Raw genomic sequence first — 57,159 nt, 5'->3', positions numbered from 1 at the left:
GACACCATCACCCACTCCTGCGCGAGCGCCTTGGCGTGCTTCCAGGAGCCGTCGCCCTCCACCTCCTTCAACAGGAAGCGCCCGCCGGGCCGGAGCAGCCCTCGCACGGACTGGAGAAAGCCGGGCCACCGCGCCTCGGGCAGCAGGTACAGCACGTCGCAGACCACCACCGCGTCGAGCGTGCCGGGATGCGCCAGCGCCAGCTGCTCCACCGACCCCACGTCCAGCGTCAGGTTGGGCAAGCCCGCCAGGGCCTGCCGCGCCCAGCGCACCTTGCGCTCATCCAGGTCCACGCCCAGCACGCGGCGCTCTGGCCCCGAGACCGCCAGCAGCGCGGACAGCAGCCCATGCCCACAGCCGATGTCCGCCACCGTGCCTCGCGGCAGGCGGGAGGCCACCTCGAGCAGCGGCGCCGAGGACGCTCGCGCGTGCACGTGGAACCGCTCGCTCGCGGGCAGCCCCGCGTAGAGCGCCAGCACCTGGGCCATCCGTCCGCTCACGACGCGGCCTCCGCATCCGGCGTCATCCGCCCGCTCATGACACGTACTCCGCGGCGCCATACGCCACCGTCAACGCCAGCATCGCGCAGGCGCTCGTGGCCAGCACGCCCCAGCGCAAGCGGGGGCGCTCCCTGAGCAGCAACGCCAGCGTCAGGAACAGCGGGAAGGCGGCCAGCAGGTAGCGCCCCATGCCCATGAAGTCCTTGCTGGACATGGCGGGCAGCCCCACGATGGCCAGCGCGTAGACGCCATAGCCCCACCCCAGCCGCTTCGCCGTCGGCCACACCAGCGAGAGCGCGCCCAGCGTGACGGCGGCGTGCCCCACCAGCCGGAGGCCGTCCGACAGCGACATCTCCCGGCTGAAGCCCTGGAACCAGCGCAGCTTCGCCCACGTGCGCCAGCCCGGCTTCTGGTCCCACCCCGGCGCGGACTGCACCTTCACGAACGCGAACGGCTCGCCGAACGCCTTCCACTGGTAGAGCACGTACAGCACGAAGCCCGCCGCCGCGAACACCGGCAACAGGTCCACGAGGCCCCACTTCAGGCCGCGCTCGCGCTTCCACTCCAGCCGCCGCGCGAGCAGCCCCACCACCAGCGCGGGCGCCACCGGCCGCGCCGCGGTGGCCACGGCGGCCAGCAGCACCGCGAACCCCAGCTGCCCCCGCTCCAGCAGCAGGAACGCGCCGATGACGAGCAGCAGGAACAGCGCGTCCGAGTACATGGCCCCGTAGAGGAAGAACGCGAACGGGTAGAACGCCAGCAGCAGCCCCGCGCTCCGCGCCGCCGCTTCATCCGCCCGCGTGCGCGCCCACAGCGTGAAGACGTACAGCGCCCCCAGGCCGCACAGCATGGTGACGAGCATGCCCGCGAGGAACGTGTCCACGTGCACGAGCCCCAGGCCGCGCAACACCAGCGGGTAGAGCGGGAAGAACGCCACCGGGCTCTGCTGGCCGGGCGTGTAGCTGTAGCCCTCCGTGGCGATGCGCGCGTACCAGCCGGCGTCGAAGTGCGCCCAGCCCAAGAGGATGGGGGCGCCCGGCCACGTCAGCCGCGCGGGGCTGTAGCCCAGGGGGAACGCGAGCGCGGACACCGTCACCAACGCGGTGCACACCACCAGGGCGGCGAGCCCGGCGAAGAGGACGGCACGAGGAGCGGAGCGGACCATTCGGGCCATGCCCTTGGTCCAGAACCGCCCTCGCCGTCAAGTCAGGCCCCGGAAGCGGGGAGGGACTTCGCGGCCCCCTCCCCCTCCCGGTCCGTCACGACCTCAGGCCTCGTAGAAGCCCTTGCCGGCCTTCACCTTCTCCACCAGCAGCGGCGCGGGCGTGAAGCGCTCGCCGTACTTGTCCTGGTAGTGCTCCAGCTTGCGCAGCAGGTTGGCCGGCCCCAGGCTGTCCGCGTAGCGCAAGGGGCCGCCCAGGAACGGCGGGAAGCCCAGGCCGAAGATGGCGCCCACGTCGCCGTCGCGGGGGCTGCGCAGGATGCCCTCCCCCAGGCAGCGGATGGCCTCGTTCACCATCTGGAGCGCGCAGCGCTCCGCCATCTCCGTGGGGTCCATGGACTTGCGGTCCTTGCCGTGCGGCAGGAGCAGGTAGACCTGCGGGTCGACCTCCTTCTTCTTCCCGTTCTCGTACAGGTAGAAGCCCTTCTGCGTCTTGCGGCCCAGGCGGCCGTCGGACACCACGCCCTCCAGGGCCTTGGGCGCCGCCATCCGCTTGCCGAAGGCGGCCTCCATGACGGGCCCCACCTTCTGGGCCACGTCGATGCCCACCTCGTCCAGCAGCGTGATGGGCCCCACCGGGAAGCCGAAGTCCACCAGCGCCTTGTCCAGTTGGAGGATGTCCGCGCCTTCCGCCAGCAGGTACGCCGCCTCGTTCATGTACGGCGCGAGGATGCGCGACGTGTAGAAGCCCGGCCCGTCGTTGACGACGATGACCGTCTTGCCCTGCTTGCGGCCCACGTCCACGCAGGTCGCCGTCACCCACTCCGCCGTGCCCGGGTGGGTGATGATCTCCAAGAGCGGCATCTTGTGGACCGGGCTGAAGTAATGCATGCCAATCACCTGCGAGGGCCGCTTGCTGCCCTTGGCCAGCTCGCCAATGGGCAGGCTGGAGGTGTTGGACGCGAAGATGGTGTCCGCGCCGGTGACGGCCTCCACCTCCGCGATGACCTTGTGCTTGAGCGTCAGGTCCTCGAAGACGGCCTCGATGATGAGGTCCACCGACTTGAAGCCGCTGTAGTCCGTGGCCGCGGTGATGTTCGCCAGCTTCGCGGAGGCCTCGCGGTGGGTGAGCGAGCGGCGCTTCACGCGCTCGTCCAGCACCGTCTGCACCTGCTTGAGCGCGCGGCCCGCGCCCGCGTCGTCCTTGTCCTTCACGCGCACGGGCACGCCCTGGAGCACGCCGGCCACGTAGGCGATGCCGCCGCCCATCAGGCCGCCGCCCAGCACGCCCACCTTCTTCACCTCGCGCGGCTTCACGCTGGGGTTGGCGGTGCCGTTCTCCTTCTTCAGCGCCGTCGTGGCGAAGAAGATCTCCACCAGCCGCCGCGACACGTCCGTGAACACCAGCTCCCCGAACGCCTTCGCCTCGGCCTCCAGGCCCGCCTTGCGCCCGGACTCCAGGCCCACGCGGATGACCTGGAGCGCCTTCTCCTGCGCCGGGTACTTGCCGCGCGTCTTCTTCAGGAGCGCCTTCTTCGCCTGGTCGAACAGCACCTTGCGGCCCAGCGGGTTGTCCTCCAGCGCCGCCTCCGTCCACAGCTCCTTGCTGATGAGCCCCTGGAAGAAGCCGGCGAGGCCCCTCTTCTTCCCGCTCTGGGCCACGGCCTTGAAGCCCTGGTGCGCGCGCTCCACCTTGAGCGTGCCCGCCGCCAGCTCCGCCGCGCGCTTGAGGGCGAGGTCCTTCAGCATGGGCACCGGGACGACTTCATCCACGATGCCCAGCTTCTTCGCCTTGGACGGCTTGACGCTCTTGCCGGTGAGGATGAGGTCCAGCGCCGCCTGCGCGCCGATGAGCGCGGGCAGCCGCTGCGTGCCGCCGGCGCCGGGGATGAGGCCCAGCTGCGTCTCCGGCAGGCCCAGGGTCGTCTTGGGGCTGTCGGTGGCGATGCGGTAGTGACACGCGAGCGCCCACTCCAGGCCGCCGCCCAGACACGCGCCGTGGATGGCCGCGACCACCGGCTTGGAGAAGGACTCCAGCCGGTCGAACTCCGTGTACGCCGCGTAGCTGATGGCCATGACTTCATCCGGGGACTTGAGGGTCTGGAGGAAGTCGATGTTCGCGCCGACGACGAAGCTGTCCTTCTTGCCGGAGATGAACACGACGGCCTTCACCTCCGGGTCGCGCTCCGCCTGCAGGAGCAGCTCCGTGGACGCGGTGCCTACCTCCGGCGACAGCGTGTTCACCGGGGCGCCCGGCAGGTCCACGGTGATGACCGCGATGCCGTCCGTGACGCCGTAGCTCAAGCCCTGCTTCGCTTCGACTGCCTCTTGCTTGGTCGCCATCACGCACGCTCCAGGATGACCGCGGCGCCCAGCCCGCCCGCGGCGCAGACGGTGCACAGCACCGTGTTCTTGTTCCGACGCTTCAGCTCGTTCAGGGCCTGCGTGACGATGCGCGCCCCGGTGGCACCGAAGGGGTGCCCGATGGAGATGGAGCCGCCCGTCACGTTGAGCCGCGACCGGTCGATTTCACCCACCGGCGCGGCGAAGCCCGCCTTCTTCGCGAACTCCTTGGACGCCAGCGCCTGGAGGTTGCTCGCCACCTGCGCGGCGAAGGCCTCGTGCATCTCCACCAGGTCGATGTCCGCGAGCTTCATCCCCGCGCGCTTGAGCGCCACGGGCGCCGCGTACGCCGGGCCCTGGAGCAGCTGGTCGCCCGGGTCCGTGGCCGCGAACGCGTGCGAGCGCAGGAAGCCCAGCGGCTCGTAGCCCAGCGCCTTCGCCTTCTCCTCGCTCATCAGGATGAGCGCCGCGGCGCCATCCGTCAGCGGGGACGCGTTGCCGGCGGTGACGCTGCCATAGCGGCGGTCGAACACCGGCTTGAGCTTGGCCAGCGCCTCCAGGCTGGTGTCCTCGCGCACGATGTTGTCCTTGGTGGCGGACTGCTCGTACTTGGGCGGCACCAGGACGTGCATCACCTCGTCGTCGAAGCGGCCTTCCTTCCACGCCTTGGCCGCGTTCTGGTGCGAGTTGAACGCGATGAGGTCCTGCTCCTCGCGGGTGATGCCGTTCTCCTTGGCCATCTTCTCCGCGCTCTCGCCCATGGTCTCGCCGGTGGAGAACTCGGCGATGGCGGGGGGCACGGGGATGAGGTCCCTGGCCTTGAGCTTCTGGAAGGGCTTGAGCCTGTCCGGCAGGCTCTTGCCCTTGGACGACGCGGCCAGCGCGTGCGCCAGGGGACGGCTGGTGAAGATGGGCGCGTCCGACAGGGACTCGGTGCCGCCCGCGATGACGACGTCCGCGTCACCCAGCGCGATGGCGTTGGCGCCCGCCACCATCGACTGGATGGACGTGGCGCAGGCGCGCGCCACCGTGAAGGCGTCGATGTTCTTGGGCAGGCCCGCCGCCAGCACCACCTCGCGCGCGATGGAGGGCGCGGTCAGCGTGGGGATGACCTGTCCGAAGACGACCTGGTTGATTTCGCGGGGGTCCAGGTCGCTGCGCTGCACCAGCTCCTGGACCACCATCCGGCCCAGGTCCAGCGCCGTCAGCCCGGCGAAGACGGTGCCCGCCTTCGCGAACGGCGTCCGCAGCCCCCGGACAATGGCCACCCGCCGGTGGCCGTTGCGCTTCTCGCTTGCCATGTGTGCCTCACCCTCTGTGAAACGAGTGAGGCACTTCTAACGACCAGCAATGCACCGCGTCAACGGCGGATTGATTCAAGAGTCAACTGCCCACCAGGAGGGGGGACGGGCCCCGGGCTCAGCCCAGGGTGCCCTGGCGGAGGGCGGCGCCGTGGCGGTGGACGGCGTCCACGAGGAACTTCGCGGCGTCCGGGTCGGTGGGGGGGAGGATGCCGTGGCCCAGGTTGAAGATGTGCCCCACGGGGCCGGCGCGGCGGAGGATGTCCTTCACGCGGCCGTCCAGCTCCTCGCGGGGGAGGAACAGGTGGAGCGGGTCCAGGTTGCCCTGGGTGGCGACGTCGGGCCCGAGGATGCGGCGGCCCTCGTCCACGTTCACGCGCCAGTCCAGGCCGATGACGTCCGCGCCGGTGCGCTTCAAGAGCGGCAGGTGCGGGGTCATGTTGGTGCCGAAGAGGATGACGGGGACGCCGGTGGCCTTGAGCTCCGTGACCATGCGGGTGAGGTACGGGAGGCTGAAGCGTTCGAAGTCCCAGGGAGACAGCTCGCCGCCCCAGGAGTCGAAGATCTGGACGATGCTGGCGCCGGCCTCCACCTGCATCTTGAGGTACGGGATGAGGGTGTCGGTGAGCTTCTGGAAGAGGCGGTGGGCCAGCTCCGGCTGCTCGAAGAGCAGGCGCTTGATGACGATGTAGCTCTTGGAGCCGCCGCCCTCGACCATGTACGCGGCCAGGGTGAAGGGCGCGCCCGCGAAGCCGATGACGGGCACGGAGTCGTTGAGGGCCTTGCGCGTGCGGCGGATGGCCTCCGCGACGAAGCCGGTGCCTTCGACGGGGTCCGGGACGCCGAGCTTGTCGATGTCCGCGGCGGTGCGCAGCGGGTTGGGGAAGTGCGGGCCCTTGTCCCCGAGTTCCAGGTGGATGCCCATGGCCTCCACGGGGATGAGGATGTCGGAGAAGATGATGGCCGCGTCCACGCCCAGGCGGGTGATGGGCTGGACGGTGACCTCCGCGGCCAGGTCCGGGTGCTTGCAGAGATCGAGGAAGGGGATGGTGCCGCGGATGGCGCGGTACTCGGGCAGGTAGCGGCCCGCCTGACGCATCAGCCACACGGGGGTGGTGTCGGTCGGCTGGCGGCGCGCCGTGCGCAGGAGTCGGTCGTTCACGTCGTCACCTTGAAGGGGCGGGAGGGAGTCACGGGCTTCACGGCCCGGGGGTGTACCCTATCCGCATGGACCAAGCGTATCGCTACATTCCGAGCCTCCTCGCGCTTGCATGCATGGCCTGCGCGACGGGCCGGAGCGCGTCACCGCCGCTGCCCCGGTGGCCGCTGCCCGGCGAGTCGGTCCGCTGGGAGCCGGTCCCTGGCGTCAGCGTGATTGCGCCACCCCTTCCCCCAGCGAAACCGGAACCTGAGCGCTCGGCGACCCATGCTGAATGCAAGCACCTCGACCCCTCCGCCATCATCGACCTGGCGTCTCGCGCCACCACGCTCTTCGTCTGCTCCTGGTATCACCACGACTCCGACAGGCAGCTCCGCATGGACTGGTCCGCCAATATCTTCGACCCCGAAGCGTCACCAGAAGACAACCTCCAGCGGCTCGAACGGGAGCAGGTCCGTCCCTTCGCAGGAGCCGAGTACACGCGCCTGCCCGCGCCATGGGTGGGCTGGGAATGGCACAAGGCGGTCCGCGAATGGGGCGGTCCAGGTCCCGGCGAAAACATCAGCGACCGATGGATTGTCGTTGGGAGAGGACTGCTCTTCCTTCAGACGATCTCCCTCGAAAACGACCCGTTCCCCGAGGGAGAGGCGTTCCTCGACTCGCTGAGGGTCACCGCCACGGAACAACGGTGAACCCGATGACGAGCCCGTTGTTTCCCGCGTTCAATCAACAAGGCCCCTTGGGAGCCTCGCTCAGCCGCCATCCTTGCCGCCGCCGTGGTCATCGCCTCCGTCGTCGTCCCCGCCGCCGTGGTCATCCGATGGCAGCGTGATGTCGCGTACCTGCTCCTCCCCCTCGCGGACGCAGACCTCCTCCTCCAGGTCCTCCAGGTGGTCGGCCTTCACCTCCAGCTCGTAGCAACCCGCGGGCAGCGGCCCCAGTCGCGCCTCGCCGTTCCCAGCGTCCACCTTCACCTTGTCGCCGCCCGTGCCCTTCAGCTCCACCTCCACACCGGAGGGGATGGCGCCCCGCTCGTCCGTCACCCGCAGGGTGAGGAAGGCGCCGGGTCCGGACTGGATGTCGCCCACGTCGGTGACTCGGGCGCCCTGGGCCACCACGGGCTTTCGCGCCGCCCGCGTCTTCGTCGCGATGACGAACAGCTCCAGCGACGTCGCGGGCACGCCGTCCAGTTCGAACCGCCCGTCCGAGTCCACTGACACGCGCAGGTCGGAGCGCCCCAGCACGCTCACGCGCGCCACGCCCGACTCCGCGCCGAGCACGCGCCCTCGCACCGTGCCCGTCCGCAACGGCCCGTTGTCGAAGCCGCCACAGCCGGCCAGCGCCAGCACCATGGCCCACCCGCATGCCTTGGCTCGCATCAGAAGCGGTACCCTCCGGCCAGCATCAGGCCTCCAAAGCCCACCATGCGCGTCTGCCCGTCCACCGGGACATAGGCCCACAGCAACTGCGTGCGTGCTTCCAACACCCATGCCGGGCTGAAACGGAACGACACCGCGGCCATCCACCCCGGCCATGCCGTCAGGTAGTGCTCATTCCGGTCCAGCAACTCCAACTGGAAGGAGCGCTCCAGCCACAAGCCGGCCACGCGCGGACCCGTGGAGAAGCCCAGCCGTCCCCACGTCCACGTCGGCCCCAGGGCCACGCCCACGAGCAGCGTGCGATGGCGCACCGGAACGAACCCGCCCGGCTCCAACCGCAGCGACTGGCTCCCCTGCCCCGCCGCCACGTCGACCCAGAGGTCCAACCTCCCCTCCAGCAGCACGCCCTCCCAGCCCAGGCCCACGCCCGCGAGCCCGGACGCGGGCAGCACCTGCTCGCGGCTGCGCGTATCGAGGAAGCCCAACACGCCCGCCCCCAACGTCACCGTGCGCCGGGGCCCGTCCGTCACGGAGCGCAGGAGCGCCTCCAGCTCCCGCCGCTCACCGGAGCGCAGCGCCACGGTGTCCTCCCACAACACCTGGCCGCCCTTGCGCAGCTCCAGCCTGCGCCGACCTTCCGGCACCACCACGCCCCCAGGCAGCTCCCCCGCCTCCTGGCCATCCACCTTGAGCGTGAAGCCCTCCAGCCGCGCGCTGTAGGAGAAGACCTCCGGCTGTCCGGGCCGCTCCAACGTGCCGGCCAGCAACACCGGATCCGCGCCCACCTCCAGCATCTGCGCGCTGGGCCGCTGACGCCCTTCCGTATAGGCCCATGTGTTGCGCCGGGCCCAGTCGTGCGCCTCCGTGGCGCTCACCGCGCCGTCGCGGTTGCGGTCGCCGCGTCCATCCAGTGCCTGGATGAGGAAGTGCGTGTAGATGTCATTGGCCAGCGCGTCGTCCTCTCGCGCCGCCTCGCCCCAGTCGCTGGCGGACAACACCAGCGACGCGCGGCTCGCCGCCTCCAGCGGCTGCATCAGGAAGGGCGCCTTGGTGTGCGACAGCTCGTCGCGCACCTCCGGGGGGAGCAGCGACTTGCCCGTGCCGCTGTGACAGGTGGCCAGCACCAGCACCCGCCGCCGGGACCCCAGCCGCTCCAGCGCCTGCTCCAGGCTCGCCATCTCCAGCCCCGTTCCGGCCACATCCCGGTAGCGGGTGTCCGACGTCACCAGGTAGCGCCGCAGTTCGCCTCGCGCGTCGCGCGCCAGCGAGCCGTGCCCGGACACATAGACGACCACCACGTCCTGTGGACGCCACGACCGGGCCTCCAAGGCCTGGAGCGCGGCGAGCACGGCGGTCCGCGTCGTCTGCTCGGGGCGCGTGAGCACCGTCACGGAGCGGAAGCCCCCACGCGAGGGATCCGCCAGCACGCGGCCCAGGTCGTCCGCGTCCTTCGCCGCGTAGCGCAACCCATTCCACGAGGGGTCCGCGTACGCGGAGATCCCGATGAGCAGCGCGTGCCGTTCGCCCTCCTGCGCCGTGGCCAGCACGCCGTCCTCCAGGCGCACCCGCACCGCGCGGCCCTTCTCCCGCGAGTCCGCCGTGCGGCATGCGCCGAGCGTCACCAGCGCAAGCACCAGGGGGATGAACAGCAGGCGGGACACGCGCGGCTCCTCAGGGAGCAGCATGCCCCGACTCCACCCTCAAGCGAAGACGGACCTGGGCCGCGTCCTGGGGCACCTGCCCGCTGACGCGCACCGCCTCCAGCGCCGCGGCCCCCTGCTCCCCTTGTGGCCAGGCGACCAGCACCAGCGTCACCGGTCCGTGTTCGTCCTCCAGCGACACGCCCGCCAGGTCCGCGCCGTCCCGGAGGTCATGCGTGCCCGGGGTCAGCGCGTGGCGGCCCAGGACCTGCGGGGGCACACCGGGAGCCTCGCGCACCAGCAAGGCGTCGCCGGACTCACTGGCGTGGTAGCGAAGGAGCACCACCGCTTCCGGCGGGAGCACCGCCCCGTCGGCGACCGCGCGCACCTCTCCGTCCGGCAGCCGCGCCGCCGCCGTGACCTCCAATGCCAGGGGCGCGCTCCCCTTGGTGCGCTGCGAGGACGGCGCCACGCCCGGCCCATCGGTGCCTGGACGCACGACGAGGGCCAGGACGACCGCGGCCGCCGCCCCGAGCGCTCCGGTCAACCACGCCCGCCTCGGACCGCCGAGCTTCCGGCGCACCCGGGCCCAGCCGACGGCGTCCTCCCGGAGGGGCCGTCCGGAGGTCTCGACGAGCGCTTCGTCCGCCAGCGCATCCAGACCGAAGGCGTCACCAGATTCCGCGTCCTCTCCGGCGAGGAACGTCTCGCAGGTCTCGCAGGGACGCGAGAGGTGGTCGGCGAAGTACCGCACCGCTTCGGGCTCCCGCTGCTCGAGGGCCCTCAAGGACTCCACGTCCAGGTGTCTGTCGCTCCCGCTCATGGCTCACCCCACCTCCGCGGCCAACAGCCGCGCCAGCAGCTCACGCTTCACCCGGGCGCGGAAGCGCTCCAAGCGCATCGTCACCGCGCTCTTGCCCAGCCCCAGGCGGTCGGCGATCTCCCGCGCGCTCAGCTCTCCCTCCAGATAGAAGAGCCGGGCCGTGTCCTTCTCCGGCCCCTCGGGCAGCCCTTCGATGAGCGCGCGCACCACCGCCACCCGGCGCTCCAGCGTCAAGGATGGCGGCAGCGCGGGCACGGCGGCGTCCGCCTCTCGCGCCAGGTCCTCCGCCACGCGGGCCCGGGCCTTCGCGCCACGGCTGAGCGCATACGCGTGGTGCCGGGCGATGGTCAGCAGCCAGCCGCTGAACGCGCGCGGGTGCTGGAGCCGAGGCAGCTCGCGGAAGGCACGCACGAACGTCTCCTGCACCACGTCCTCCACCTCCGCCGCCCCCAGCGCCCCCGAGCCCTGCGCCACACGGCGCACGGCCCCGTGGAAGCGCTGGTAGAGCTGGCCGCATGCGGGCTGCTCGCCCCGCGCCGCCCGGCGGATGCAGTCCGCCAGCTCCTGCTCCGTCACCACGCCGCCCTCCCAGCCCTCGCGCCAGACCGACGCCCGCGCGTGGGTCCCCGTTCGGGGCGACGCCCCGGCCGGGATGCCCGTCCAGCTGTGAAGGTGCACGCCATGGCTCCCGTCGAGTACCCCGTCGACAGGGAAGGAGTCACGAAGGGCTTTTCCGGCCACGGCCCCCGCCCGTCCGGAGGCTGGAGCCCCTGGAAGCGGATGTCCCACCCCGCAAGAAAGCCGCGGGGAAACTCCCGGCCGTGGCCGTTTCGCGCGGCCGGACTCCTTCCTTTTCAACGGAAGGCGGCCCATCGCAACGCGCCCTCCAGAACCTGGGGATACACGTCATGCGTTTCATCGGTCTGTTCGCGTCCATCCTGTGCCTGTCCGCGTGTGGCAATGGGACCTCGTCGGTGGGGTTGAGCACGCGGATGGGCTCCGCGACCTCGAGTGCCGGCCTCCCGCGCCAGGTCACGCAGCGGTTGGAGCTCTCCAATGGCATCACCGTGGAGCGGGTGCGGCTGTCGATCCGCGAGCTGGAGCTCAAGCGCGAGGGCCATCACGACGACGTGTCGAAGGAAGACGCTGGCACGGGCACCGACGACAATGGCGAGCACAAGCAGCGCACGGGCGCGTTCCTCATCGACCTGTCGGGCACGGCGCTGGAGGGCCAGGTCGTCCAGCTGCGCGACGTGTCGGTGGTGGCGGGCATCTACGATGAGATTGAGTTCGACATCGGCAAGGTCTCCGTCACCGAAGCGGGCGACAACGCGGCGCTGAAGGAGCTGGCGGAGCTGGGCGCCTCCATCGTCATCAACGGGCGCATCGACGGCGAGCCCTTCCAGTTCGTGTCCAGCGTCCGGGTGGAACAGGAGCGCGAGGCGAGCTTCGAGGTCACTGGCGGCGGCGACCAGAACGTGACCATCAACATCGACCCCAGCAGCTGGTTCACGGGCGAGGGCGGCGCGCGGTTGGATCCGCGTGACGAGCGCAACCGCTCGCGGCTGGAGAACAACCTGCGCGACTCCATCGACGCCTTCGACGACGACGATCGCGACGGCGGCGAGGACTCCGACGATGACCACGGCGGTGGCCATCACGGCAAGGACTGAGCCCGTCCGCCTCCAGGGCTGACGGCGCACCGGCCGCGGGCGCCGTCACCCCAACACGCGCGCGAGGTACGGCGCGGTGCGGCTGTCCTTCACCTTCGCCACGGACTCGGGCGTTCCCTGCGCCACCACCCGGCCTCCGGCGTTCCCCGCGCCGGGTCCCACGTCGATGACGTGGTCGCTGGCGGCGACGACGCGCAGGTCGTGCTCCACGACGATGACCGTGTTGCCCGCGTCCACCAGCCCCTCCAGCTGCGTCATCAGCTTGTCCACGTCCGCCGGATGCAGCCCCGTCGTGGGCTCGTCCAGCACGTAGAGCGTGTCCCCGTGCTGCGTGCGTTGCAGCTCCGTGGCCAGCTTGATGCGCTGGGCTTCGCCACCGGACAGCTCCGTCGCGGGCTGCCCCAGCCGCAGGTAGCCCAGGCCCACGTCGCGCAACACCTTGAGCGCGCGTTGAAGCGGCGGCGCGTCGGTGAAGAAGTCGAACGCGCCGTCCACCGTCATGCCCAGGACGTCCGCGATGCTCCGCTCGCGGTAGCGCACCTCCAGCGTCTTCGCGTTGTAGCGAGTGCCGTGGCACGTCGGGCACGGCGCGTAGACGCTGGGCAGGAAGAGCAGCTCCACGCTGACGAAGCCTTCGCCCTCGCAGGTCTCGCAGCGTCCGCCCACCGTGTTGAAGGAGAAGCGCCCCGCGCCGTACTTGCGCGACTTCGCCAGGGGCGTCGCCGCGAACAGCTTGCGCACGTGGTCGAACAGGCCCGTGTAGGTGGCCAGGTTGGAGCGCGGCGTGCGGCCAATGGGCTTCTGGTCCACCGTCACCAGCCGCTTGAGCGAGTCCAGCCCTTCCACGATGTGCCCCTCGCTGGCCACCGACGGCTCGCGGTCCAGCGGCTCGCCCTCCTCCTCGTCCGGCGTCAGCGTCTGCCCCAGCCTCGCGGCGACCAACTCCACCAGGGCCTGGCTCACGAGGCTGGACTTGCCGGAGCCGGACACGCCCGTCACGGTGGTGAAGACTCCCAGCGGGAAGTCCACGTCCAGCCCGCGCAGGTTGTTGCGCTTCACGCCCTCCAGCCGCAGCCGCCCGGTGGCCTTTCGGGGCGCGCGGCGGCGCACGGCCTCCTCGTCGAAGAGGTAGCGCCGCGTCCGGGACGCCTCCACCTTCGCGAGCCCTTCTGGCGGCCCGCTGTAGAGCACACGCCCCCCGTGCTCCCCCGCGGCGGGCCCCACGTCGACGAGCCAGTCCGCGTGGCGGATGACGTCCACTTCATGCTCCACGACGAAGAGCGAGTTGCCCGCCTCCTTCAGCCGGTCCAGCGCCGTGAGCAGCGCCTCCGTGTCCGCCGGGTGCAGGCCCGCGGACGGCTCGTCCATCACGTACACCACGCCGAAGAGGTTGGAGCGCACCTGGGTGGCCAGCCTCAGCCGCTGCAGCTCGCCCGGAGACAGCGTGGGCGTGGCGCGCTCCAGCGACAGGTAGCCCAGCCCCAGGTCCGTCAGCACCTGGATGCGCGCGAGCAGGTCCTTGGTGATGCGCTGGGCGACGATGACCTTCTCCGGGTGCTCCCGCGCCATCGCCTCCGCGGCCTTCCCCTTCCCTTCCGCCGTGGCCCGCAGGAGGTCCGCGACCTGCTCCAGGGGCAGGCGGGACAGCTCACCGATGTCCCGCCCCCCGAACGTCACCGACAGCGACTCGCGCTTCAGGCGCTTGCCTTCACAGGTCGGGCACTCGCTGGCGACCATGTAGCGGGCGACGCGCTTCTTCATCATCGCGCTCTGGGTCGTCGCGAAGGTGGTCAGCACGTAGCGCTTCGCGCCGGTGAACGTGCCCATGTAGCTGGGCGGGTCCTTGCGCGCGAGGGCCCGCTTCACCTCCGCCGACGTGAAGCCCGCGTAGACGGGGACGGTGGGCTGCTCGTCGGTGAAGAGGATCCACTGGCGGTCCTTCTTCGGCAGGTCGCGCCAGGGCGTGTCGACGTCGTAGCCGAGCGTCACCAGGATGTCGCGCAGGTTCTGCCCGTGCCACGCGGGCGGCCACGCGGCGACGGCGCGCTCGCGGATGCTCAGGCGGTCGTCGGGCACCATGGAGCGCTCGGTCACTTCGAACGTCCGGCCGATGCCGTGGCACGTCGGGCACGCACCCGCGGGGGTGTTCGGCGAGAACGCATCCGAGTCCAGCCGCCCCAGCTTCGGCGGATACGTGCCCGCGCGCGAGTACAGCATGCGCACGGAGTTCGACAGCGTCGTCACGCTGCCCACCGACGAGCGCGACGTCGGCGCGCCCCGGTGCTGTTGGAGCGCCACCGCCGGGGGCAGCCCGTCGATGGCGTCCACCTCGGGCACCCCCACCTGATCAATCAGGCGCCGGGCATACGGGGCCACGGATTCGAAGTAGCGCCGCTGCGCTTCCGCGTAGAGCGTCCCGAACGCGAGCGACGACTTGCCGGAGCCGGAGACGCCAGTGAAGACCACCAGCGCATCGCGGGGGATGTCCACGTCGACGTGCTTCAGGTTGTGCTCCCGGGCCCCCCGGACTCGGACGAAGCCGGTGGGGTCGGAAGTCTTGCGGGAACGCGGAGCCTTGGGGGGAGCCATGGGAGACGGATAGCGCGGCGACCGCCGCCACAGGGGAACGAAGTGGAGGCCGTCGTGGAGGATGCGAAATGGCGCGCCGTCGCGCTGTCGGATTCCAGCCAGAGGTCTCCGCTCACGCCCTGCGTCCGCCGGCGTCCCAGCTCCCACGCGCGGGCAGCTCGCGCACGCGTGCCGCCTTCTCCCGCGGCCCGTTCAAGAATGCGACACGGGTGTCGCGCCGGGGGGCATGGTACGCGCCGTGTGGGAAGCCCTCCCCCTCTGTACGGCACATGGCATCCGGATTGCTGTGCGCTCGGACCACACCTCGCGGAAGCCCCCCATCCAGACGTCACCGGGACGCTTTGGAGAAAGTGACTTCGGAACCATGTTTGAAGCGTCGCGGCCCCCTGTCGCGCCTTCGCTGACCACGCCCCCTCGCGCCCACCTGTCGCGATGGGCCGCGCGCGCGGTCCTGCTGCTGGCCTGCGCGGCCTCGGTGGCGACGTCGGAGGCGTTGTCGCCCCTCGTCACCTCCGAGGTGTTCGCCGGCGAGCCAGTGACGCTGACGAACCAGGCCCCGAACTTCCAACGCGACCTGGTGATCCGCGTGACCGCTTCGAAGTCGCACGCGAGGACCGTCGAACCGACCGCGCTTACGAAATTCACCCTGCGGTGGTTGCCCGAAGACCCTGACGAGACGGCCCGCCCCCGGTTCAGCTTCTCGCTGTCCACCGGAAACGAAGTCGCCGGAGGGAGGATGCAGGACACCGCTCCACTGGCGGGCGAACCCATCACACGGGAGCACCTCACGCGCCTGGAGACGACCTGCAAGCTCGAGAGCCCCTGTGAATACACCGCGCGCGTGCGCTTCGAGATGCAGGCGGAGGGTCCCAAGGGCTCGCTCCAGATTGACTGGACTGTCGTGGCCGGAGCGCGCGTCCGGGGAATGAGCGCAGTGCCGGAGGGCTTCAGCGTGACCGTGTCAGCGCCGTGATCGTCCTGGAGCCACCCCGCACGCCCCCCACCCGAGGCAGTGGCCTCCTGCACCCCGTGGTGCTGGGAGCCATCGTCCTGCTCGTCTTGAACGACCACGTCTTCAAGGCGCGCTGGCCCTCGTGGTGGACGGGGAAGCTGTCCGACGTCGCCGGGCTCGCGATGTTCCCCCTGCTCCTCCAAGCGCTCTGGGAACAGGTAGCGGGCTTTCGTGCTCGGGACTTCCGCCCCTCCTTCTCCGTGCTCGTGGGCGCGGTGCTGCTGACGGGGCTGTGCTTCTCCGCGACGAAGCTTTCACCGGACGCGGGGGATGCGTGGAGTTGGGCCTTGGGCGGGCTGCAATGGCCCTTCCGCGTGCTCGGCGCGTGGTTGAGCGGCGCGCGCATCCCGTCACTGGTGCCCACGCAGCACACGATGGACCTCACGGACCTGTTCACGCTGCCGGCCTTGGGGGTCTCCCTGTGGCTGGGCTGGCGGCGAGCGGCCAGCGCCACGGACTGCGCCGCGCCTCCGCGCTGACGCTTCCGGGGGGTGCTCAGGGCGGAGGCAGCGTGCTTCGCGCCACGTCGATGAAGGCCCGCAGGGGGGCGGAGGCCCGCGCACGGTGGGGATAGTAGAGGTAGAGGCCGGGCACGGTGGGCGACCAGTCCTCCAGCACGGGGACGAGGCTGCCCTCGCGCAGGTGGGGCGCGACCGAGAGTTCGGCCATGTACGCGAGTCCCAGCCCCGCCAGCGCCATGCGGATGATGAGCCCCGAGTGGTCCGTCACCAGCGGGCCCGTCACCGGGACGCGCAGCTCGCGCCGGCCGCGCTCCAGCTCCCAGCGGTAGGGCAGGCCCGTGGTGGGCGAGCGGAAGCCGATGCAGGAGTGGTCCGACAGGTCCTCCGGCTTCACGGGCCGGCCGTGGCGCTCCAGGTAGTCCGGGGACGCGACGACGAGGAAGCGGAAGGCGGGCGTCAGGCGCACCTGCACCATGTCGCGCTCCACGGACTCCATCAGCCGGATGCCCGCGTCGAGCCCCTCCTCCACGATGTTCACGAAGCCGTCCGTCACCCCCACCTCGATGCGCACGTGCGGATGGGCCTGGGCGAAGCGGGGCAGCACGGGCTCCAGCACGCCCGGCAGCGCCATGGTCGGCGCCGTGAGGCGCAGGGTGCCGGTGAGCTGGGTGCCCTCCGCGGGGAACCGCTCCAGCGCCTCCAGCGCGGACTCCAGCCCCGGCGCCGCGAGCGCCATCAGCCGGCGGCCCGCGTCGGTGAGGGACACGTTGCGCGTGGTGCGCGCGAGCAGCGCCGAACCCAGCCGCGCCTCCAGCTGCCGCACCGACTGACTCACCGCCGACGTGGAGACGCCCAGCTCGCGCGCGGCCTGGGTGAAGTTCCGTCGCCTCGCCACGGTGACGAACACGGCCAGCTCGTTGAGGGGCGTCAGCGCCATCGTGGCGCCATCATAGTCAGCCCGTTCAGGCCCCGCGTCTTCTTCGCGGAGCCGGACGGGCTCCGACAGGCGGCGCGATGCACCGGTCGGTCGCGCGCAGGACAGACGGACAGGAAGGCCGCACGCCGTCGCCCAGGGGCTCGCGGCGCGCCGGTATCCTCTCCACCGCACCCACCCCGGAGGGAAGGATGTCCACGGTCCATGAGGCGAAGGTGGAAGCCATCGCCCGGCAGCTGCGACAGCGAAAGGGAGCGGGCCCGGCGTCCTTCAAGAAGAAGACGCCGCCCCACCAGGTCCCCAAGCGGTTCGATTCGCGGCGCCGCGATGAGAAGGTGGACCTGGGGGACCTGGACCAGATCCTGGAGATCGACCCGGTGGGGATGACCTGCACGGCCGAGCCCGCGGTCACCTTCGACGCGGTGGTGCGCGCGACGCTGCCCTTCGGGCTCGTCCCCTTCATCGTCCCGGAGCACAAGACCATCACGCTGGGAGGCGCGGTCGCGGGGTGCTCCATCGAGTCCATGTCCTTCCGGCAGGGCGGCTTCCACGACACCTGTCTGGAGTACGAGGTCCTCACCGCGAAGGGCGAGGTGCTGCGCTGCTCCCCCCAGGAGGAGCCGCTCCTCTTCCAGATGATGCACGGCTCGTTCGGGACGCTCGGCATCCTGTCGCGGCTCAAGTTCAGGCTCGTGCGCGCCGCCCCCTTCGTGCGCGTGACGTACGAGCCCCACACCTCGCTGGAGTCCTTCCAGCAGGCCATCCTGCGCCACTTCCATGCCCAGGACGCGGACTACCTGGACGGGCAGATCTTCTCCCCCACGAAGCACGTGCTGTGCGTGGGCCACTTCGTGGACCGGGCGCCGTACGTGAACCGCTACGAATGGATGACCGCGTACTGCGAAACCATCCCGCGCCGGCGCGAGGACTACCTCACCACGTATGACTATCTCTTCCGCTACAACCGGGGCGTCACCCACGCGAGGCCCCGGAGCCTGCTGGCGCGGGCGTTGTTCGCGAAGCTGATCCATTCAGACAGCGTGCTCAGGACCGCGAACCGCTTCCACCAGCTGCTGCCCGCGAAGGACCCGCCGGTCATCGTGGACGTGTTCGTCCCGTTCTCACGCACGGCCGAGTTCATGGACTGGTACCACCGCGAGATGAAGCACTACCCGGTGTGGTGCGTGCCCTTCCGGCGGACGCGGGACTACGAATGGCTGACACCGCAGTGGTGGGCCGGCATGAGCGATCCGCTCTTCCTGGACCTCGCCGTCTACGGCATGCCCCAGCCACCGGGCCGCAACCTCTACAAGGAGTTCGAGGACGCGTTGCAACGCATCAACGGCACCAAGACGCTCATCTCCTACAACTACTATGACGAGCAGACCTTCTGGAGCATCTGGAACAAGGAGACGTTCCAGGCCGTGAAGCGGCGCACCGACCCGGACAACCTCTTCCGGGACCTCTACACGAAGACCTGCAAGGCGGCGCTCGGGCTGTAGCGGCGCGCATGCGCTGCTTCAGCGAGGCACGACGCTGTAGCGCCCCAGCTTCGACACCGAGCCGCGGGCCGCGGGGGCCGCACTTGAAGTGATGGCATGTTCTTCTCCCAGGTGATGAAACCGGGATGTCATCGGCCGTCAAGGCCCCGGGACGCTCGACACGGTGTCGGCGGGCATGGCGAAGTACCCCTCCCCATCTTCCAAGGAGGCTCCCCCGTGAGCCAGGAAGCTTTCATCTTCGACGCCGTTCGTACCCCTCGCGGCAAGGGCAAGAAGGGCGCCCTGCACGGCACCAAGCCGGTGTCGCTGCTCGTCGGCCTGGTGGACGCGCTCAAGAAGCGACACCCGACCCTGGACCCCCAGCGCATCGACGACGTGGTGCTGGGCGTCGTGTCTCCCGTGGGAGACCAGGGCGCGGACATCGCGCGGACCGTGGTGCTCGCGGCCGGACTGCCGGACACCACCGGCGGCGTGCAGCTCAACCGCTTCTGCGCCTCCGGCCTCACGGCGGTGAACATGGCCGCGCAGCAGGTGCGCTCCGGCTGGGAGCAGCTGGTCATCGCGGGTGGCGTGGAGAGCATGTCCCGCGTCCCCATGGGCTCCGACGGCGGCGCGTGGGCCATGGACCCCGCCACCAACTACGACACGTACTTCGTCCCCCAGGGCATCTCCGCGGACCTCATCGCGACGCTGGAGGGCTTCACCCGCGAGGACGTGGACCGCTACGCCGTGCGCTCGCAGGAGCGCGCCGCGAAGGCCTGGGCCAACGGCTACTTCCAGAAGTCCGTCGTCCCCGTGGTGGACCAGAACGGCCTCACGGTGCTGGCGCGCGACGAATACATGCGCCCGGACTCCACGGTGGCCTCGCTGGGCCAGCTCAACCCGGCCTTCGCCGGGATGGGCGAGGCGGGCGGCTTCGACGCGGTGGCGCTCCAGAAGTACCACGCCGTGGAGCGCATCCATCACGTGCACACGCCGGGCAACTCGTCCGGCATCGTGGACGGCGCGGCGCTCGTGCTGGTGGGTTCGGAGAAGGTCGGCCGGGAGCTGGGCCTCACGCCGCGCGCGCGCATCGCCGCGGTCGCCACGTCCGGGGCGGACCCCACCATCATGCTCACGGGGCCGCTGCCGGCCACGCGGAAGCTGCTCGACATCGCCGGCCTGAAGGCCCGCGACATCGACCTGTTCGAGCTCAACGAGGCCTTCGCCTCCGTGGTGCTCAAGTACCAGAAGGACCTGGACATCCCGGACGACAAGCTCAACGTCAACGGCGGCGCCATCGCCATGGGCCACCCGCTGGGCGCCACGGGCGCCATGATTTTGGGCACCGTGGTGGACGAGCTGGAGCGGCGGCAGGCGCGCCGCGCGGTCGTCACCCTCTGCGTCGGCGGCGGGATGGGCGTGGCCACCCTCGTCGAGCGCGTCTGAAGCCTTCCCTCCCCTTTCGACCCCATTCGAGCGAACCCATGAGCGAACAGAACACCCTGCGCTGGGACCAGGACGCCGACGGCATCGTCGTCTTGACGATGGATGACCCGAGCCAGTCCGCCAACACCATGAACGCCGCCTACGTGAAGTCCATGCGCGCGGCGGTGGACCGGCTGGTCCAGGAGAAGGACCGCATCACGGGCGTGATCATCACCTCCGCGAAGAAGACGTTCTTCGCGGGCGGCGACCTGAACGACCTGCGCCGCGTGAAGAAGGAAGAAGCCCAGCAGGTCTTCGAGCTGGGCCAGAAGATCAAGTCACAGCTGCGCGCCCTGGAGACGCTGGGCCGGCCCGTGGTCGCGGCCATCAACGGCGCGGCGCTGGGCGGCGGGCTGGAGATCGCGCTCGCGTGTCACCGCCGCATCGCCGCGGACGTGAAGGGCGTCCAACTGGGCCTGCCGGAGGTGACGTTGGGCCTGTTGCCCGGCGGCGGCGGCGTGGTGCGCACGGTGCGCATGCTGGGCATCGTGGACGCGCTGATGAAGGTGCTGCTCCAGGGCCAGCGCTACCGCCCGCAGGAGGCGAAGGAGCTGGGGCTGGTGCATGAGGTGGTGGCGTCCGTGGACGCGCTCCTGCCCGCGGCGAAGGCGTGGGTGAAGGCGAACCCGACCGCGCAGCAGCCGTGGGACCAGAAGGGCTATAAGATTCCCGGCGGTACGCCCTCCTCCCCGGCCCTCGCGGCGAACCTGCCCGCGTTCCCCGCCAACCTGCGCAAGCAGTTGAAGGGCGCGAACATGCCGGCGCCCCGCGCCATCATGGCGGTGGCGGTGGAGAGCACGCAGGTGGACATCGACACGGCGTTCACCGTGGAGTCGCGCTACTTCACGGAGCTGGCCACGGGGCAGGTCGCGAAGAACATGATGCAGGCGTTCTTCTTCGACATGCAGCACATCAACTCCGGCGGCGGCCGTCCGAAGGGCTTCCCGCAGCACACCGCGAAGAAGGTCGGCGTGCTGGGCGCGGGGATGATGGGCGCGGGCATCGCGTACGTGTGCGCCAAGGCGGGCATCGACGTGGTGCTCAAGGACGTGAGCGTCGCGTCCGCGGAGAAGGGCAAGGGCTACTCCGTCAAGCTGGTGGAGAAGTCCGTCCAGAAGGGCTCCCTCACGAAGGAGAAGGGCGACGCGCTGCTGGCGCGCATCACCCCCGCGGAGGACCCGGCCGCGCTCGCGGGCTGCGACCTGGTCATCGAAGCGGTCTTCGAGGACGTGAAGCTCAAGCACAAGGTGTTCCAGGAGATTCAAGCCGTGGTGGCGCCGGACGCGGTGCTGGCGTCCAACACCTCCACCCTGCCCATCTCCCTGCTCGCGGAAGGGGTGTCGCGCCCGCCGGACTTCGTCGGGATGCACTTCTTCTCGCCGGTGGACAAGATGCCGCTGCTGGAGCTCATCGCGGGCAAGCAGACGGGTGACGCGACGCTCGCGAAGGCCATCGACATCGCGGTGCAGATTGGAAAGACGCCCATCGTCGTCAATGACAGCCGGGGCTTCTTCACCAGCCGCGTGATTGGCACGTTCCTCAACGAGGCCCTGGCGATGGTGGGCGAAGGCATCGCGCCCGCGTCCATTGAGCAGGCGGGACTCCAGGCGGGCTACCCCGCCGCCCCGCTCCAGCTGATGGACGAATTGACGCTGACGCTGCCCCGGAAGATCCGCGAGGAGACGAAGGCGGCCACCGTGGCCGCGGGGCAGCCGTGGGCGGAGCACGGCAGCTACGCGGTGGTGGACTCGATGATCGACCAGCACCAACGCAAGGGCCGCTCCACCGGCGGCGGGTTCTACGACTACGAGGACGGCAAGCGCACGAACCTCTGGCCGGGGCTGGCGCGGCACTACGCCAAGGCCGGGCACACCATCCCTTTCGAGGACATGAAGGAGCGGATGCTGTTCGCGGAGGCCATCGACACGGTGCGCTGCTTCGACGAGGGCGTCCTGCGCTCGGTCGCGGACGCGAACGTGGGCTCCATCCTGGGCATCGGGTTCCCGCCGTGGACGGGCGGCGTCGTGCAGTACATCAATGGCTATGAGGGGCCGTCCGGCACGGGTCCTCGCGGCTTCGTCAGCCGCGCGCGGGAGCTGGCGGAGCGCTACGGGAAGCACTTCCTGCCGCCCGCTTCGCTGGTCGCCAAGGCCGAGCGCGGCGAGAAGCTGGAGTAGCCGGCGCGAAAACGCTCCCGCCGTGTTGGCGCGGCGGGAGCGGCTGGCGCGGCGATTCGCGCCCCCTCAACGTGGGACGATGGCTCCCGACGCATCCCGCGCGATCGTCCCACGCGGGATGCCATCCTCGTCGTACACGTCCTCCATGGACCCATTGAATTTCCGGTCCGGCGTCAGCCAGACCGTCTTAAAGCGGCGCCTGCCGTCCGGGCTCCACCAGCCCTGGACGATCTCGAACAGACAGGTTGGATCGAGGTAGCTCAACCACTCCTGCATCAGGAATCCATCCACTGGCATCATCGGGCTGCGCAACCGGAGGGCGACCGCTCTCTCTCCATACAGCGCGCGGTGGCGCTCCAGCAGGGCAGGATCCAGCGAAGTGCGATCAAGGTAGGTCACCCTGACCACAGCGTCTTCCTCCAGGGTCTCCACCCGGTCCATCCGGCCATCCACGTACCAGGCGCGCAGGTACTCCCGGCTGATGAAGGAGTCCGACAGGTCCTCGGGTTTCACCTCGTCGGAGGGCTTGAAGGTCCAAGCCCGGAACAGCCTCTGGGTCTCCTCGGACAAGCTCACCTCGTTTCAGGGCAACGACTCTCGATACGTGTCGAGTTAGATTTCCGGGCATGAAAATCCTTCGCGCCCTCTTCCCCCTGACGGCCGCGCTCACACTGCTCACCGGGTGCGCGACCATCGACACGTCGAACCTCTCACCATCGTGTCGCGGCCAGTACGACGCCTGCCTCAACAGCTGCCGGTCCGCGTACCAGCCTCCGCAGCGGATGACCCCGGACTCCAATCTGAGCCAGATCGACACCCAGACCCCGAGCTGTGTCGACGACTGCAACCGGAAGGCGAAGTCCTGCACCTGAGCCCATGCAACCCGAGCGATACGAACTCCTGGATGGCTCGACACCGGACGTCACGCCGCTGGCGGCGGAGGTCGGACGCAAGCAGCCCCTGAGTGCGTTCACCCTGCTGGATGGCGGAGACGTCTTCGAGGCCCGAGGTGGCCGGCCTCCCGCGGAAGGCCCCACGCGGGCCCGCGCCTATGTGAGCGCGAAGCTGGAGTTCAAGCCATACGGCGCACCGGCGGCGCAGGTGAAGCGGGTCCAGGAGGAGATTGCCCGTCAGCTCTCCGGCAACCTCCAGCTCATCGCCCGGTTGGAGGCCGCCCGGCCCCTCACGCTGGAGCTGATTCCGTCCGGCCACACGCTGGCGAAGTATGGCTATCCCAAGGCGGTGTCCCCCCGGGCCGCGGGCCTGTTCTGGGACCACCCGGACTGGCCCCGCGCGAGGATTGCCCTGCGGCAGGACAAGCTCGACACGGAGCAGTACCTGGTCTTCCACGAGATGGCGCATGCCATCCAGGGGCTGGCGTTCACCCAGCAAGAGAGCGAGCTCATCTACCGCACGATGCTGCGCACGTACCGCAGCCGCGCGGCGGTCGATGAGGTGTTCGCCATCTACAGCGAGCGCGAGTTCGTCGCCGGCGTCTCCGCCCACGACCTGCGCGCCCCGGGCGTGTACGGCATGGCCCGTCAGCGGTGGAACGAGGAGCACCTGTTCACCCGCTTCGTGCGCAACCTCTACTTCCCCTACAAGCCGCTGGCGGGAGGCACCGCGGGAATGTCCCCGTCCGGCTTCGGTTGAGGCCGGATCCGAGGCGCACGGCGAGTCCTTGCGCGCCCTGCCCACGCAGGCACCCTCGGATTGAAGCCCGATTCCGCCACATGGTAGGACCCGGGTGGCCGGTTCGCCTCGACGGAACATCATGGAATCCCCCGGAGCTGGACGGCCTCGTCGGCGATTGAAGCGGATCATCGCGGGCGTGCTCCTGGCCCTCGTCGCGACCCTGGTGATGGGGGTGGGCGCGGCGGTCCTCGCGCTGCACCACCTGGGCGCGCCCTGGCTGAAGGAGCGCATCGTCGCCAGGGTCGAAGCCTCGACGGGCCTGCGGCTGGACTACCGGACCGCCCGGGTGGAGGTGTTCTCCGGCCTGTGGCTGGAAGGACTGGTGGTGTGGACGCCTCCGCCGTTCCAGGACGCCGCGCCCGAGTTGCTGCGCGTCGGCACGCTGGAGGCACGCTGGTCGCTGTCCGACCTGCTGAGCGAGACCCCACGGGTGGAGCAGGTGTCGGCGCGGGACGTGGCCGTGACCGTGGTGGCCCAGGACGCGGGCCCCACGTCCCTCACGGCCGCGACAGGAGCGCGGAGCCCCGAGCCCCCACCGGATGAGGCCTCCCTGGGCGCCTCACGGCAGGCCGCGGACTTCTTCGCCTCCGCGCCTCCGTTCGGGACCCTCGACGTGTCGGGCGTGTCGCTGGGCTATGTCCGCGTCCGGAATGGCGCGGTGGTCGACCGCTGGTCCCTGCGGGGGCTCTCGGCCCACATCGAAGGGAAGCCCGAGACCGGGGGATGGAAGGTCCTCGCGACCCTGGGCCAGACCGGGGAGCCCCTCATGCTGGAGCTGGGCCGTGAAGGTCCGGCGCTTCCTCCCGCCCTCGCGCGACTGGAGTTGGCCTTGTCCGTGGAGGCAGGAGCCGCCGCCGCGAGCGCCCGCGTGGACCTGGATGTGGAAAGGCAGACCTTCGACCCACGCTTCACGGTGCGCACGCTGCTGCACGGCGCGGCCCTGGCGAAGTTCGATGCCCAGAAGCAACACATCACCGTCGACCTGGAGCGCACGCGGCTGACCGATAGCGCCGAGCTCCAGTTGCAGGTGGTGCTTCCGGACGCGGCGGAGGACTCGCCCGTGGTGACGCGGGCCCTGGCGGACGTGGACCTGGGACGCCTGTTGCAATGGCTCCCCGCGGATCTGCGCCCCTTCTCGCTCGAGCGCGGCAAGGTGCACCTGGACGCCCAGGACGTCACGCTCGGCGCCATGCCCCAGTTGGGAGCCCAGGGCAGGCTCGGGCTGGAGGTCGAGGCCGCCGCGCTCCAGTTCATCCAGGCTCCGCTCCGGGTGACGCTCGGCGAGGGACGCATCACCCTGGCGGCGACACCGGATCCACGCCAGGGGTTGGCCGCCCGGCTGGCGTTCACGCTCCAGGGGCTCGAGGTCCAGGGCCCGACCGCGCTTCGCCTTCCGAAAGCGTCTGGCGAGCTGCAAGGCAACCAGCTGAGGCCCGACCTCGCATCGCCCCTCAAGGTCGCGGGGGACGCGTCGCTGTCCGCGAAGGTGGATGCCCTGGAGGTCCGTGCCGCCGGGCTCCGCGCGACGGCGGAGCGGCTGGGATTCCAACTCCAGGCGCCGCTCGCGGGCGAGCCGCCCTTCGCGCTGAAAGCGGACGTGCCCGTGGGGGCGCTCCGGGTGTTCACCTCGGAGGGGCGCGAGGTGCTGAAGGGCCCGGTGCACCTGAAGCTCCACGCGTCGGAGGTGTTCCCCCAGTTGGACGATCCCCCACGCAGCCGCGCCCGCGCGCGGCTGGAGCTGGATGTTGGCGTCCTGCACGCATCCCTCGACGCGACCAAGGGCACGGACGATGTCGCCTACACCCTGGAGGTGGCGACGCCGGACCTCGTCGCCGCGCGCCCCTTCCTACCGGACGCCATCGCCGCGAGCCTTCCCTGGCAGCGTCTGGGCGTGGCCCTGGCATCCACGGGCCGGCTGACGGCGCTCTTCGCCCCTTCTCCGCGCGTGGAGCACCGGACGGAGCTGCGCTTGCAGCGGCCGGGATGGGACGACGTGTCAGCCACCAGCGCCACCGCCGTGCTGAGCTCGCGAGGGGACTCCTGGCGGCACCAGGGTGAGCTGGACCTGCACGTCGAAGGGCTGCGCATCGGGGAAGCCGACGCCGGGCCCCAACACCAGACACTCACGCTGGAGGTCGACCGCCGGAAGCCGTCGCTCCGGCTGGGGATCACCAGCCAGGCGGGCCTGAAGCTCGCGGTGGATGCCGCGCTGGCCTTCGACCGGAAGACCCGCGCCCTGCGCATGGACCTGAAGGGAGACCTTCCGCCCCTGGGGCCCCTGGCCCCGCTCCTGACACGGGCCGGCGTGCCCACGGAGCTGGAGCCGTCGCGGCTCGCCTTCAACGGCGAGCTACATGGCGCCCTGTTCGGAGTGCTCACGGGCATCGCGGCGGATGGGACTCCCCGCCTGGCCCCGACGCCCTTGCGGACCGCGGCCTTCGAGGGAACCGCCGCGGTGGACGTGCGGGGGTTCCGCTGGAAGCAGCCCGAGGTCACCGTCCACGTCCCCGCGTTGCGTTGGCAGGCCGAGTCCCGCATCAACGGGCCCCAGCGCATCGTCCACAGCAAGGTGATGGTGGAGAAGGCCTCCGTGGGCATGAACGACCGCCGGCTGACCTTCGCGGACATGTCCAGCGACGACACCGCCACCTTCACCGACCAGTGGGAGGCGGGGGAGCTTGAATCGAAGCACCGGGTGAAGGTCCGCTCCCTGGAACAGAAGCCGGCGCTGCCCTACCCGGTCCAGGACCTGGAGGGGTCGTTCACCGCGCGCCGCAAGGCCAACGGCGTCATCCACGTCCCCGACCTGCGCGTGTTCAACGCGGCGACCCGGACGCAGCTCCAGCTCCAGGGCCGGCTCGACCTCAGCGAGGGTCGGCGCCGTCTGGCGCTCCGGGGGGAGCTGGAGCAGGACATGGGAAGCCTCGCGCAGCCCGGCCGCATCGAGAGCAGCGGCAAGGTGTCAGTGGACTTCCGGGTGGCCTCCCCCGACCTGGTGGTCTTCAGGACAATGTCCCATCTGGCCTTCCAGAACGTGAACCTGCGGCTGCCTGAAGCGGGCATCGAGGTCGAGACGCTGGATGGCAGCGTGCCGCTGACCGAGAACATCACCCTCGCCGACGGCCAGCCGCGACTGCTGAGCGACGTCGACGTCAATCCGTATTCGATGCTGCGGTTCGCGGACCAGCATCCGCTGCTCTCGCGCAGCAGCTTCGTGTCGGTGGGCCGCATCACCACGCCGCACCTCTCCATCGCGCCGCTGGCGGGCAACCTGACCATCAACCAGAACGTGGTCTCCATGAGCCAGCTGGAGATGGGCGTCCGGGGCGGGCGCATCACGGGGCAATGCCTGCTGGACTGGCAGGGGAAGAACTCCACCCTGGAGGCCCACGTGCGGGCGACGGGCGTGAAGTCATCCCGGGGCGAGCCCTTCGACGGCAACGCCGCCGTGGTCATCTCCGCCAGGGACCGGAGCGTCAACGGACGCGCGGAGATCCTCCGCATCGGCAACCGCCACCTGCTCGACCTGCTGGACATCGAGGACCCGCGCCACACCGACCCGGCCACCAACCGCGTCCGCTATGCGTTGAGCCTGGGCTATCCGGAGCACGTGCGCGTGAGCTTCAACCACGGCTTCGGCAGCCTGCGCATCACCCTGGGCGGGCTGGCGCAGCTGATCCGCATCGATGAAATCCGGGGCATCCCCATGGGCCCCATCGTCGACCGGCTCATCCAATCCATGACCCCTCCGGAGGCCACGCCATGAAACACCGTGGGTTGCTGCTGCTCGCCGCCCTCGCCGCTCCCGGGTGCATCCGCGCTCCGGAGATCGTCATGGTCGACCGCGCCACGGCGCTGGAGGAGCAGGCCGCGGGCTCGTTCAAGGACGGGGATCAGCGGCTCGCCCGCGCGGGGATGAACCCGACGCCGGTGCCGCTCACCCCCAACCAGTTGGAGGACCTGGGCATCCAGCCCACGCCGCTGGTGGAGAACATCAGCAAGACGCCCGCGGACCGCGTCGACGACCTCTTGCGCCGCCACTGCGTGGGCGAAGGGCGCGACGGGCTGCTGGTGGACACCCGGCGCCAGTGCCAGGCCGGACGCTTGTCCGCCGACGATGTCGCGCTGGTGGACCGGGTGAACCGGGCCCGGCGGCAGCTCTGGAGCTGGATGGGAACGGTCCGTCCCGGCGTCCCCGAAGCATCGCTGCGCCGCAACTGGCAGCAGGTGCACGCGGAGGGCGTGGTGTGCGGCGGCTGGGTGGAGGCCGCGGACGGCACCTGGGGAGAGAAGAAGTGCTGACGCTCCGGGGCCGGTGGTTCATCACCCTGGCCGTGCTCCTCGCGAGCGGCGCCCAGGCCCAGGACGATGAGATCGACGGAGGCGTGATCGCCCCCACGCGGCTCACCGTGGGCGTGGGGGACCAGTTCCTGGGTCAACTGGGGCCGGATGGAAACACGCTGTTCTTCGTGTCCAACCGCAACATCGCGACGGAGATCTACTCCCAGGACGTGGAGCAGGGCCGCGAGCGGCGCCTCTTCGACGAAGGCGCGGACGTGACCTGGCCTCGCGTCAGCCCCGACGGCAAGCACCTGCTGTACATCTCGTTCCGGAACCAGGCCAGCGGGCAGCTGTGCGTGCGCGACCTGCCGGGCGCGGAGGAGCGCCGGTGTCTCGAGGAGGAGACCAGCGCGTTGCAGGCGGAATGGATGGATGCCTCGCACATCGCGCTGGTGAGCCGCGCCACCATCCAGGGAGATCTCCGCCTGTCGCGAGTCACGGTGGGGCGCGAGTGGAGCGTGAGCCCCCTGCTCGAACGCAACCTGACCAGCCCCACCCTCTCTCCCGACGGCCGCTGGCTGGTGTACGTCCCGGTCGAACGCTCCGTGCAGCAGGTGGGACCCGGCTTCGCCGCGCGGGCCGCCCCCCATCTGGAGGCCATCCGGGTGGACCGCCCTGACGCGGTCCCGGTGCCGCTGGCGCTCGACCTGCCGGGGCAGACCGGGCAGCCGGTCTTCGCGCGCGATGGGCGCTCGCTGTACGTGGTGCAGTTCTTCACCGACTCCAACGCGGACGGAGTGATTGACGCCAGCGACAGCGGGGTGCTGTTCCGCGTGCCTTTCGCCACCGAGCAGGACGACGCGCCCGAGCGGGCCGCCGCCTCCAGCCCGGATCAGCTCACCAGCGAGGGCTGGAACTGCGAGTACCCGGCCCCCGCGGCCACGACCCTGCTCGCGACGTGCGCCCGCGACCGCTCGCTGGATGTGTATCAGCTGCCGCTGGATGGCCAGGTTCCCAGCGACTGGGACGTGCCCCGGCTCAACGAAGAGCTGGGGATGGTCGGCAAGCGCGCGGATCAGCTCCTGCTCTACCGCCAGCGCCTGCTGCGCGAAACGCAGCCCAAGCCCCGCCGACTGCTGATGATGCGCCTGAGCCAGCTCCACCTGGCCTTCGAGGACTTCGACGCGGCGGACTTCTACGCCCGTCACATGACCGCGGTGGATGACCCGGCCACCGCGGGGCTCTCCGAGCCGCTGCGGATCCTCATCGCGCACCGGCGCGACATGAAGGAGCGCGAGCGGGGCCGGATGCTGGATGAGCTGAGCGAAGCCGAGGAGCAGCGCATGGCCGCGCTGGATCCCGCCAAGGCCCCCAGCCCTCCCTCCGCCGTGTTCCGGCATGTGGTGCGCAGCGAGCTGGCGGAGGCCGACGGAGACTTCACTCGGGCGCGTCAGGAGTTGGAGGCGGCCCAGGTGACGGACACCACGCCGCGTGCGGTGCTGGAAGCCTGGTTCGAACGGGCGGACGGGCTGTACCGCAAGCTCGACGACCGGGAGGCCCTGGTCGAAGCAGGCCGTCGGCTCTCCACGAACAAGGTCTTCCGGGACGACGACCAGCTCGACTTCGCCCGCGCCGCCGTGCGCGCCCTGTACCGGGGGCGAACGTACGCGGAGGCGGACGCCGCGATGGCCCAGGCGCTCGCGGCGGCGCCAGCCGGATCCGCCTATGCCTTCGCGCTGGAGCTGGGCCGGCACGTCAATGCGTTGCATGAGGAGCGGCCCCCGCGCCCTGTCCGGGATGCGCTGATTGCCTTCTACCGTCAGCAGACGGCCCCCTTGCGCCGGCGGGCCCTGGTGCAGGACGCCGTGGAGCGCGCGGCGGGACTGGGCGCGGACGGAGTGCTGGAGGCCCTGGCGACGGTCTACGTCGAGGACGCGCCGGCCGGCACCGAGGAGCGCCGCCGGGCCGAACGGTTGTTCCGCCGCGCGATGATGGGGCGCGCGTATCGCCGCATGGGGAGGCAGCGGTGGGAGGAAGCGCGCGCGGACTTCGACCTGGTGACGCGGCGGACAGGCTCCCTGGAGAGCGCCGTGGAGTCCATGAGCCTGCGGCTGCGGGCCGGCGTCAGCCCCGAGGTGGTGGAGAAGGAGGTCACCACCACCTCCGCGAAGATGGCCGGGCCGCTCGCGCACTTCGTGAAGGCCTATGTCATCGCGCGCCAGCTGCCGAAGCTGGAGGACGACCGGGCCCACGCCCAGGCCGTGGCCGCCGCCGTGAAGGAGCTGCGGGCCGCGTGGCCGGAGCTCAAGAACCAGCGCGCGGTGCGGGCCCTCTACGGCGCCATCCAGCACGAGGACTTCCTGCGCGGCCACGACCCCGCGGCCGCCGAGCGCGCCAACCGTCACTACATGGTGGCCCTGGACCTGGTGCGCAACAACGTCCGCTACAAGGCGATGGTCCTCGGCGCGCTGGGGCTGCTCCACACGCAGGTGGGCAACTTCCACATCGCCCTGGGCTACCTCGACCAGCGGGACAAGCTGCCCTACGTGGAGAACGGAGCGGGGCTGGCGGTGTCCCTGGCCCGCGCCCGGGCGCTGCTGCACGTCGGCCGGGAAGCGGAGGCCGCGCAGGCCGCGGATCAAGCCCTGGCCATGGTGGACGCCACGCCCAAGCAGGCCCGGTTCCTCCCCCTCGCGTTGGACCGCGCGGCGCTCTCCAACCTCGCCGCGGGCCGGTTCGAGCGCGCGCTGACGCTCTACGACCGGGAGCTGGCCGCCGTGGAGGCAAGCCCCCGCGACGCGGAGGGGCTGCGCAACCGGCTGGTGGTGCGTCTGGCCCGCTGCGCCGCGGCGCTGGGCGCGGGTCAGCCCCAGCGGGCCTTGGAGGATCTGGATCAGGTGGACCGGGACCTGGGGACCCCCGCGGTCCGGGCGACGCTGACGTGGGCGCGCGCCACGCCCGAGCACGTCCAGCGGGCCTACCGCATCATCGCCGCGGGCCTGCGCGCCAACGCGGAGGCCCGGCTCGGCAGGCTGGACGCCGCGGCCCGTGCGCTGGAGCAGCGGCGTGCGCTGTTCCTCGAGCAGTTCGACGCGTTGGACCGGGATGAGGACCTTCGTGCGGCGACGCTGGCGGAGACGCGGCTGGCGGAGAACGCCGTGGACCGCAAGGACCCGGCGCAGGCGGCCCGCTGGTTGGGACAGGCGCTGGAGCACGCCGATGCCCTGATGGCTCGCACCCATGCGCCGGTCGATGTCAGCCAGTTGGACGTGCTCGGGTTCGCGGCCCGGTTGCAGGTGGCGGGGGACGCGCGGCTGCCGTTCGACGTGGACCGGCGGGTGGAGCAGGCGCGGCGCACCCTCGTGGAGCAGAAGGATCCGTCCTGGCGCTCCTATCTGGCGTGGTTCGAAACCTATCTGGCGCTGGGTGTGAATCCGTCAGCGGAGGTCGGAGACGCGGTGCTCCTGCCCCCACGGCCTTGAGGTGGGCCGGGGGCGTCTGGCTGGAGATCCACGTCCAGGGTGTGGGAACTTCCACCCCATGGCCCTGCCCAAGACCCGCTTCATCGAGACCACCCTGCGTTCGCCGCTGCTGCAGTTGCCCGTTCGCTCCGTGGTCTTCGAGTTGGAAGCAGCGCGTGTGCTGTATTCGCCGGCGTCGGTGCTCACCTCCGAGCAGCTTCGGGATGCCGGTGCGATCACCGACCTCGTGGCCCCGAGCCTGATGCACACCGCCGGCATGAAGGCGGCGGCGGCGGCGCACCCGAGCGCGAGGCTCTGGGGGCCGGTGGGCGTGCGGGAGAAGCACCCTGACCTGTCCTGGCACGGAATCCTCGGCGTCGACCCCTGGCCCTTCGAGGCGGAGCTGGCGCTCATTCCGCTCCCGGGAATGCCGAAGGTGAACGAGAGCCTGTTCCTGCACCACGCCGCGAAGGCGCTCTACGTGACGGACATGGCCTTCAACGTCTTGGAGCCCAAGGGTCTGGCCGCCTGGATGTTCTATGGGTCCTTCGGCATCTACCGGCGGTTCGCCGTCAGCCGGCTGTTCCTGAGGTTCGCCAAGGACCGGCCCGCGTTCGAGGCCACGCTCGCGAAGGTCGCCGGGCTCGACTTCCAGCACGTGGTGCCCTCTCACGGCGAGCCGGTGCTCGACGATGGGAAGGCCCGGCTGATCGCCGCGTTCCGCGAACGCGGGCTGATCAAATAACCACCGTGGGAACGACAGCCCCTGGGCCTGATCCAGGCCGGTCTCGTACCGGGGCGCGACTGCTTCACACCCGCGCGAGCGCCTACGCTGGGCGGTTCCACCGGGCGCGGCTTCCCATCCGGGCCGCGCTCCTCGACAGGAGCCCCGTGCCATGGTCCTCGAGCCTCGCGTCCTCCGTGCCGTCCTCATCGGATCCCTGCTGTCGCTGGCCTGCTCCGACAAGCCCGGACCCGTGGAGCCCCCTCCTCCTCCGGCGGAAGCCTGGGACGGAACGTACACACCCCTGGCCGAGTCGACGGATTGGGTCGACCGGGGAGAGTACGCGGCCTGCGCGTTCACTCCGCCCCCGGGGACAGTCATCGACTGCGACGACCCATCGCTCTTCGACCTGTCGCGGTGTGACACCGCCTCGCTGGCCAGCGTGGACCCGCACGGCATCTACCAGGTGGACATGCGTCATGCGGCGGGCTTCTCGGACTTCGCGGGCATCCGGGTCCCCGCCGATGGTAGCACGGGGACCCTGAACGGCCTCACGGGGCTGAGCACCCCGCTCACGCGGCAGCAGCTCCAGGGGAGCTTCTTCGTGTCCTCGCGGCACACCCAGGGGTCCAGCGTGCGGCAGCTCGTCTTCGCTGGCTGTGGCGTCACCGGACCCGGGCTGGTGACGGGGTGCTTCGCCCGCTGCGGGAATGGCAAGGTCAACTCCACGGGCACCTTCGAGGCCGCGCGGATGACCTGGGGGCGGGGCGAAGCCGAGGCGTCGGGTGGGCTGCGCCTCCTCTCGGAGACCCACGTCCAGACCGACTTTCCGGTGGACGTGTATGTCCACCGTGGCCACGCCTACGTCGTGTCCGTCGACGACCTGTACACCGGAGGCACGGGCGGACTCACGGTGGTCGACGTCCGCGACCCGAGCCACCCGGTCATCACCCAGCACATCACCCTCCCGGGTGACTCTTTCTGGAACGCGGCCTGGGCCAAGGACGACGCGCTCTACATCGCCAGCAGGCGCTCGGGCGTCATCGTCTTCGACATCACCCACCCCGAAGCCCCGGCCTACGTGCGCAACGTGCCCGGTGGCCCCGCCCTCAATGTCCACACGATGTTCGTGGACGGCGACCGGCTCTACGCCGTGTCCCCCGGGCCCGCGCCCACCGGAGAGACCCTCATCTTCGACATCTCCACGCCGCTCAATCCCGTCCTGCTCAACCGCTTCGTCGCCGCCGACACGACGTCGTACATTCCCTCGGCGCACGACTCCTTCGCCTACCAGGACCGCCTCTACGTCAACCACTTCAGCGCCGGCTACGTCGTCTTCGACGTGAAGGACCCGATGAGCCCGCGCGAGCTGGGCCACTACACCTTCGAGAGCGACAACAGCTTCGCGACGAGCCACGCGAGCGCGGTGGGCACCTTCGCGGGGAAGACCGTCGCCTTCGAGGGGGGCGAGTACCAGGGCGCCCACCTGCGGGTGCTGGACGTCACGGACCCCACGAACATCCAGCTCATGGGCGAGTACAAGCTGCGTCCGCAGACCTCCATCCACAACATGATCCTCCGGGGCAAGCGTCTCTACGTCACCTACTACCAGGAGGGCCTGCGCGTGCTGGACGTCTCCGTCCCCCCACGCCCCCGCGAGATCGCCTACTTCAACACCTTCCGCGAGTCCGACCCCCACCGGACCGACGACCTGCTCGAGGGAGCCATCGGCATCCGCGTCCCCGGGGACGGCTACGTGTACGTCGTGGACACCTCGCGCGGGCTGCTCATCCTGAACGAGCTCTGACCCATGTCCGCGGATTCCTGAGGGCCGCCTTGAATATTGATTCGAGTCCTTCGTCGGGCACGCCATTCCACCACGAGGCCCTCATGCTCCGGATGCTCCCCCAAGCCCTCCCCTTCTGCCTGTTGGCCCTGGGCTGTGAGTCTCCACGGCACGCTCAACTCCTCGAGCGGCGCGCGGCCCTCCGCGAGGTCCACCTGCAGGCGTTCAGCACTGCCGCCACGGGCTTCGCGGACACCCGCTGGAGCATGAGCCTCGACGAGGTGCGGGCCCAGCATCCGGACGCCGTGCCCCTGGACCAGGACGTCCTGGAGCTTCGGACGGAGCGCTGGAACAGGCCTGCGTCGATTCACTTCGTCTTCTCCCAGGAGAAGCTCGCGGAGGTGTCCATCCACCTCGCGGAATCGGGAGACCTCCGCGACGCCTACCGCGAAGTCGCGAGCAGGCTTCAAGCGACCTACGGCGAGCCGCAGGAAGTCCAGGACACGGCGAAGGACGCCGCCAACCAACGGGCCGTGCTCGGTGCGCTCACGCTCCTCACCTTCGCGGCCGACAGCACCCAGGCCCTCCACGACCGCAGGCCTCCGGACGAAAACCTCCTGCACCAGTTGAACGGACAGGCAGCCCAGGGCGCCGTGGAGGCCTATTGGGACACTCAGGAGTACACCCTGTGGAGCCGGTGGAACACCGTCGAGACGAAGGTGCACCTCGTCGCAAGGCGCACCCTGAACCGGCAGGGGCTGATCCTCTCGTACTCGAGCACGGTCCTGGCGGCGGCCTCGGGCCCTAGGCCTTGAACATGCCAATCACTTCCGACGACGGCAGCGGGCGCGAGAACATCGGGAAGTCGTACTTGAGCGCGTTCTTGTGCTCTTCCGACGAGGTGGCGGCGGTGCAGTCCGTGAGGGTGATGACGTCGTAGCCGTGCTCGTACGCGGTGCGCATGGTCGACTCGACACAGCAGTTGGTGAGGAAGCCGCCAATCACGACCGTCTTGATGCCCTTGCTGCGCAGGATGAAGTCCAGGTTCGTGCTGGCGAAGGTGTCGAGTCCTCGCTTGCCTTCAATCACGATGTCGCCCTTCTGCGGCGCCAGCGAGTCGATGATCTGCGCGCCCCAGCTCCCCTTCACGAACGCCTTCCCATCGACCACGCCCTTCAGGATGCCGTAGGGGTGCCGGGTCAGCTCGCCGTAGCCCTCGGCGAAGGTGATGGGCGCGTGCATCACCGTCACGCCCCGCGCCCGCGCGGCCTTCACCAGCGCCTGGGTGTTCTCCAGCATCTTCGTCTCCGCCATCACGCCCTTCACCGCCGGATGCAGCACCCCGCCCTCGGTGGTGAACTCGTTCTGGTACTCGATGAGCAGCACGGCGGTGGTCGAAGGGTCGAACGACATGGCGGACTCCGAGGTGAAGGGCCGGACCATTCCGGGGCGGTCCGACAGGTTTGACAGCCCCCCGAAGACGCGGTCAAGGCGCGCCCCGAGCATCCGTCCACTACCGCTTCGGAGGTCTGCGGCGCCAGCGCCATGCGCTGGGCCTGGAGGCACTAAAGTCCCGCGCATGCTCACGGGTCTCTCCGCCCTCGAAGCGACCGACTGGTCCCGCCTGCTCCACGCCTATGGTCGCGCCACGGACGCCCCCGACCACCTGCGCGCGCTGGTCGAAGGCGATGAATCGGCCCGGAGCGCGGCGCTGTCCTATCTGGGCTCCGCCATCCTCCACCAGGGCACGCCCTGGACCGCGACGGGCCCGGTGACGTGCGTCCTCGCAGGGCTGCTCGCGGAGCCCCGGCTCGACTCCGGCGGGCCCCGGCTCCGGGTGCGCGTGCTCGCGTTCCTCGCGGGCGTCGTCGAGGCCGTCGGGGACCGCTGGGCATCCAGACAGGAACTGGAGCGCATGGCCCGCTACGACCTGGCGCCGCTCCTCGACGCGGGCGACGACGATGCCCTCTACGAGGACGAGGAGGCCGCTGACGCCCTCTACGCCACGTCCCTCCTCGGGTGTGCCCGGGTCGTGCCGCTCCTCGTCGAACCGGTGCTCGCCAGCCTCGACCACCCGGATACCAGCGTCCGCGCCCAGGCCGCGACGACGGCGGCCCAGCTCGCCCGGGTGCCAGAGGTGTTCGGGGAGGCGCGGCGGCAGGCACTCGTGCTGCGACTGACCGCCCTGGCCCAGGCCACCGCGAACACCGACGAGCGCTCCACGCTGGTGCTCATGCTGGGCGAGCTGGGAGTGGCCCCCACGGCGTTCCTGGAGGACGCCTCCCCAGCGGTGCGCGTCTGCGCCGCGATGGCGAAGACCCTGGCGACGAACGAGGCCGCGACCCGCGAGCTGCTCCAGGCGCTGGAGCACCACGCCGCCCGAATGGACGACTGGTTCACCGTTCGCCCGCCTCCGTTCGAGATGCGCCCCCGCTTCTACGTGCTGGAGCGCCTGCTCGAGCGCGTGGAGGACTGCGACCGGCTCCTCCCCGTGGCCGTCGCCCTGGTGCGCGTCACGACCAGGTCCTTCGTCGATCAGGAGTGGGGCCCGCTGCTGGCCGCGGCCTTCCCGGCGGGAGATGGACAGGTCCGGACGGACGCGCAGCGGCGCTTCCTCTCCGAGCTGGTCGCGAACGCGGACCTCTGGGAACCGACGTTCGGCAATCCCGGGAGGTGGTTCCTGAAGGCCGGGCTGCCGTACCAGAGGGAGTCCTGCGCGGAACGGCTCCAGGGCGCCTGAGCGGCGGCGCTAGTCGGAGCGCAGGGAGACGGAGGGCATGACGCGGCTGGCACGCAGCGCGGGCACCCAGCACGCCACCAGCGAGCAGACAGACAGCACCCCCACCACGCCCGCGAAGATGGCGGGATCGCGGGCCTCCACGCCGTGCGGAGGGAATCCATGGGGTGCCCAGAAGCGAACCGCGTGCCAGGGGACCGCCCCCGTCAGCTCCCCGCGGCCCCCCCGAACCGCGGGTCCGAGCGGCTCGGGCCTGCGCGGATCCGGGATGTCGCGTCCCGAAAGCGGACAGCGACCCGTGGGCTCCAGGACGCGTGTCCGTGCTCGGCCCGTGAAGCGACCCCAGCGCTCGGGCTCATCGGAGGGCTCCGAAGGCTCACCCGGCGAGACACGAGGCCGCGCCTCTCACCAAGACGGAAGCGGGCGGAGGTGGAGCCCGCGCCCGCCTTCGCCCCGGGGCCCGCCGGGCTACTGGAAGTTCACCTTGCCATCCAGTTGGTAGCAGACGTGCGGCGCGCCGTCGGTGGGACGAATGGCGACGCTGAGGCGCGAGCCATCCTGCACCGAGCCCCACTGCGAGTACGTCCACAGCCCCTGGGCATCCGGCGAGCTGAGCTCGAGCGTCGTCCCGCGGCGCAGCGCGGCGATGGGCTTGCTCCCGTCGAACGCCAGATCCGCGGCGTCGTTCTCGAAGTCGGTGATGGAGGTGAGCATGACGCTGGTGGACATGGGCGTGCCCGGCGCGATGTCCATCAGGCCCTTGGTCGCGCCGTCCGCGCCCCCGCTCAGGAGCCCGAGCACGTGGTTGTTCGCGTCGAAGGTCGCGGAGATGCTCTGGCTGTACTGGAACGCGATGTAGCCCGGACGAAAGATGTCGACAGTGCTCCCCCGGATGGCGGACAGCACGGTGGCGCTATCAAACAGATACAGCGTCCCAGCTGCGTCGAAGAGCGGGTTGCTGAGGAGCACGGTGCTGGAGCTCACCGGCCTCACGATGCTCCAGGTCCCCGGAGCGGTGCGCGTCGCCACGAAGGTCGCCGGTGTCGACACGGTCTCCGTGAAGACGATGGTGGGCTGCTGCCCCTGTGCGGGGTTGAGCGCGATGCTCAGCACGGGGACGTTCAGGCGGGACGTGGCGGAGATCTCCTCCTTGCTCCAGACGCCGTTCACGCGCGTGGCGTAGACGATTCGCTGCGCCTCCCCCGACGGGGTGGTGCTTCCGAAGCGCCGGAGGTAGGTCACGTGCGGCGTGCCGCTCCGCGGGTCGAGCGCCATCGCGGCGTTGGTGATGTAACCGCCGGTGTTGAACCCGGGGCCGTCGATCTGCTCCTTCCGCCACGTCGTGCCATCCCACGTCGCGTACCAAAGGGAGCGGTGGGTCTCGTTCGAGTAGAGCAGGTGCCCCTTGCCGTCGTCTCCGAAGGCGAGCTCGCAGGTGCCGCCCGTCTTGTCCGGACTGGCGTCCACCACCGTGTTCGTCGTGAGCTGGGGCGCCACCACGCTGAAGCTGAACGAGCCCTCCGCCTTCTTCCCGGACTCCGTCTCCACCTCCACGGACAGCGAGGCCTGCCCCACCTCGCCCGGCAGCGTCCAGGTGACCGCATCCGAGTCCGGCGTGAGCGTGCCGCTGCTCGCGCTCCAGCGGACGGACTTGAAGGCCTCATCCGAGGCGACGACCCGGAAGCGCTCCTCCGCGCGCCCCACGTAGGGCCCCGTCCCGCCCACGCGCTCGATGAGCAGCGAGGCGTTGCCCTTCTCGTGCGAGGAGATGACCTCCGGCGCCTTCGACTCGCTGTCGCAACCCGCGAGCATCGTGAAGCCACCCAGCAGGAGCATCCCCGAGACAATCCCCTTCTTCAGCATTGTATGAACTCCCCCGTGACGCCTCTGACTGGACCGGCCCGCCAGGCGGGAGGCGCCGCCCCATCAAAGACATCCACGAACCGGAAGAGTTCCCTCGAATTTCCACTCACCTCAAAGACAGCCGCGACAGAAGCGACGTGAGAGGGATTCGAGCAGCAACCCCTGGAGTCGACGTGGCGGGTGGCCTCTGGAGGGTCCTGGCCCACGGAAGCCCTCGCCGCGCCCCACGCACCGGGCCCGATGTGCCAGGGCACCGAGCCCCGTCCAGACACCGGAGCCGGCACATCCCCAAACGCGAGTCCCTCATCGCCTCACGGTCCGGCTCCGCCGCGGTGCCGGTGGCGGCACGCGCCGAGCCGCTCGCTCAAGGCTTCCAGGTAGACGTCCAGGGCGGTCAGGCGGATCGCGGAGGCGTGCGCGCGACGAGGGTCCTGCCGAGCCTCGATTCGGAGCGCCGCTGGCACTCGCTCGTCCAGCCACAGCTCGGGAGACGGGAAGCTGGCGTGCGGCCCCCCTCGATGTGCTCGATCACCAGGTGCCCGCGCCAGGGCGCCTCGTAGAGCCGGCCCGCGATCTCCGAGACGAAGAGGACGGCCCGCTCCCCCACACCCAGGGCGGTGTTCCCCCAGACGGAGGGGGCCTGGACGAACTCGAACTCTCCGCCGAGGCACGAAGGGTCGATTCCGTTCCTCGCGACGTAGATCTTCTCGATCCTCGCGCACAGGCTCTGGGGCCGCGGCGCGCTCACGGCCCGCACCTGGACCACGCCGTGCCGAGCCACTTTGTCTTCCAGGAAGCGAGCGCCGCTCATCGGGGCCTCCTTGTCGTGCGCTGCGCGGCCCGCGGACGAAGGTATTATCGCATGAGCCCATGCGAACCCCGTTCACGCGGTCTGCCCGCCCCGCCCTGCTCTTCTCGCTTCTGTGCGCGTGTGCCGGCGGCCCACCGCCAAGGAACCCCGTGAACCCGAACGATCCATCTCTCCGGCAAGGCGAGGCGTCGTCGAGCCCTGGCTCGGGCAGCAATCAGCCCTCCCCGCTCGATCCCTTCCTCCGACGAGGCGAGGCGCTGTTGCGCCATGGCGCGGGCAGCGCCGAGCTCTCGCCGACCGATCCAGCTCCCGCTGTCCAGGACCTCGGCGCCCAAGCGGGTTTCGGCCGGGCCTGGACGTCGAACTCCATGCGGGCATCGGTCTACGTATTCAACAGCTACAAGGAAGCACGCGTCGCGGAGGACTGGCTGAAGGCACACGTGCCCAATGGCCTGCAGGGCGACGGAACGGTCAATGGCGATCTGCTCGTGTGGGTGACCGCCGACGCAACGGACGCGGTGGCCCGAGCCGTCATCGGAGACCTGATTGGCGCGTTCGCGGGCGAGGAGTGAAACCGTGAGTCATTGACGGCTCTTTGCGGCCCGCATGAGCCTGGGCATGCATTGCGGGTCCCACGGGCAGCCAACACGGTCCCCGCTTCGGGTGCCCGCCGCCACATCTTCAGCCGGTGCTGCGCCACGCCGTCGTTGCAGTTCCAGAGCTGCACGTCGGCACCCGCCGCCGGGTTCGCGTTGGAGACGTCGAGGCACCGGAAGGCGGCGATGACATTGCTGAAGACCGTGGCGATTTCGGCGAAACACTGCCAGCGCTGCTCATTGCAGGAATGGAGCCGCACGTTGGTGCTCTCCACGGACATTCCGTGCGGAGGCTCCCGTTGTCAGGGGGCGGCGGTCGCGGCGGCGCTCGGCGGGACGTGGGCCTCCACCCACCCCACGATGTCTCCGACGACCTTCGCCGCGTCGGGCTCGTGCGCGAGGTCGTGGCGCTGGCCCTCGTAGATGATGAGGCGTTTGTCGGCGCTCGTGGCCTGCGCCACCAGGGCGCGGCTGCCCTCAATGGAGGTGATGACGTCCTCGCCCCCATGCACCACCAGCAGTGGGAGCTTCAGGTCCTGGAACTTCCCATCGAGCGCTTCGATGCCGGCGATGAGCGCCTTGGCGGAGCGCGCGGGCAGCTTCTCGTGGGTGATGAGCGGATCCGCGAGGAACCGCTCCTTCTCCGGGCCGTCGTGCAGGAACATCTGGCTGTCCAGGTCCTGCGCGGGCAGCCCCGGGAGGATCGTGCCGAAGATCTTCGCCAGGCGCGTGTCGAAGCCGGACACCCCCGGCGGCAGCACGACGCCCGCGCCGCTCAGGATGAGCCCCGACACGTCGGAGGCGTGCTGGAGCGCGTAGTGCGTGGCGATGAGCCCGCCCATGCTGTGACCGAAGACCACCACCGGCACGCCCGGGTGTCGCGCGCGGGCGTCCTGGACGACGCCATCCACGTCGTCCACCAACTGCTGCATCGACTCGATGCGCTGGCGGTCACCGCCGGAGTGACCGTGGCCCCGGTGGTCCTGCGCGACAACGGCGAAGCCCTGGAGCTGGAGCGCCTCCGCGAGCCGGCCGTAGCGGTCGGAGTAGTCCCGCAGGCCGTGGATGAGGACCACCACGCCACGCACGGGCGGCTGGGCCGGCTCCCACCGGACGCTGCTCAGGCACATGCCGTCGGAGGCGGTCCGCTCGAAGCCGGGGGAAGTTGCGGGACGCGTGCGGCACGCGGTGGCGGCGGCGCAGCCCTGCAACAGGACGAGCGCGGCCAGGGCGCTGAGGAAGGGGACGAAGGGCAAGGGCTTGTTCATGGCGCCCAATGCACCATGCGGCGTCCCAGCCCACATCGGCCAGATGGCGGATCACACGAGGCCCGCGCGCGCGGCCACCAGCGAGGCGCCCGCACGGGTGCTCACGCCCAGCTTTTCGTAGATGTGGATGGTGTGGTGCTGCACCGTGCGGTCCGACACCCCGAGCTTCCCCGCGATCTCCTTGTTCGTCGCTCCGCCCGCCAGCAGGCGCAGCACATCCACCTCACGGGGCGTCAGCGCGGACGTGGGGCCGGGCTCCGGCGCGCGCCGGACGGCCTTCGTCCCGGCCACCACCGCGACGCAGTCCGCATCCAGCCGGCCCGCCTTCACCTCGGCCTCCAGGACCTGCCGGGCCACGGGCGCCGTCCGCGCGGGACGGTGGGGGCGCTCCTCCTGGAGCGCGACCCAGACGTCGGCCACCGCGAGCAGGCGCGCGGCCCGGGACAGGGCGGCGGGCGAGAGGCCCCGGGGATAGCCTCCGCCATCCAGGCGCTCGTGATGCGCGCCCGCGAGCCTCGCCGCGTCCCGCAGCATGGGCGTGGCGGTGAGCAGCTGCTCGGTGGCCTGGGCGTGGGCGCGGGACGACTCCCGGTCCGAGGAGGACCAGTCGGGCCTCAGCCACAGGCCGGTGGGCAGGGTCACGTGTCCCAGGTCATGCAGGTACGCCGCGAGTTGGAGCGTGGCCTGTTCCGCCGCGTCCAGACCCAGCCGGGGCGAGGCGGTCGCGCACGCCTCCGCCACCCGCCGCGAGTGTCCTCGGGTGAAGGGGCTCTGCAGGTCCGCGAAGTCCCCGAAGGTCGTCGCCAGAGCGGTGGCGTCGATGGCGGGCGGGGCCTCGAGCAGGCACGCCTCCGCCGCCTCGATGCGCGCGTCCGACAAGGTCAGGAGCGAGGCGGTCGCGGCCAGCGCCCGCTTCGCCCACGCCGGATCCAGCGTCGTCCCGGCTTGCAGCGCCAGGGCCTCCTGCGCGACGGCCGTACCCGAGCCGACGAAGAAGACGACGGCCACGTGCGCCGCCTGCGCGACCCGCCCGACCTCATGCAGGTCCGTGCCGCCCAGGAGACGCGGGCCGCCCGCGCCGTCCCAGCGCTCATAGGCCTCATCCAGCCCCTGGAGCACCCGCGCGTCCAGCCCCAGGCCGGAGGCGAGCAGTCGCGCCGCGCCACACGCCTCCGCGAACCACTCCGAGCGCAGCCGCCGAGAGGACGTCAGCAGGCGCGCCAGTCCGGCGGCGCGGCGGGGCAGGCTGGGGTTGGCGTCCAGGACCGAGCGCACGACATGCGAGGGGCGGCCCGCGTCCCCGCGCAGCAGGTTGCGGCGCAGGTGCACGTCATTGCCCAGCCGTGACTCCTCGGCGGCGTAGGCGGTGCAGCCCAGGTGGCGCAGCAGGCCCACGTAGAAGGCGGCCCGGGCGTCGTCCCGGGACAGGCCGCCGTCCAGCGCCAGCTCCAGCGCGAACAGGCCGGTCAGCAGGCTCTTCTCCCCCTCCAGCCCATTCGCGAGGTCGAGCACGGACGACAGCGCGGAGAGCGAGGCCACCGGATCCAGGCGCAGGTTCATCACGGGCATGGCGACCTGTGACAGCGGGGTGAGAGCCACGCAGGACAAAAAAAATCCCCTGCAAACCCGAAGGCTTGCAGGGGACTGGGTGGCGAGGAGTACGGGACTTGAACCCGTGGCCTCCGGCGTGACAGGCCGGCGTTCTAACCAACTGAACTAACTCCCCACAAAATCTATTGGGCGGAACAGGGATTGAACCTGTGACCATCGCCTTGTAAGGGCGCCGCTCTACCGCTGAGCTATCCGCCCTGCGCGGCCCCGCCGTGATTCAGTGAGGCGGCTTGTACCGTCCCTATCCGGCCCCGTCAAGCATACGTTTTCGAGCCCCCCGCGCATTCCGTTCCACCTCCTTTTCCAGGGGCGGATCCGGTCCCGCGGATCCGCCCTAGCCTGCCCGCACCTTCCACCGCCGCACGCGGCGGCGGGACCGGGGAATCAACAACCCGGCGCCCACCAACAGGGCCACCGGCACGAACACCAACAGCGTCTGCATCATCGCCTCCATGCGCCCGAACATACGGACCCCGTCTGACATCCTGACGGGGAGTTCGTGACTTTCAGGAAACGACAATCCAACCGGCGGGTTTCCGGTCGCCCCGGAGGCAGGGCGGCCGGCACCGGGCTCGAGCGGCTACTCGCCCCGCCGAGGACCGCCCCGGCCCCCCGGTCCCGGGCCGTGATGGGACCGCATCTCGGACTGGAGGAGCGCCTGGGCCTGGGTCTTCTGGGCGTCCGTCAGGACCTGCTCGGCCTCCTGGTACGCCGCCATGTCATTGGCGCGCAGCTCGTCGAACAGGCCGTGGGCCTTCTCCCAGTTGGCGCGGCGGGCCGCATCGTCCTGCGTGCCGGTGTCGGGCGGCGGTCCTGGAGGCCTCGAGCCCTGCTCACCGCCCCCCGGCGGCGGGGACGGCCGCAGGGCCTCCAGGGACGCCTTCACCGGCGCGTTCTTCGCGTCCAGCGCGGCCTGGATCCGCTCCAGGCTCGCGGCCTGGGTGTCGGTGAGGGCGAGCTCCTGACGGTGGTCGAGCAACAAGCGGACCCCCGACTTGCTCTCGAAGGGTGGCGGCCGGTGCTCGCCCTGGGCGGTGCCCTGCGTCGTGGGGGTCGTGGATGTTGCGAAGGCGGGAACGGCGAACAGCAGGCCCAGCATGAACAGGTGGCGCTTCATGGTGATGCTCCTCCAGACGTGCGCGTGAAGACCGCACCCGGAAGCCGGGGCCTGGCGGCGCGTGGACACCCTGGGGAACCGACTGGGAGGGGTTTGTCCCCCACGGCGTCCCGTGCCGTGCAGGCCCGGGGCTCCCGGGCTGACCGTGCGCAAGGTGCTCCGCCCATGTGCCGCGAACATGTCCCGCGTGTTACCGATTGTGTTTCGAGCCGCGACGATGCGTGAAGCCGCCCATCCCGAGGGCAGGAGGGAGGGGGAACGGCGGGTCGGTCGTGGGGGGCCTCGCTTGGGGCGGCGCCGGGTGCGTAGCATGCGCGCCCCTTGGACGGATTCGCGCGCATGACGGATGGTGGACGGCCCCGGCGCTGGTGGCCCTGGGCCCTGGCGGCGGTGGCCGTGGGCGCCTGGGTGCTCCGGGCGCTGCCCTTCTTCCACCGCGCAGGGGCGCTCGGCTACGTCGTCAACTACGACGAGGGCGTCTACTACGCGGCGTCCGCGCTCCTGTGGAAGGGGCTCCTGCCCTACCGCGACTTCCTCTTCGTGCACCCGCCGGGCGCGCTGCTCCTGGGGGCTCCGGCCGCGGCGGTGGGCGCGTTCGGGGATCCAGCCGTGGGGTTCGCGCTGGCGCGGTGGCTGGCCACCGGACTGGGCGCGGTGAGCACCGTGCTGGTGGGACGGCTGGCGATGCGCGCCTGGGGTCCCGTGGCGGGCGTGGTGGCCGCGCTGGCCTACGCGGCGCACCCGGAGGTCGTCACCATGGAGCGCGGGCCGTTCCTGGATCCGCTGCTCAACCTGTGCGGGCTGGGGCTCGCGAACGCGTGGCTCCTGCCCTCGGGCCGGGCCCCCCTGCCCCGCCGCGCGGCCATCGCCGGGGTGCTGGCGGGCGTCATGGCGTCGGTGAAGGTGCTGGGCGGCATCTGGGGCGCGGCGGCGCTCGTGGCCCGGGCGCCCGGTCCTCGCTGGAGCCTGGCGCGGCGGTTCGTGCTGGCCGCGTCCTTCACCGTGCTGGCGCTCGTGGGCCCCCTGGCGCTGGGGGCCCCGGGTGCCTTCGTCCGCGACGTGCTGTGGTTCCAGTCCGCCCGCCCCGAGGATGGCGTCACGTCCCGCTGGGAGCGGCTTTTGGAGATGACCCACGAGCGGCGCCGCTACGCCCTGCTGCTCGCGGCGGTGGGCCTGTGCGTCGCGCTGGCGAGGGCCGTACGCCGGAGCACCCGCGAGGAGGCCGCGCCCGAGCGCTTCGTGGCCACCACCTACCTGCTCACCGTGGCGGCGTACCTCGCCGCGCACAGCTACTGGTCCAACTACAACGCGCTCCTCGCGGGCCCGGAGTCGCTGCTCGCCGGACTGGGCGCGGCGGCGCTCGTGGGCTTCGCCGCCGCGAGGGCCCGGCCCGTGGGAGCGGTGGCGCTCGGACTGGTCCTGCTCGGGCCGCTGTACTCGGTGCGTGAGGCGCTGCGCGGCGCGGAGATCCGCCCCCCGGAGCAGGTCCTCCAGGCCCGCTACGTCCGCGCCCAGGTGCCCCCGGACGCGACCCTGTGTGGCTTCGAGCCAGGATGGGGGCTGCTCGCGGGGCGGCTGCCCCCCGTGCTCCCGGGACAGCCCGTGCCGGTGGATCCGTACGCGCTGATGCTCCAGGACGCACTCGCTTCGGGGGCGCGCTTCCCGGACGCGGCGGCGGCCTTCGCCAGCCCGGACTCGCAGCGGAGGATGCTCGCGCTGCTGGAGCAATGTGACTTCACGCTCCTGGGCGCGCGCGGCCAGTGGCAGTTGTCCGCCGACAGCCACCGGTGGTTCGCCGCGAACCACGCGAGGAGCGTGTCCCCGGAGTCCCCCGCCGTCGAGCTGTGGCGCCGGACCCCACCGCGGCCCGGCGCCGCGACCGGGTCGCCTCCGTAGCGTCCAGGTCCCACCGCCTCTCGGAGCACGCCCCGCACCACGGCCCATGCCCTTCCGTGTAGGCCGTGCCTGGGAACCCACCGTGCGCAGGACCAGCTCCGCCGAAGGACCGTCCGGGCCGTGCACGCTCGCCTTCCTTGACGCCCTGTCCGAATCAGGAGAGGACCCGAGCCCATGCCCTACACCCCCATCGTCGCCACGCTGGGCTACGTGATGTCACCGGATGGCCAGCAGGTGCTCCTCATCCACCGGAACACGCGCCCGGACGACGCGCACTACGGCAAATACAATGGCCTGGGCGGCAAGATGGACCGCGACGAGGACATCGCCGCGTGCATGCGCCGGGAGATCCGCGAGGAGGCCGGCATCGAATGCACGCGCATGGCCTTGCGCGGCACCCTGTCCTGGCCCGGCTTCGGCAAGCACGGCGAGGACTGGCTGGGCTTCATCTTCCGCATCGACGCCTTCGAGGGCACCCCGCTGGAGAAGAACCCCGAGGGCTCACTGTCGTGGGTCCCGGTGGCCTCCATCCTGTCGCTGTCGTTGTGGGACGGGGACCGGCACTTCCTGCCGCTCGTGTTCGACGCGGACCCGCGCCCCTTCCACGGCGTCATGCCCTACGAGGGCGGCCACGCGGTGAGCTGGTCCTTCACGCGGCTGTAGGGCCACCGACGGGGCGTCCCGCGCCCCCCGCTCGTGCCAGCCCGCCCACTGTTTTGGGGCGCGCTTGACGCTCCGGCCCGCTACAACAGCCGCCTCCCATCTGGGACCCACGTGAAGGAGCGCGGCATGGACCTCATCGGACAGCTCTCGCAGCAGCTTGGAGTGGATGGCACGCAGGCACAGGGGCTCGCGGGCTCGCTCCTGAAGATGGTGCAGGGCACGGTGCAGGAGAAGGTCGGCCCGGACGCGGCCCAGCAGTTGGAGCACGCCATCCCGGAGCTCCAGGGCTGGAAGCAGGCCGCGGCGGAGCAGGCCCCCGCGGGTGATGGGGGCGGCCTCATGGGCGCCCTGGGCGGCATGCTCGGCGGTGGCGGTGGGGGCGGCCTCATGGGCGCCCTGGGCGGCGCGGCGGCCCACGCGGGCGAGGTGGCCAGCGTGGTGGCCATCCTCCAGCGATTCAACCTGGACGCGGGCAAGGCCACCCTGGTGGCTCCACTGCTGCTCGACTTCCTCAAGTCTCGGTTGGATCCGGGGCTGGTGACCAAGGTCCTCGCCGTGGTGCCCATGCTCACGGGCGGTGCCGGCGGTGGAAGTGGCTCACAGGGCGGCGGGCTGGGCGGGATGCTCGGCGGGCTCCTGGGCGGCTGAGGTGCCCCGGCCCCCCTGTCAATCCGGGGGGCCTACAGCGCCATCGTCCCGGCGATGATCTCCTTCATCACCTCGGACGTCCCTCCTCCGAGGGTGAGCATGCGCACGTCGCGCCACGCCCGCGCGATGTGTGATTCCTCCACGTAGCCCATGCCGCCCAGGAATTGCTGGCAGTCATACGCCACGCGCTGGGCCAGGTCCGTGGTGAGCAGCTTGGCCATGGCGATCTCCTTCACGGGCTTCTGCTTGCGTTTGCGATTGAAGAGCTGCACCGCCTGATACGTGAGCTGCCGCGCCGCCTCCACTCGCGTGGCGTGGTCCACGAAGGTGTGACGCCAGACCTGGAAGTCCACCAGCCGCTGTCCGAACGCCTTGCGCTCGCGGCCGTAGCGGATGGCTTCACGCAGCAGCCCGTCCATCACCGCCACGGTGTGGAGCGCCGTCACCAGCCGCTCCGCGTGGAAGCTGTTCATGATGTGGAAGAACCCATCGTTCTCCCGGCCCAACACGTAGCGGGCGGGGATGCGACAGTCCTCGAAGTAGAGGATGGCCATGTCCGACGAACGGTGGCCCACCTTCTGGAGCTTCTTGGACACCGCGAAGCCCTTCACATCCGTGGGCATCGTCACCAGCGAGATGCCCGGCGCCCCCTCCCCTCCCGTGCGCACCGCCAGCACCAGGAAGTCCGCGCGGGCGCCGCTGGAGATCCACGTCTTCGCGCCCTGGATGACGTAGTCGTCGCCGTCCCGCTTGGCCGTGGTGCGCAGCCGGGCCAGGTCCGAGCCCGCGTCCGGTTCGCTCATCGCCAGCGCCGCGATGCGCTCCCCCGCGAGCGCGGGGGCCAGGAACTCGCGCTTCTGCTCGTCGGTGCCCAGCTCGTTGATGACCGGCGTGGCCATCTGTCCCTGCACCATGAGCGACATCGCCACGCCGCCATTCCAGGCGCGCGCCAGCTCCTCCGCGAAGGCGGCGACGTACCAGTAGTCCAGCCCGCTGCCGCCATACGCGGGATCATGGTTGATGCCGAAGAGGCCCAGCTCACCGCAGCGACGGTACACGTCGCGGGGAAACTCGCCGGCCTGGTCCCACGCGAGCGCATGCGGGGCCAGCTCCTGCTCGACGAACTGGCGCACCGTGCGGCGGAACGCCTCATGCTCGGGGGTGAAGCGCTCATCCATGGCGGGGATGCTGTCAGGGCCATCCCCGCGCTTTCAAGTCGCCTGGCCTTCCGCGTGCGCGGATGGACGCGGGGCGTCCCGCGTCTTGAAGCACCGCGCCCGGGCTACAGCGGGAGCACGGCCACCCGGATGCCCGCGGTGAACAGCGCGTGGAAGCCGTCATCCACGTGGGTCAGCCCCACGTCGCGGGTGCCCACGCCGGTGATGTCCAGCGTCTGCGTCCCGGTGCGCACGGTGTACTGGCCCACGGACGCGGTGATGATGGGACCCACCGACAGGCCCCGGGTGATGCGGATGTCACCGCCCAGCGTGATTCGGGCGAAGGTGGGGCCCCGGTCCGTGACGTGCGTGTCCAGGTTCGCCGGGAGGACCACCCCCGGCGAGACCTGCACCTGCGTGTTGCCCTGCACGTGGCTCTTGAGGAACTCCATGCCCGCGCCCAGGCCGATCCACGGATCGAACCGCATGTCCGGCGCCACGTGGTAGCGAACCTCCAAGCCGACGCGCCACTGCTCGGTGGAGCAGTCGAAGCCCTCCGGGCACGACAGCGCGTTCGTCTTCGTGAAGACCTTCTCCCAGCTGCCCCACGCGCCCACGTAGAAGCGCGGCGTCGCGCGGAAGCCCACCTCCACGATGACCGGGATGGACACCTTCGCGGAGTCGGTGATCTTCAGGTTCTCCAACGTGCCTGCCGGACTCAGGCCGTTCTTGTAGACGTAGCCCACGCCAAAGCCCGCGTTGCCGCTCGCGGCGAACTCCGGCCCCACGCGCCCATGGCCCCGCACCGGCTTCGTCAGCTCCTCCGTCGTCATCTCCGTCTGCGTCGTCGTGGTCTCCGTCCGCGTCTCCGTGTCCTGGGCACGCGCGGACGTGGTGACTCCCAGCGCGACGGCGAGCGACAGCGTCCAGCGGAACGGCGAGTTCATCGAGATCATCCGGTACATCCTCCGTGTTCGGGATGGAGGCGGACGGAAGCAAGCCCCGGGCGCGGTTAGAAGCAACCAACCTGAGGTGCTCGCCGCCATTCGACAGACGGCCCCCTCGAGCGACCATTCGCGGACACGAACCCCACCCCCTGGGGAGGCAACCTGCCAGGGCGGATGGGAAGGGCGCGAGGCCGGGACTCCGCTGGCTCCAGCGCGACCTCCACATTAGCAAGACGGCCCGAAAAACCAACGGGTTGACCCGCGCGGGACCAGACGTCACCTTGCGCGCGCCACGGGTGCCCGCGGCCCGTGCTCCGGCGTGGCGCCGGACACCCCCGCGCGGCGTGAAAGGAAGAGGTCATGGCCGGACAGGAGCTGTCGCCCGAGGCGCTCGCGCTCATCGCCGAGGAAGAGGCCCTGTTGTCCCGCGTCCAGCAGGCGCTCTCCGAGGCGCGCCGCCAGGCCGCGGAGCGGACGCTGGACACCCAGGGGCTGATGGCGCAGCTGCAGGTGCTGCGCGACGACGCGTCCACCGCGCACGCGGCGGACCTCCCGCACGTCTTCACCCAGATGAACGAGGTGCGCTCCATGCTGGAGCGGCAGGAGACCGTGCCGCTGCCGGACGCGAACGCGCCCTACTTCGCGCACCTGCGCCTGTCCGGCCCCACCGGAGCGCGCGACTACCTGCTCGGCCGCACCAGCTTCGCCAACCTCGCCGCCGGCGTGCGCGTCATCGACTGGCGCTTCGCCCCCGTCGCGCGCGTCTTCTACAACTACGAGGAGGGCGACGCGTTCGAGGAGTACTTCGGCGACCGGCTCTCCGAGGGCGAGGTGGAGGCACGCCGGCTGGTCATCATCGAGAAGGGCGTGCTCACCCGCATCAGCACCGGCCCGCATCGCCTCCATCGCGACGCGCAGGGCCTCTGGCACTCCCGCGGGCGCGACTCCGCCTCCGTGCTCGCCGGGGGCAGCGGCACCGCCGCCCGCCCGGGCTTCCTGGGCGTGGGCCGGGGCGCGACGCACGTGGATGACGCCTTCGGCGTGACGGCGCTCCTGGACGCGGAGCAGTACGCGGCCGTCAGCACCGGCCACGAACAGCCGCTGCTGGTGCTGGGCAGCGCGGGCAGCGGCAAGACGACGGTGGCCCTGCACCGGCTGGCGAAGGTCGCCTTCGACGACGCGAAGACGTACCCGCAGGCGCGCACCAAGGTCGTCGTCCCCGAGGAGGGCCTGGCCCGGCTGACGCGCCGGCTGCTGGCGCCCCTGGGCCTGGGCAAGGTGTCCGTGGAGACGCTGGACGCCTGGTCCCTGGGCACCGCGCGGTCCGCCTTCAGCGTGCCGGGCATCAAGCTGTCCTCGGAGACGCCCGCGCTCGTCTCCCGCTTCAAGCGCCACCCGGCCCTGCGCCGCGCGCTGGCGTCCCGCCTGCCCGTGTTCAAGGGCAAGCCCCTGCCCCCCACGCTGGACCGGCTGCGCCTGAAGCTGGCGGACGCGTTCATGGACCGCGCCTTCCTGGAGGCCGTGGTGGCGGACGCGAAGGGCGAGCTGCCGCGCACCGTGGTGGAGGAGGTGCTGGAGCACACCCGCCAGCAGACCGCCGTGCCGCTGTCGCGCCAGTTCAAGGGCTACGACGAGGACCGGCTCGTCACGGTGGACGGCCGCGCCATCGAGGCGGACACGCCCGACGCGCTCGCGGGCACCCTGGACCCGGACGACCTGCCCATCCTGATGTTCCTCAAGGCCCAACGGGGCGCGCTGGGCGCGGACCGCCTGGCGCACGTGGTGCTGGACGAGGCGGAGGACTTCTCCCTCTTCGAGCTCTTCGTCGTGGGCCAGCTGCTGGGCGACAGCCGCAGCTGCACGCTCGCCGGCGACGAGGTGCAACAGACGACGGCGGGCTTCGCGGGGTGGACGGCCGCCCTGGACGAGCTGGGCATCCGCGACGCCGCCACCTGCCGGCTCCAGGTGTCCTACCGCTGCCCGCGCCCGGTGGTGGAGCTGGCCCGGCACGTGCTGGGCACACAGGCCCCGGCGGCCTCCGCGAGGGCCGGCCGCGAGGGCGCGCCGGTGGGCTTCCACCACTTCCCCGACGAGGCCCAGGCGTGGCTGTTCCTGGGAGACGCCCTGCGCGACCTGGTGCTGCGTGAGCCGCACGCGTCGGTGGGCGTCATCGCCAGCAACCGCGAAGCCGCCGAGTCCTTCCACCGCGTCATCCGCGAGATGCCCTGGGCCCGGCTCGTCCTGGAGGGAGACTTCTCCTTCGAGCCCGGCGTGGACGTGACGGACGTGGACAACGTGAAGGGCCTGGAGTTCGACTACGTCGTCCTGCCGGACGTGACGGCCCGCGCCTACCCCGCGGACGACGAGGCCCGCCGCAGGCTGCACGTCGCCGTCACCCGCTCCTCCCACCAGCTCTGGGTGGCCTCCTCCGCCGTGCGCTCCCCGCTCATCCGCACCTTCCCCGGCGCGGAGGAGACGGCTCAGGGCTGACGGCCTCCGCCGCTGGCGCGCCACTCCCGCTGCCGCTGGGCGTGGGCCTCACGGCGCACGAGCGCGTCCGACTCCTGGCGGGGGACCTCCGCCAGCCGCGCGCGGTGCAGGGTCACGCTCAGCTCCAGGAGGCCCTTGTCCTGCGACGGCAGCTTGTCGCCGTAGTCCTGCAGCAGCGTGGTCGCGAAGGCGATGGCGTCCTCGGACACCTTGCGGCGGTGGTCGTAGTACTGGTGCACCTCCTCCTCGGAGGCCTCGTTGGACTGCACCCTGCCGAAGAGGGTGTTCCACTTCGCCTCCACCTCGGCCCGGCGGCGCAGCTCCTCCGGGTCCTGGGTGGGCACGCCGGTCTCCCAGTACAGGTTGTCCGGCAGCTTCGCGCGCACCGCCTCCAGGTCCACCGGGTAGGGGCCGGGCTCCTCCTCCGGCGCCGCCTGCACCTGGGCCGCCGCCGCGGACACCAGGTCCAGCCCCCCATCCTTCGCCCGGGGCACCGCCGGGGTGGACGCGAACGCGGGAGCAGGCGCCACCGGAGCCGGGGCCACCGCGGCCGGGGGCACCCCCGGCGCGCCAACGTCTGGCGTCTGGCCACCCAAGACCAGCCACGCCCCCACCGCCAGGACCAGGACTCCCGCGGTGCCCAGGGGCAGCTTCCATCGCGCGCGCGTGCTCATGAGCAAGGCCATACCGCGCGCCCGGCGCCCGCCGCAACCCACGTCAGGCCATCCGCGCAACGCACCGCGCAATTGATACATTTAAAACATGGCCATTCGCGTCAATTCTCATTCAATGACTGACGCGAAGCGGCAATTTGGATCCTCTCCGCTGGAATGCTGCGCCCGGCATGGAATTCACTATTTTCACCGCAAGCGAACCTTCCCTGGTTACGGCTGATAAACAAAAACGTAACATCCGCGTCCGCAACCCATTCACTCCCCCTAGGAGGAAGCCGCATGAGAAGTCTTCTCTGGATGAGCCTTCTGGCCCTCACCGCTCCCGTGGGCGCCGCGCGCGCCGAGGTGCTGGTGGAAGGCATCGTCGACGTGCTGGTCGACGGCGGAAACAACTACAACTGGCAGAAGGTGACGCTGCCCAACACCAAGTGTGGCAACGGCTCCCAGTACAAGTTCTTCGTGAACAAGACGGGCTCCCCCAACGTGCTGTTCATGATGGAGGGCGGCGGCGCGTGCTGGGACTACGACTCGTGTAGCGGCCGCACGGGCATCCTGGGCGCGGCGAACCCCAACGGCATCGCCGACGACTACATGAAGCAGTTCACGGCGAAGTACGTGTCCCCCATCGTCAACGGGGCGGACCCGGGCCTGCCCTTCCGCGACCGCAAGGACATCGTCACCAAGGGCTGGAACATCGTCTACCTGCCGTACTGCACGGGCGACGTGCACATCGGCAACAACACGAAGGTCTACACGGACACCACGGGCGGCCAGGCGCCGCTCACCTGGTACCACTCCGGCTACACCAACACGCTGGCCGCGGCGAACTACGCCAAGCAGCAGTTCCCCAACGTGCAGAAGCTGCTCGTCACGGGCTACAGCGCGGGCGGCACGTCCACCTCCGCCGGCTACTACTTCATCCGCAAGGCCATCAACCCGGCCCGCGGCTACATGATCAACGACTCCGGCCCCATCTTCATGGCGCCGAACGCGAACTCCCTGTCGCGCCCCCTGCACGACAAGATCCGCTCGTCGTGGAACCTGGACTCGGTGTTCAGCCAGCTGCCGGGCAGCTTCAGCATCAGCGACATGGGCTCCATCAACCGCATGGTGGCCACGGAGTTCCCGAACGATCAGCTCGCGTACACGGGCTACACGATGGACTACAACTACTCGCGCTACTCGTATGAGCGCTTCCGCACGCCCAACGACGAGGCGTCCGTCCACGCCTACTGGAAGACGGACCAGGACGCGTTCGTCACGGAGCTGAACAAGTACAACAACTTCAGCTACTTCATCCCGCACCAGCGCGCCATCAACGCCAGCCACTGCAGCACCATCATCACCTTCGTGGGCTCGCACGCCTGCCAGCGCATGGAGAAGAAGTACTGGTACGAGTACATCAGCAGCCCGTGGCAGTCCTATGCCTGCCACAGCGAGTTCGTGCCGATGGACGTCTTCCTGGACCGCTTCATCAACGGCAACCAGCGCGTCCGCATCTACGAGCCCGCCAACAACTACAACAACGAGGACGCGGGCATGAGCATCCTCGCGCCCCTCATCAACGGCGCGCTCGGCGGGTAGTCCCCACCGTCCCTGAAGCCTCCTGAAACGAAAGCGGGAGCGGGCCAGCCAGGCCCGCTCCCGTTGTCGTTTCCAGGCCCTGGAGGCCCGCTGGGGCGCTACGTGAGGCCGGGCAGCGTGCCCGTGTAGTCCGGGTGGCCGAAGCGGTCCACGTTGACGCCAAAGGCCTGGGCGATGGAGGTGAGCAGCTTGTTGTGCTCCACCGCGCCCGGCAGCGGGCTGCCCGGCCCCGGCCAGTTGGCCAAGGGGTCCTTGTTGTTGGGGCGCAGGGACAGCATGCGGCCCATGCGGAACTTCCCGCCCGCGCCGCCCGCCAGCACCGTGGGGATGGACACGTTCATGTGGCCGGCGGCGTCACCCAGCTCGTTCCCCCAGAGGATGAGGGTGTTGTCCAGCACCGTGCCGCTGCCCTCCGGGATGGCCTTCAGGCTGTCCATCAGGCCGGCCACCTGTTCGGCGTACCACTGCTGCACCCGCACCATCCGCAGGCGGATGTTGGTGCGCTCCGGCTGGGATTGGGTGTCGGTGCGGTGGGCGATGTCGTTGTGGATGTCCTCGTTGATGCCAATCCACGGCATGGACGGCCCGGGGATGGTCATGGTCACCACGCGCGTCAGGTCACACGCGAACGCGCGGGCGATGAGGTCCATGTGCAGCGTGGTGAGGCCGGGCATGTTGTCGATGTCGCCCAGGTCGCTCAGCGCGTCGGACGGCGCCTCCGGCCGCTCGCAGTTGAGCGCGCCCGCGTTGGTCAGCCGCCGCTCGATGTCGCGCAGCGCCGCCAGGTGCGTGTCCAGCTTCGTGCCCTCGGTGGCCGCCAGCCGCTTCTTCAGCCGGTTGGCGTCCTTGATGAGGTAGTCCAGCAGGCTCTTGCGCTTGGCCAGGATGGCCTGCGCCTCCGCGGGAGAGCCGCCCAGGCCCCCGAAGAGGCGCTTGTAGACGTTGGCGGGGTTCAGCTCGAACGGCACGCGCGAGCCGTTCTCCGTGAAGGAGATGCTGTTGTAGACGTGCTGGGCGCCGAACTGCTCGAAGGCGTGCAGCTGGAGCGAGCGGAACTGGGTGGTGCCCCCCACCGTGTTGCCAATCACCTGGTCCAGCGAGGGGCCCGAGGGCAGCTCGTCGCCGCTGGACACCTCCACCTGGCTGCCGGTGAGGAAGGTGACGGGGCCGCCCTCGTGGCCGGTGCGGCCGTGCTCGTAGAGGACGCGGTAGTCCAGGCCGTCCAGCACCAGCAGCTTGTCGCGGTGGCGCTGGAGCGGTTGGAGGACGGAGTTCTCGAAGTCGATGTTGTAGTTGGTGTCGCTGCCCTTGGGCGTCCAGTACTCCGGCAGGTAGCCGTGAGGGGTGAACAGCGCGATGAAGCGCAGGGGGGCGGCTTCGGCGGCCTCGGCCACGGAGCTGGTGAGCAGGTGCGCGAAGGGCGCCGCCATGGCCGTGCCGGACAGGAGCTTCAGGATGCTGCGTCGGGAAAAGTCGCGGGACATGGGGTCTGGGCTCAACGGGTGGGCAGACGCCGCTGGGTGAAGGAATCCGAGCGCACCAGGCTGACCAACGCCTCGGTGATTTTCAGGTGGTCCGTGCGGTACGGGCCGGTGCGCATGGCGGCGAGCATCTGCGCGTCGGAGGCGTGGCCGTCACGCCCCATCGCGTAGCGCACGAGCTGCAGCGGCACGCAGTTGGCCAGCTCCTCGCTCGTCGTCAGGTAGCGCGCCAGCTGCGCGCCGCCGGTGAAGCTGCCGAGGTTGGTGGTGCCGTCCGCCGCCATCACCGCGCCGCTGGCGTCCACGCGGCGGCCGTTCTCCTCCGTGCGGTGCTGGCCCAGGCCGTCGAAGTCCTCCATGCCGAAGCCCATCGGGTCGATGGTCTTGTGGCAGCTGGCGCACGCCGGGTTGTTGGTGTGCGCCGCGAAGCGCTCGCGGGTGGTGGCGTCCTCCGACAGGGCCGGGGGAATGGTGGACACGTTCGCGGGCGGCGCGGGCACCGTGCGGCACAGCAGGCGCGTGAGCACGAACTTGCCGCGCTTGATGGGGGACGACGAGTCGAAGTGGGCGTAGGTGGACATCACGCCCGCCTGGGTGAGGATGCCCAGGCGCTCCGGGGGCAGCGTCACGCGGCCCATCCCGGTGTCGTCCACGTTGGTGCGGCTCAGGTCGCCGTAGTAGCTGGCGAGCGTCTCATCCACGTAGGAGTAGTTCGCCCCCAGGAGCTCCTCCACGGAGCCCGCGTGGTCCTTCACGATGGCGTCGAGGAAGGCGTCGCGCTCCCGGACCATGGAGTCGCGGAAGTCCACGCTGTAGTCCGGGTACACGAGGTTGTTCTTGTTGACCTTGGACAGGCCGCCAATGCCCAGCCACTCAATGAAGAACTGGCGCAGCTTCGCGCGCGCCTCGTCCGTCTTGAGCAGGCGGCGCGCCTGGGCCTCGCGCTCGTCGGGCGACGACAGCGAGCCGGCCTTGGCGGCGGCGAGCAGCGTCGCGTCCGGGGGACCGCCGGTCACCATGAAGGACAGCTCGGAGGCGACCTCGTAGGGGGTCAGCTCCACGACCTGACCCTTGCGAGCGGAGTCCGGCCCCAGCTCCGTGCGGTACAGGAACGACGCGGAGGAGAACAGCGCCTGGAGCACCAGCTCCGCGCCCGTCTCCATCGTCCCGCCCTGCTTGCCCTGGTTGAAGAGCGCCAGCAGGTCCGCCGCCTCCTCCGCCGTCACCGGCCGGCGGAAGGCGCGCTCTCCCACGGTCTGGATGAAGGAGCGCGCGCAGTCGTCCGCTGCCTTGCCGGAGGGGCACCGGTAGAGGTCGCGCAGCTCCTCCTTGCCCTGCTCCGCCAGCGTCACCGCCGCGCTGTCGATCTGATCCGCCAGCAGCGACGTCACCTGGAGCCGCTCGTGGGTGGAGAAGCCCAGGATGGTGTCCTCCGCCGCGAAGCCCTGTGCGATGTCCACGGGCGTCCCCAGCACCGCGGAGGCGGACTTGTTGAACTCGTCGCGCGTCAGCCGGCGCACGCGCGCGGGTGCCGCCGAGCTCTCCAG

47 protein-coding genes and 2 tRNA genes (2 of these 49 running past the window's edge) are annotated in these 57,159 nt (G+C 70.6%); 22 read left to right on the top strand and 27 right to left on the bottom strand.

What is annotated here, in order from left to right; genetic code table 11:
* From FOF48_RS28910 to hemE, 5 genes are all read right to left on the bottom strand, one after another.
* Positions 1-500, bottom strand: the 5' portion of a protein-coding gene (locus FOF48_RS28910) for a bifunctional 2-polyprenyl-6-hydroxyphenol methylase/3-demethylubiquinol 3-O-methyltransferase UbiG (RefSeq protein ID WP_255442789.1). 160 nt of this gene lie to the left of the window's left edge; only the first 500 of its 660 coding nucleotides appear in the window; its start codon is at positions 498-500; its stop codon lies off the left edge, out of view.
* A 34-nt stretch (positions 501-534) separates the two neighbouring features.
* Positions 535-1,674 carry a mannosyltransferase family protein gene (locus FOF48_RS28905; RefSeq protein WP_328700971.1) on the bottom strand — a complete coding sequence of 380 codons (1,140 nt, stop codon included), beginning with the start codon at positions 1,672-1,674 and terminating at the stop codon, positions 535-537.
* 93 nt (positions 1,675-1,767) lie between these two features.
* Positions 1,768-4,005, bottom strand: coding sequence for a fatty acid oxidation complex subunit alpha FadJ (fadJ, locus tag FOF48_RS28900; protein WP_143906810.1), 2,238 nt, complete (start codon positions 4,003-4,005; stop codon positions 1,768-1,770).
* On the bottom strand, positions 4,005-5,306 hold the full coding sequence (gene fadI, locus FOF48_RS28895) for an acetyl-CoA C-acyltransferase FadI (protein WP_143906808.1): 1,302 nt from the start codon (positions 5,304-5,306) through the stop codon (positions 4,005-4,007). The genes fadJ and fadI overlap by 1 nt, the downstream gene beginning before the upstream one ends.
* Before the next feature lie 118 nt (positions 5,307-5,424).
* Complete coding sequence (hemE, locus tag FOF48_RS28890) at positions 5,425-6,468, bottom strand: uroporphyrinogen decarboxylase (protein ID WP_143906806.1); 1,044 nt, start codon at positions 6,466-6,468, stop codon at positions 5,425-5,427.
* Positions 6,469-6,533: 65 nt separating this feature from the next.
* Here hemE and FOF48_RS28885 point away from each other — a divergent pair, with 65 nt between their 5' ends.
* On the top strand, positions 6,534-7,157 hold the full coding sequence (locus FOF48_RS28885; RefSeq protein WP_143906804.1) for a hypothetical protein: 624 nt from the start codon (positions 6,534-6,536) through the stop codon (positions 7,155-7,157).
* A 60-nt stretch (positions 7,158-7,217) separates the two neighbouring features.
* Here the strand turns inward: FOF48_RS28885 and FOF48_RS28880 are convergent, their stop codons facing one another.
* The 4 genes from FOF48_RS28880 to FOF48_RS28865 are packed head-to-tail and all read right to left on the bottom strand — an operon-like array spanning position 7,218 to position 10,985.
* A complete protein-coding gene (locus FOF48_RS28880; RefSeq protein WP_143906802.1) occupies positions 7,218-7,844 on the bottom strand; it encodes a carboxypeptidase-like regulatory domain-containing protein in 627 nt (208 codons plus the stop codon).
* Positions 7,844-9,529 carry a caspase family protein gene (locus FOF48_RS28875; protein ID WP_143906800.1) on the bottom strand — a complete coding sequence of 562 codons (1,686 nt, stop codon included), beginning with the start codon at positions 9,527-9,529 and terminating at the stop codon, positions 7,844-7,846. The genes FOF48_RS28880 and FOF48_RS28875 overlap by 1 nt, the downstream gene beginning before the upstream one ends.
* Complete coding sequence (locus FOF48_RS28870) at positions 9,516-10,307, bottom strand: hypothetical protein (RefSeq protein WP_143906798.1); 792 nt, start codon at positions 10,305-10,307, stop codon at positions 9,516-9,518. The genes FOF48_RS28875 and FOF48_RS28870 overlap by 14 nt, the downstream gene beginning before the upstream one ends.
* Positions 10,308-10,310: 3 nt before the next feature.
* Entirely contained in the window at positions 10,311-10,985 is a 675-nt protein-coding gene (locus FOF48_RS28865) for an RNA polymerase sigma factor (RefSeq protein WP_143906796.1), read from the bottom strand.
* Between the two features lie 230 nt (positions 10,986-11,215).
* On the opposite strand from FOF48_RS28865, the gene FOF48_RS28860 reads away from it, so the two are divergent.
* The gene (locus FOF48_RS28860) at positions 11,216-11,980 is read left to right on the top strand and encodes a hypothetical protein (RefSeq protein ID WP_143906794.1); all 765 of its coding nucleotides are present in this window, start codon (positions 11,216-11,218) and stop codon (positions 11,978-11,980) included.
* 45 nt (positions 11,981-12,025) lie between these two features.
* Here the strand turns inward: FOF48_RS28860 and uvrA are convergent, their stop codons facing one another.
* Positions 12,026-14,569, bottom strand: coding sequence for an excinuclease ABC subunit UvrA (gene uvrA, locus FOF48_RS28855; RefSeq protein ID WP_143906792.1), 2,544 nt, complete (start codon positions 14,567-14,569; stop codon positions 12,026-12,028).
* A gap of 364 nt (positions 14,570-14,933) precedes the next feature.
* Between uvrA and FOF48_RS28850 the strand changes: the two genes are divergently transcribed.
* Both FOF48_RS28850 and FOF48_RS28845 read left to right on the top strand, forming a co-directional pair.
* Complete coding sequence (locus tag FOF48_RS28850; protein ID WP_143906790.1) at positions 14,934-15,542, top strand: hypothetical protein; 609 nt, start codon at positions 14,934-14,936, stop codon at positions 15,540-15,542.
* Positions 15,539-16,060, top strand: coding sequence for a hypothetical protein (locus FOF48_RS28845; RefSeq protein ID WP_328700972.1), 522 nt, complete (start codon positions 15,539-15,541; stop codon positions 16,058-16,060). Before FOF48_RS28850 ends, FOF48_RS28845 begins: the two co-directional genes overlap by 4 nt.
* 16 nt (positions 16,061-16,076) lie before the next feature.
* Here FOF48_RS28845 and FOF48_RS28840 read toward each other — a convergent pair whose 3' ends face one another.
* The gene (locus tag FOF48_RS28840; protein WP_143906788.1) at positions 16,077-16,979 is read right to left on the bottom strand and encodes a LysR family transcriptional regulator; all 903 of its coding nucleotides are present in this window, start codon (positions 16,977-16,979) and stop codon (positions 16,077-16,079) included.
* A 188-nt stretch (positions 16,980-17,167) separates the two neighbouring features.
* On the opposite strand from FOF48_RS28840, the gene FOF48_RS28835 reads away from it, so the two are divergent.
* From FOF48_RS28835 to FOF48_RS28825, 3 genes are all read left to right on the top strand, one after another.
* Positions 17,168-18,478 carry an FAD-binding oxidoreductase gene (locus FOF48_RS28835; RefSeq protein WP_143906786.1) on the top strand — a complete coding sequence of 437 codons (1,311 nt, stop codon included), beginning with the start codon at positions 17,168-17,170 and terminating at the stop codon, positions 18,476-18,478.
* 216 nt (positions 18,479-18,694) lie between these two features.
* A complete protein-coding gene (locus FOF48_RS28830; protein WP_143906784.1) occupies positions 18,695-19,906 on the top strand; it encodes an acetyl-CoA C-acetyltransferase in 1,212 nt (403 codons plus the stop codon).
* 38 nt (positions 19,907-19,944) lie between these two features.
* The gene (locus FOF48_RS28825) at positions 19,945-22,122 is read left to right on the top strand and encodes a 3-hydroxyacyl-CoA dehydrogenase NAD-binding domain-containing protein (protein WP_143906782.1); all 2,178 of its coding nucleotides are present in this window, start codon (positions 19,945-19,947) and stop codon (positions 22,120-22,122) included.
* A 66-nt stretch (positions 22,123-22,188) separates the two neighbouring features.
* Here FOF48_RS28825 and FOF48_RS28820 read toward each other — a convergent pair whose 3' ends face one another.
* On the bottom strand, positions 22,189-22,692 hold the full coding sequence (locus FOF48_RS28820) for a hypothetical protein (protein WP_143906780.1): 504 nt from the start codon (positions 22,690-22,692) through the stop codon (positions 22,189-22,191).
* Positions 22,693-22,748: 56 nt separating this feature from the next.
* Here FOF48_RS28820 and FOF48_RS28815 point away from each other — a divergent pair, with 56 nt between their 5' ends.
* The 8 genes from FOF48_RS28815 to FOF48_RS28780 all read left to right on the top strand — a co-directional run bounded on the left by FOF48_RS28815 (position 22,749) and on the right by FOF48_RS28780 (position 34,884).
* Positions 22,749-22,994, top strand: coding sequence for a hypothetical protein (locus FOF48_RS28815; protein WP_143906778.1), 246 nt, complete (start codon positions 22,749-22,751; stop codon positions 22,992-22,994).
* A gap of 4 nt (positions 22,995-22,998) precedes the next feature.
* On the top strand, positions 22,999-23,775 hold the full coding sequence (locus FOF48_RS28810; RefSeq protein WP_143906776.1) for a hypothetical protein: 777 nt from the start codon (positions 22,999-23,001) through the stop codon (positions 23,773-23,775).
* A gap of 121 nt (positions 23,776-23,896) precedes the next feature.
* Positions 23,897-27,583 (top strand): hypothetical protein, encoded by a 3,687-nt coding sequence (locus FOF48_RS28805; RefSeq protein WP_143906774.1) that lies wholly within the window; start codon positions 23,897-23,899, stop codon positions 27,581-27,583.
* Complete coding sequence (locus tag FOF48_RS28800) at positions 27,580-28,119, top strand: DUF1318 domain-containing protein (RefSeq protein ID WP_143906772.1); 540 nt, start codon at positions 27,580-27,582, stop codon at positions 28,117-28,119. The genes FOF48_RS28805 and FOF48_RS28800 overlap by 4 nt, the downstream gene beginning before the upstream one ends.
* Positions 28,113-31,580 carry a PD40 domain-containing protein gene (locus FOF48_RS28795; RefSeq protein WP_143906770.1) on the top strand — a complete coding sequence of 1,156 codons (3,468 nt, stop codon included), beginning with the start codon at positions 28,113-28,115 and terminating at the stop codon, positions 31,578-31,580. The genes FOF48_RS28800 and FOF48_RS28795 overlap by 7 nt, the downstream gene beginning before the upstream one ends.
* 58 nt (positions 31,581-31,638) lie before the next feature.
* On the top strand, positions 31,639-32,304 hold the full coding sequence (locus FOF48_RS28790; protein WP_143906768.1) for a hypothetical protein: 666 nt from the start codon (positions 31,639-31,641) through the stop codon (positions 32,302-32,304).
* 151 nt (positions 32,305-32,455) lie between these two features.
* Complete coding sequence (locus FOF48_RS28785; RefSeq protein ID WP_143906766.1) at positions 32,456-34,090, top strand: LVIVD repeat-containing protein; 1,635 nt, start codon at positions 32,456-32,458, stop codon at positions 34,088-34,090.
* Between the two features lie 83 nt (positions 34,091-34,173).
* The gene (locus FOF48_RS28780) at positions 34,174-34,884 is read left to right on the top strand and encodes a hypothetical protein (protein ID WP_143906764.1); all 711 of its coding nucleotides are present in this window, start codon (positions 34,174-34,176) and stop codon (positions 34,882-34,884) included.
* On the opposite strand, the gene FOF48_RS28775 is transcribed toward FOF48_RS28780, so the two are convergent.
* Positions 34,874-35,482 (bottom strand): isochorismatase family cysteine hydrolase, encoded by a 609-nt coding sequence (locus tag FOF48_RS28775; RefSeq protein ID WP_143906762.1) that lies wholly within the window; start codon positions 35,480-35,482, stop codon positions 34,874-34,876. The genes FOF48_RS28780 and FOF48_RS28775 overlap by 11 nt on opposite strands.
* Positions 35,483-35,648: 166 nt before the next feature.
* Here FOF48_RS28775 and FOF48_RS28770 point away from each other — a divergent pair, with 166 nt between their 5' ends.
* Positions 35,649-36,809 (top strand): hypothetical protein, encoded by a 1,161-nt coding sequence (locus FOF48_RS28770; protein ID WP_143906759.1) that lies wholly within the window; start codon positions 35,649-35,651, stop codon positions 36,807-36,809.
* Positions 36,810-36,818: 9 nt separating this feature from the next.
* On the opposite strand, the gene FOF48_RS37310 is transcribed toward FOF48_RS28770, so the two are convergent.
* From FOF48_RS37310 to FOF48_RS28760, 3 genes are all read right to left on the bottom strand, one after another.
* Positions 36,819-36,950 carry a hypothetical protein gene (locus tag FOF48_RS37310; RefSeq protein WP_255442783.1) on the bottom strand — a complete coding sequence of 44 codons (132 nt, stop codon included), beginning with the start codon at positions 36,948-36,950 and terminating at the stop codon, positions 36,819-36,821.
* Between the two features lie 324 nt (positions 36,951-37,274).
* Positions 37,275-38,669 carry a hypothetical protein gene (locus FOF48_RS28765; RefSeq protein WP_143906757.1) on the bottom strand — a complete coding sequence of 465 codons (1,395 nt, stop codon included), beginning with the start codon at positions 38,667-38,669 and terminating at the stop codon, positions 37,275-37,277.
* A gap of 394 nt (positions 38,670-39,063) precedes the next feature.
* Positions 39,064-39,480 carry a hypothetical protein gene (locus tag FOF48_RS28760; protein ID WP_143906755.1) on the bottom strand — a complete coding sequence of 139 codons (417 nt, stop codon included), beginning with the start codon at positions 39,478-39,480 and terminating at the stop codon, positions 39,064-39,066.
* A gap of 149 nt (positions 39,481-39,629) precedes the next feature.
* On the opposite strand from FOF48_RS28760, the gene FOF48_RS28755 reads away from it, so the two are divergent.
* Positions 39,630-40,052, top strand: a complete 423-nt coding sequence (locus FOF48_RS28755; protein ID WP_143906753.1) for a hypothetical protein — start codon at positions 39,630-39,632, stop codon at positions 40,050-40,052.
* A 326-nt stretch (positions 40,053-40,378) separates the two neighbouring features.
* Here FOF48_RS28755 and FOF48_RS28750 read toward each other — a convergent pair whose 3' ends face one another.
* The 6 genes from FOF48_RS28750 to FOF48_RS28730 form a co-directional block, all read right to left on the bottom strand.
* The gene (locus FOF48_RS28750; protein ID WP_186002109.1) at positions 40,379-41,344 is read right to left on the bottom strand and encodes an alpha/beta hydrolase; all 966 of its coding nucleotides are present in this window, start codon (positions 41,342-41,344) and stop codon (positions 40,379-40,381) included.
* Between the two features lie 51 nt (positions 41,345-41,395).
* A complete protein-coding gene (locus FOF48_RS28745) occupies positions 41,396-42,943 on the bottom strand; it encodes an HD domain-containing phosphohydrolase (protein WP_143906749.1) in 1,548 nt (515 codons plus the stop codon).
* Positions 42,944-42,993: 50 nt separating this feature from the next.
* Positions 42,994-43,070 (bottom strand) — tRNA-Asp (locus FOF48_RS28740).
* Positions 43,071-43,081: 11 nt separating this feature from the next.
* Positions 43,082-43,153, bottom strand: a tRNA-Val gene (locus FOF48_RS28735).
* Between the two features lie 136 nt (positions 43,154-43,289).
* Entirely contained in the window at positions 43,290-43,421 is a 132-nt protein-coding gene (locus FOF48_RS37305; RefSeq protein WP_255442781.1) for a hypothetical protein, read from the bottom strand.
* Between the two features lie 114 nt (positions 43,422-43,535).
* Positions 43,536-44,072 carry a Spy/CpxP family protein refolding chaperone gene (locus FOF48_RS28730; RefSeq protein ID WP_143906747.1) on the bottom strand — a complete coding sequence of 179 codons (537 nt, stop codon included), beginning with the start codon at positions 44,070-44,072 and terminating at the stop codon, positions 43,536-43,538.
* Positions 44,073-44,411: 339 nt separating this feature from the next.
* Between FOF48_RS28730 and FOF48_RS36600 the strand changes: the two genes are divergently transcribed.
* The 3 genes from FOF48_RS36600 (at position 44,412) to FOF48_RS28715 (ending at position 47,279) form a co-directional block, all read left to right on the top strand.
* Positions 44,412-45,968, top strand: a complete 1,557-nt coding sequence (locus tag FOF48_RS36600) for a hypothetical protein (protein WP_186002108.1) — start codon at positions 44,412-44,414, stop codon at positions 45,966-45,968.
* A gap of 174 nt (positions 45,969-46,142) precedes the next feature.
* Positions 46,143-46,631, top strand: coding sequence for an 8-oxo-dGTP diphosphatase (locus FOF48_RS28720; protein WP_143906743.1), 489 nt, complete (start codon positions 46,143-46,145; stop codon positions 46,629-46,631).
* 33 nt (positions 46,632-46,664) lie between these two features.
* A complete protein-coding gene (locus FOF48_RS28715) occupies positions 46,665-47,279 on the top strand; it encodes a DUF2780 domain-containing protein (protein WP_370456609.1) in 615 nt (204 codons plus the stop codon).
* A 32-nt stretch (positions 47,280-47,311) separates the two neighbouring features.
* On the opposite strand, the gene FOF48_RS28710 is transcribed toward FOF48_RS28715, so the two are convergent.
* Both FOF48_RS28710 and FOF48_RS28705 read right to left on the bottom strand, forming a co-directional pair.
* Positions 47,312-48,457 (bottom strand): acyl-CoA dehydrogenase family protein, encoded by a 1,146-nt coding sequence (locus FOF48_RS28710; RefSeq protein ID WP_143906738.1) that lies wholly within the window; start codon positions 48,455-48,457, stop codon positions 47,312-47,314.
* Positions 48,458-48,561: 104 nt separating this feature from the next.
* Complete coding sequence (locus FOF48_RS28705; protein WP_143906735.1) at positions 48,562-49,392, bottom strand: hypothetical protein; 831 nt, start codon at positions 49,390-49,392, stop codon at positions 48,562-48,564.
* 351 nt (positions 49,393-49,743) lie between these two features.
* On the opposite strand from FOF48_RS28705, the gene FOF48_RS28700 reads away from it, so the two are divergent.
* On the top strand, positions 49,744-51,873 hold the full coding sequence (locus FOF48_RS28700; protein WP_143906734.1) for an ATP-binding domain-containing protein: 2,130 nt from the start codon (positions 49,744-49,746) through the stop codon (positions 51,871-51,873).
* Here FOF48_RS28700 and FOF48_RS28695 read toward each other — a convergent pair.
* On the bottom strand, positions 51,864-52,547 hold the full coding sequence (locus FOF48_RS28695) for a hypothetical protein (protein WP_143906732.1): 684 nt from the start codon (positions 52,545-52,547) through the stop codon (positions 51,864-51,866). The two genes, FOF48_RS28700 and FOF48_RS28695, sit on opposite strands and share 10 nt — an antisense overlap.
* Before the next feature lie 279 nt (positions 52,548-52,826).
* Between FOF48_RS28695 and FOF48_RS28690 the strand changes: the two genes are divergently transcribed.
* Entirely contained in the window at positions 52,827-54,131 is a 1,305-nt protein-coding gene (locus FOF48_RS28690; protein WP_143906730.1) for a pectin acetylesterase-family hydrolase, read from the top strand.
* Positions 54,132-54,229: 98 nt separating this feature from the next.
* Here the strand turns inward: FOF48_RS28690 and FOF48_RS28685 are convergent, their stop codons facing one another.
* Both FOF48_RS28685 and FOF48_RS28680 read right to left on the bottom strand, forming a co-directional pair.
* Positions 54,230-55,615, bottom strand: a complete 1,386-nt coding sequence (locus tag FOF48_RS28685) for a DUF1552 domain-containing protein (protein ID WP_143906728.1) — start codon at positions 55,613-55,615, stop codon at positions 54,230-54,232.
* Positions 55,616-55,626: 11 nt separating this feature from the next.
* Positions 55,627-57,159, bottom strand: the 3' portion of a protein-coding gene (locus FOF48_RS28680) for a DUF1592 domain-containing protein (protein WP_143906726.1). Its footprint extends 87 nt past the window's final position; 1,533 of the gene's 1,620 nt are visible here — the last part of the coding sequence; the start codon falls outside the window, past its right edge; its stop codon occupies positions 55,627-55,629.

The sequence above is a fragment of the Corallococcus sp. Z5C101001 genome (genome assembly GCF_007352635.1).
Lineage (GTDB): Bacteria > Myxococcota > Myxococcia > Myxococcales > Myxococcaceae > Corallococcus > Corallococcus silvisoli.
Note: the sequence above shows the minus strand (reverse complement) of the source record. Positions and strands in the feature narration are given on the sequence as shown.

Bases quoted from the DNA above. Each gene is read 5' to 3' on its own strand.
- FOF48_RS28885 (WP_143906804.1), top strand. From the start codon at position 6,534: ATGGACCAAGCGTATCGCTACATTCCGAGCCTCCTCGCGCTTGCATGC.
- FOF48_RS28870 (WP_143906798.1), bottom strand. From the start codon at position 10,307: ATGAGCGGGAGCGACAGACACCTGGACGTGGAGTCCTTGAGGGCCCTC.
- FOF48_RS28775 (WP_143906762.1), bottom strand. From the start codon at position 35,482: ATGTCGTTCGACCCTTCGACCACCGCCGTGCTGCTCATCGAGTACCAG.
- uvrA (WP_143906792.1), bottom strand. From the start codon at position 14,569: ATGGCTCCCCCCAAGGCTCCGCGTTCCCGCAAGACTTCCGACCCCACC.
- FOF48_RS28730 (WP_143906747.1), bottom strand. From the start codon at position 44,072: ATGAAGCGCCACCTGTTCATGCTGGGCCTGCTGTTCGCCGTTCCCGCC.
- FOF48_RS28805 (WP_143906774.1), top strand. From the start codon at position 23,897: ATGGAATCCCCCGGAGCTGGACGGCCTCGTCGGCGATTGAAGCGGATC.
- FOF48_RS28790 (WP_143906768.1), top strand. From the start codon at position 31,639: ATGGCCCTGCCCAAGACCCGCTTCATCGAGACCACCCTGCGTTCGCCG.
- FOF48_RS28780 (WP_143906764.1), top strand. From the start codon at position 34,174: ATGCTCCGGATGCTCCCCCAAGCCCTCCCCTTCTGCCTGTTGGCCCTG.
- fadI (WP_143906808.1), bottom strand. From the start codon at position 5,306: ATGGCAAGCGAGAAGCGCAACGGCCACCGGCGGGTGGCCATTGTCCGG.
- FOF48_RS28850 (WP_143906790.1), top strand. From the start codon at position 14,934: ATGTTTGAAGCGTCGCGGCCCCCTGTCGCGCCTTCGCTGACCACGCCC.
- FOF48_RS28800 (WP_143906772.1), top strand. From the start codon at position 27,580: ATGAAACACCGTGGGTTGCTGCTGCTCGCCGCCCTCGCCGCTCCCGGG.
- FOF48_RS28770 (WP_143906759.1), top strand. From the start codon at position 35,649: ATGCTCACGGGTCTCTCCGCCCTCGAAGCGACCGACTGGTCCCGCCTG.
- FOF48_RS28835 (WP_143906786.1), top strand. From the start codon at position 17,168: ATGTCCACGGTCCATGAGGCGAAGGTGGAAGCCATCGCCCGGCAGCTG.
- FOF48_RS28815 (WP_143906778.1), top strand. From the start codon at position 22,749: ATGAAAATCCTTCGCGCCCTCTTCCCCCTGACGGCCGCGCTCACACTG.
- FOF48_RS28700 (WP_143906734.1), top strand. From the start codon at position 49,744: ATGGCCGGACAGGAGCTGTCGCCCGAGGCGCTCGCGCTCATCGCCGAG.
- FOF48_RS28825 (WP_143906782.1), top strand. From the start codon at position 19,945: ATGAGCGAACAGAACACCCTGCGCTGGGACCAGGACGCCGACGGCATC.
- FOF48_RS28880 (WP_143906802.1), bottom strand. From the start codon at position 7,844: ATGCGAGCCAAGGCATGCGGGTGGGCCATGGTGCTGGCGCTGGCCGGC.
- FOF48_RS28810 (WP_143906776.1), top strand. From the start codon at position 22,999: ATGCAACCCGAGCGATACGAACTCCTGGATGGCTCGACACCGGACGTC.
- FOF48_RS28760 (WP_143906755.1), bottom strand. From the start codon at position 39,480: ATGAGCGGCGCTCGCTTCCTGGAAGACAAAGTGGCTCGGCACGGCGTG.
- FOF48_RS28750 (WP_186002109.1), bottom strand. From the start codon at position 41,344: ATGAACAAGCCCTTGCCCTTCGTCCCCTTCCTCAGCGCCCTGGCCGCG.
- FOF48_RS28695 (WP_143906732.1), bottom strand. From the start codon at position 52,547: ATGAGCACGCGCGCGCGATGGAAGCTGCCCCTGGGCACCGCGGGAGTC.
- FOF48_RS28720 (WP_143906743.1), top strand. From the start codon at position 46,143: ATGCCCTACACCCCCATCGTCGCCACGCTGGGCTACGTGATGTCACCG.
- FOF48_RS28905 (WP_328700971.1), bottom strand. From the start codon at position 1,674: ATGGCCCGAATGGTCCGCTCCGCTCCTCGTGCCGTCCTCTTCGCCGGG.
- FOF48_RS28840 (WP_143906788.1), bottom strand. From the start codon at position 16,979: ATGGCGCTGACGCCCCTCAACGAGCTGGCCGTGTTCGTCACCGTGGCG.
- FOF48_RS37305 (WP_255442781.1), bottom strand. From the start codon at position 43,421: ATGTTCGGGCGCATGGAGGCGATGATGCAGACGCTGTTGGTGTTCGTG.
- fadJ (WP_143906810.1), bottom strand. From the start codon at position 4,005: ATGGCGACCAAGCAAGAGGCAGTCGAAGCGAAGCAGGGCTTGAGCTAC.
- FOF48_RS28685 (WP_143906728.1), bottom strand. From the start codon at position 55,615: ATGTCCCGCGACTTTTCCCGACGCAGCATCCTGAAGCTCCTGTCCGGC.
- FOF48_RS28705 (WP_143906735.1), bottom strand. From the start codon at position 49,392: ATGATCTCGATGAACTCGCCGTTCCGCTGGACGCTGTCGCTCGCCGTC.
- FOF48_RS28875 (WP_143906800.1), bottom strand. From the start codon at position 9,529: ATGCTGCTCCCTGAGGAGCCGCGCGTGTCCCGCCTGCTGTTCATCCCC.
- FOF48_RS36600 (WP_186002108.1), top strand. From the start codon at position 44,412: ATGACGGATGGTGGACGGCCCCGGCGCTGGTGGCCCTGGGCCCTGGCG.
- FOF48_RS28710 (WP_143906738.1), bottom strand. From the start codon at position 48,457: ATGGATGAGCGCTTCACCCCCGAGCATGAGGCGTTCCGCCGCACGGTG.
- FOF48_RS28690 (WP_143906730.1), top strand. From the start codon at position 52,827: ATGAGAAGTCTTCTCTGGATGAGCCTTCTGGCCCTCACCGCTCCCGTG.
- FOF48_RS28860 (WP_143906794.1), top strand. From the start codon at position 11,216: ATGCGTTTCATCGGTCTGTTCGCGTCCATCCTGTGCCTGTCCGCGTGT.
- FOF48_RS28785 (WP_143906766.1), top strand. From the start codon at position 32,456: ATGGTCCTCGAGCCTCGCGTCCTCCGTGCCGTCCTCATCGGATCCCTG.
- FOF48_RS28765 (WP_143906757.1), bottom strand. From the start codon at position 38,669: ATGCTGAAGAAGGGGATTGTCTCGGGGATGCTCCTGCTGGGTGGCTTC.